Here is a 55,978-nt window from a genome sequence, read left to right on the forward strand (position 1 = left end):
AATTCCACAGGCCAACGGCTCCGTAGTTGGGCAGCATGGGCGGGCGGGCCGGGCTTTCCTGACTCTCCCAAACCATCGATTGTCCACGTTCTTTAGCTGCGGCAATCATACCCGCCGTCAGCGTCTGGTTGTTGGCGGCTCCCATGCCATCGGTGCGGGCGCGGGCCATGACGCGGGCACCCACCTGCGTACCGAGATCGGCACCAGCCGTAATGTCGCTCTGGACGTTCATACCGGCCCACAACCGACTCCACTGATGCTCAGCTAATTTACCGGCCAGATACCCCACTTCGCCGGGGAACATCGCCACCAGAATGGCATACGATGCGTTGGCAACAACAGCATCTTCCGACGGATATGATGGCAGTGCCGACACAGGCAACGAAGGCTTCACCGCAGCATCTATTCTGCTGGGAGCCAATCGATTGAACTGGTATTTATAATTCCACGCAGCAACAAGCGCATCGTACTGGGCCACGCTCAGGTAAGCCAGTGTGCGGGCCGCGTAGGGCGGATTGGCAAACGGAAATGCCGGATCGGCCAGCGGGTTATTCGCATCCGGTACGGGGTACTTACCCTCGGCGTTCGATGCGGGGGGTAGGTTATATTTTGCCGCCAGTTCGCGGGCAATTTCGTTCCATCGATACACAGCTCCTGCGCCCCAGTACTCGACCGCAGCGCGTTGTTTGTCGCTCAGGTTGACCGACGAGTTTTTGAGGTTGGTCAGTTCCGTCTGATAAGCCGTTGAGGTTGTTGCGGCTGGCGATGCAATGGTTACTGCCGTGGGGCTGGTCAGGATGTATGTTTTCCAGGTGCCCGCGCTGGCATCGACATCAGCCGGTGCATAAGCCGGGCGCACCGGTTCGGTAATTGTTTTGTCGCAGGAGGTCAGCACCAGCGATACGCCGAATGCAGTTAAGCCTGCCAGAAGTATAGTACGAAAGTTCGGTTTCATCGGAATGCTTAGTTTACGGCGAATTGATACAACACACCCACCATGAAGCTGGTGCTTTGGCCCACATTACGGCCATCGGTTACGTAGGCTACGCGGGCATTGACGCCTATGTTTTTAGGCTGAAGTTTACCATACCAGCCTACCTGCGTTGCCTGCATGTTGTTGGTTGGATACGGCATATCGTTCCGGCGAATGTCGTCGCCACTTAGCCCGGCCATTCGTTCTACGAACACCTCCGTTTGCCACTTCTTACGCAGAACACCGACCCGTGCAGCCGCATCGTACATGTTCGGAATCTGCATTTCGCTGCTGTTCCAGAGCCGCCCGTTCGTAAAATGCGAATCGCGGTCAACGTTGATATTGCTCCGCCACGTATACGAACCGTGTGTGGTTACGTACAGGCCGGTTGTCGGGTGCGTGTAGTTGAGCAGCAAACGTCCTGTGGCCGTGCGCGACTGTAAACCAATCGACATCGGCAGAAAATCGGGTACATACCGGCTAACGGGCAGCGAACCACCGACCAGCGCGTGAACCGAAAACCCGTTGTATTGATACAGATTCGCTTTGAGCCAGGCCGACAAATCCTGAATACCCCGCTGCCCCATCAGATTACCGGCAGAGGTGCTGGTCCAGACATAAGGCAGGTTGAGAATCAGATTCAGCCGGTTGGTGATCCCGATGGCGGGCATGACAGACAGGCTCTGCGTGGTGTGCGTACCGATGTTGAAGTTTTCGCGTTTACGCGTTCCTTCCCAGTACGACGTCCAGGAACTTTGGCCGTACATACCTGCGATACATACGGTTTTTTTAGGCATGTAAATGGCATCGGTCGGCATTTGCGCCCAGGCCGATGTACTTACACACAGCGTACCAGCCAACGCCAGCACGAGGGTATATGTTGATTTCATGAAAAATGAATGTCTGAATGTGATGGAACCGCATCGGCGGACCGATGGATTAGACAGATGTACGAGACCATACGCCGAGTGTTGAACAGACGCAGTAAATCCTGTTAAATCAGTAAAATCCAATAAATCCTGGTTCAGACTTCGGGAGGGGGCGAAAACACCGGCAGAGCGCGGTGCAGCAGCAGGGCGGGCATGTCGGGAATCCGAACGGTTGCGCGCCAGGAGGGCGATAGGAACTGGAAAATGGCTCGCGGATTGGGCGAGTATTCTTTGAGGAGAAACTTCAGAAATTGATTGGCTTTTTTACCCGTGTCGCTGGCCTGACCAACGTGTTCATTCAGAAATGAGAGCAGATCACCCTGCCAGAACGAGCGTTTGCCACCATCGAGGGCGGTGATATGCAGTTGTTCGCCGTGAATTTCCAGGCTTATTACGTCGTAATAGCGGCCTTTGTAGGCAAATCCTTCGGTGGTTGTGCGGGTGATGGCGTTGGCATCGTGCGGACCGTCGAGCGGAATCTGAAACTCGACCATGCTATCGACCGACCGATACACCGATAACCGCTCCGACAGGTCGTGTTCGGCCTGCCACCACGCTCCTACCACCACCAGCACGTAGGCCAGCGTGTGATACAGCAGTAGTACAAAGAGACCGATGGAGACGACTTTCTTCACAGAGTATCGGGTAAATTTATTCCAAATATAATGCTATGTTTTGAAACAATACCAAACATTGATGAGTTATACGCAATTTTTAGGCCAACCTAAGGCGTGTACAGCCAAACCCCAATCTCCGACAGGTCGAAGTTGGCCGCCCAGGTAGCTTGCAGCAGGTGCAGGTAACGATGGTCCTGTGCCGGGTTTCGAATCAGGTTCTGGTAACAGTAGCCCAGTTCTATTTTGCCAAACTTGCCCGTGTTATAGCCAATGCCCGTGTAGACCCAATCTTCGCCATAAAACGCGTTTTTTGCACTGATCGGGCTATTTTTGGCCCCCGACAGGCATAAAAAAAACTCGTTGGAAGCCGTTGCGTACCACCCTTTCAACGTTTCTTTTGGATTGTATAGCGGATAGGTAAATCCTACCTGATAGCGAAACAACTGTGCATACGACCATTGTCGCGTGCGCGTGTTGAGCGGGTATCGTTCCTCATAACGCATTCTATGTGAGAGTTTTAAACGTCCCAACTGCGGTACGGCGTGGGTCACTACGGCCTGCGCCCACAGCCGGTTTTCGTTGACGCGCAAACCAAACAAATTGTGTTTTACGTAGGCGTACCCCAACCCAATTTGTAAAGCAGGGGTTATCTTATAACTCAAACTGGGTTGCAGGTAATATTGCAGGGCCGTAGCGGGGTATTTGCCCATGTCCATATTCAGCCGGTAGGTATCATAGGTAGCTGAAACAAACAGGTTATATTGCAGCTTCTGACCCAAACTGCCCGACTGTGAAATAGCCGGAAAAAAACCGAAAAATTTCCAGTTCTGCGCCCGGCACAAGGGGCTGATGAACAGATAACAGCAGAGAAAGAGGTAGCGCATAAGGGTGAGACAGGAACAAAAGTCCTTTACCAAAATGTGTGCCAACTCGTTTATGCGTCAACAACTGGCCTTTCCGCTGAGAATGACTATTTTTGTAGGAAGCACAGCCGTATGATTTACGACAACCACAATCGCCCCATTACCTACCTCCGGCTGGCCGTGACCGACCGGTGTAATCTGCGGTGCTTTTACTGTATGCCCGAAGAAGGCATCAAGTACCTGCCGAAGCATCAACTGCTGACTTACGAGGAGATGGAGCGGCTGGTGCAGGTACTGGCCCGGCTGGGTGTATCGAAGGTCAGAATCACGGGTGGAGAACCGTTTGTGCGCACGGGCCTGATGGACTTTATGCACCGGCTGGCCGCTATCGACGGGCTAACCGACCTCTCTATGACTACCAACGGCGTGCTGACCGCTCCGCACGTAGCCGACCTGGCCGCGCTGGGCGTGAAAGCCGTGAACCTCAGCTTAGACACCCTCGACCGGGAACGTTTTCATAAAATTACCCGGCGCGACGAACTGCCCGCCGTACTGAATACGCTCGACGCTCTGCTGAAGGCGGGTATCGAGACAAAGATCAACGCGGTGGTTATGGACGGTCAGAATACGCAGGACATTGTGCCGCTGGCCGAACTTACCCGCAACCTGCCCGTTGATGCGCGGTTTATCGAAGAAATGCCCTTCAACGGCGAAGGAAGCCATTACCCCGTGCTGCACTGGACCCACCGGCGCATCGTCGACGAACTGCGGGCGCACTTCCCCGACCTGCACAAACTGCCTGACCCGCCGTTCTCAACGGCCAACAACTACCAGATTCCGGGCCATCAGGGCACCATCGGCGTAATTGCCGCTTTCAGCCGGACGTTCTGCGGCACCTGCAACCGTATTCGCCTGACCGCTCAGGGAACGCTCAAAACCTGCCTCTACGACAATGGCGTATTAGATGTTCGTGCGCTCATAAGGGCCGGTGCTACCGACGACGACCTGACGGCGGCTTTCCTGCGGGCGTTTGCCCATCGCCCCGCCAACGGTTTCGAGGCCGAACAAAGTCGGGGCGTCGTTACCGAGTCAATGTCAACAATTGGGGGGTAACTTTTAAGAGGAACACGGATTGAACGGATGGTGCGGATGAACACGGATTTATTTGTCTTGTACAAACATCTGTGTTCATCTGCACCATCCGTTCAATCTGTGTTCCCCTTAATCGAAGCTGCCGACCATATTGCGGTGCAGCGTTTTCGCGCTCCACTGTCCGCCAGCAATGATACGCCGTATGGTTTGCAGCGGCATATTTGGGTCTAACTTCTTGTCCGACAGGGCAAATGAAATCAGGTAGCCGCGTTTTTGCAGTTCGGGCAGAGCGGCTTCGTTCCACAGCCCGAACGGATAGGCGAAATAGCGCACCGGCTTGCCCGTAATGCTTTCCAATTTGGCGTTTGGTTCTTCGATTTGCGTTTTCCAGTCGTCGCCCTGGTATTTTTTCACGTTGTGGTGGTCCCACGTATGCGCCCCGATGGTGTGGCCCCGGTCGGCAAGGTCTTTAAGCTGCGTTTTATCCATGTACGGCTGTTTTCCCCGCCGACCAATGGCTACCGTCATGATAAAAAAAGAAGCCTTGAAGCCGTGTTTGTCCATAATCGGTACGGCGGTTTCATACTGATCGAGGTTGCCATCGTCGAAACTAATCATGACCGGCTTTTTGGGCAGAGCCGCGCCCGTGGTCAGGTAGGCATAAAGCTGATCGGGCGAAATGGCCGTATAACCGCTGTCGGCCAGCATCTGCATGTGTTCGTTAAACACCTGCGTTGGAATGATGTAATCGCGGGCCGATTTCGAGTCTTTTGGTCGCCAGTCGCGCACCTGATGGTAGCACAGCACCGGCACCTGCGGGCGGGCAATGATGGTGGCCGCATCGGCAACCGGAACGCCGGACCGTTTGCTGGCCGGAATTTTAGTTGGATCAGCCGGTGCAGACGTGGTTGTGCTGGCGTTGGTTTCGTCTGATTTGCTGGCAGAAACCGAATCGGCGGTGGTTGTGGTGGCTTCCGTGGCCGATGAACCTTTCGACTGGCAACCAGTCAGGCCATTCATGACAAGGGTAGATAAAGCAAGGGCGGTTAGACCGGGTAATAATTGACGAGTAAGCATAGCGGATTAGTATACCCCCAAACATACGGAAAAGGTTGAAACTTTTTTGCCAATCTTTTGTGAGATTATCGACCGTCCCGGCACTATGAGGCAACACTGCTTATATTGGGGTAGGCGGTTCAACGGGTGACCTGTTAACGGGCGGGCACCCGTTGTTTTTTTTACCCGACTATGGTAGCCATGCCTCCTTTAGTTGTTTCGGGGTGTTCAGGACTGGCAGGCCGATTGCCTCGTAAGAACGAAATAGCTGCCGCCAGCAGAACTACGCCCGTCAGGGTCCAGTACACAGATTGCATACCCGTCAGTTGCGCGGTAGGGCTAACGGCATCGCCCCCGTGCGTCAGGGCATACCGGTTGCGAATGCTGTACCAGATAGCAGCCGCCAGCGCAATGCCCACCACAAAACCCATATTTCGCATAAACGCAATCATACTGCTGGCAATACCACGCTCCGACAACGGAGCCGAATTGAGCGCACTGCTGCTGTTGGGCGACTGAAACAAGGCAAACCCGCAGCTAATGAGGGCCGTCCGCCAGACTACATCGTGCCAGTCCCAGTCGGCTTGCAGAAACGAAAAGGCGAAATAGCCCGAGGCTGTCAGTAACAGGCCCGCCGTTGCCAGCCAGCGCGTTGGCAACCGGCTCGACAGGTAGCCGCCGATGGGAGCTACAATGCTGAGTGTCAGCGGCCCTGACAGCAACACCAAACCAGCTTTCTGGGGCGTAAAGCCTAAAAGCTGCTGCAAGAAGAACGGAATTATGAACAGATTGCCGCCCGACGCCACAAACCCCAGCCAGGCCGCCACAATGGCCGACGTGTAAGGGCGGCTCTGAAACAGGCTAAGTTTCAGCATGGGAGCGGGGGTGCGGCTTTCCCACCAGAAAAATCCTGTTAGCAGCACAACCCCGGCACTCAACATCCCCAATACCAGCGGATTATTCCAGCCGTATTCAGGTTCAGGGCCAAAGTCCAGGCCCGTTAGCAGGGTAATTATACCGACCAGAAACAACCCCGCTCCCACCAGATCGAACGATTGTTGCGGCTGTCTTGGACTCGCGGGAAGCACCACCGACGCCCGCCAGATGGCAAGCATACCAATGGGAAGGTTGACGAAAAAAATGCTCTGCCAGCCGAAATTCGCCAGCAGCAAGCCGCCCGCCACCGGCCCCGCACTCGAACCGGCAGCTACGACCGCACCCATCAGCCCCAGTGCCTGACCGCGCTCGGCAGGGGCAAACGTATCGGAAATAATAGCCGGGCCAATGGCAAAAATCATAGCCGCGCCCAGGCCCTGCACAACCCGAAACGTTATCAGAGAGCCAATATTCCACGACAGCCCGCACAGCAGCGACCCCAGCACGAAAATGGCAAAACCCGTGATGTACATCCGTCGCCTACCGAGCCAGTCGGAGAGTTTACCCATAATGAGCAGGGTGCTGGTAGTAGTGAGCAGGTAACTGAGAATTACCCACTCTACACTGTCGCCTGCGTTCAGTTCGCGCCGGATGGTGGGCAGGGCAATGTTGACAATGCTGCTGTCGAGCGTTGCCATAAAGGTTCCGAAGGCCAGCGTAGCCAGCACCAGCCATTTGTTCGGCTTCGTCGGGGCAGAAACGGTTGTGTTGGCAGTCAAAGCAAAGTCAGAAGACAAACGCTATTTTTGTAACTGTATCTTCGGCGGGGTTGTTCAGCGTGGTGAATCGTTCTTTCCTCTTTCTTTCTTCGTATGTTTGATTATGATTTACGTTATAACGCCCCGCTCCATTTATGAAAAATATGTCTGCCTCGCTACTACTATTCATCTGCTTCTATTCATCTGCTTCGGCTATGGACAAGGTCAGTCGGTGCCGTCCCTGTCGAAGCCAGGCGAAGGTGCTTATCTGAAAGGCGAACTGATTTACCCGCTCGATAATCGGCCTACGCCCGAAGTTCACGCATCGACGCTTGTCGAAACGTCTTCGGGCATAGTAAGTGCTTTTTTTGCAGGCACTTACGAACGCCACCGCGACGTGGGCATTCGGGTATCGCGTTTGGCAAACGGGCGGTGGACCAGGCCCGAAGAAGTAGCGAATGGCATAGTGAATGATACGTTACGCTATCCGTGCTGGAACCCGGTGCTGTTTCTGCCCAAAGGTGGCCCCCTGATGCTGTTCTATAAAGTAGGCCCCAGCCCAAGCACCTGGTGGGGTATGCTCATGACCTCGACCGACGATGGCCGAAGCTGGTCGAAACCGCGCAAATTGGGCGAAAACAAAGCCGTTGGGCATTTACTCGGCCCCGTAAAAAACAAACCCGTGCAAGTAGCTGATGGCACCATCATCTGCCCAACGAGCCTCGAACGCGACCTGCCCGATGACAAAGACGACGATTGGCGGGTCTATTTCGAGATCAGCAAAGACCTCGGCCAAACGTGGTCGGTGGTAGGGCCTATCAATGACGGTGTAGAATTCGACGCCATTCAGCCCAGTATTCTGACGTATCCCGACGGAAAACTACAGGCCATTGGGCGCACCCGGCAGGATGTCATTTTCCAGACATGGTCGACAGATCAGGGCAAAAACTGGAGCAGGCTCACCTCGCTGGGTCTGCCCAATCCGAATGCCGGCACCGATGCCGTAACGCTACGCGACGGGCGGCAATTACTCGTTTACAACCACACCACCAAAAAAGGCAGCGAACCCAAAGATCGGAATATGCTGAATGTGGCCCTCTCAGCAGATGGCAAAACCTGGAAGCCGGTGATGACGCTGGAAAACGTACCGAACGAAAACGGCTACTCCTACCCCGCCGTCATCCAGTCGGCAGATGGTAAGGTACACATAACCTATACGTACAACCGCTACTCGGTCAAATACGTCGTACTCGACCCATCGAAACTGACCTTATAAATGATTTATTTGGATAACAACGCCACGACCCGCATCGACCCGCGTGTGCTCGATGCGATGATGCCGTTTCTGACCGACAACTTCGCCAACGCGGCCAGTACGCACCCGTTTGGTGTGGGCGCGAGCGAGGCCGTAAAGCGGGCACGGCAACAACTGGCCGATCTGCTGAACTGCGAGACGCACGAGTTGGTGTTTACGTCGGGCGCGACCGAGGCTATCAATCTCGCGATCAAGGGCGTAGCCGAACGGACCGATACAAATCGCAAACACATCGTGACGGTGCAGACCGAACACAAAGCTGTGCTGGACGTATGCCATTACCTCGAAACGCGCGGCTTTGCCGTAACGTACCTGCCCGTTCGGCCTGCCTGGGACGCCGACGCGGGGTTGATTGACCTGAACGAACTGAAAGCGGCTGTTGGTCCCGATACGCTGCTGGTGTCGGTCATGCTGGTCAACAACGAAACGGGCGTGATTCAGCCAATTAAGCAAATCGCCGACATTGCTCATGCTGCCGGTGCCTTTTTCATGACCGACGCCACACAGGCCGTAGGTAAACTACCCATCGATGTCGATGCCCTCGGAATCGACCTGCTTGCGTTTTCGGCGCACAAGTTTTACGGTCCCAAAGGCATAGGCGGGTTATTCGTGCGGCAACGCAGGCCCAACAAGGTAAAGCTGGAGGCTGTTTTGCACGGGGGCGGTCACGAGCGCGGCCTACGCAGCGGCACCCTAAACGTACCGGGCATTGTAGGCATGGGCGCAGCAGCATCCCACGTAGAGACGCAAAGGGTTGCGTCTCCTGACCGGATGGCTGGGCTGACGCATAAAGAGACGCAACATCTTGCGTCTCTACGCGACCGATTAGAAACCGAACTGCTGACGATTCCCGGCACCCGTATCAACGGCAATCAACAGCACCGGCTGTACAACACCACCAACATTCTGTTTGAAAACTGCGACTCCGACGCGCTCATTATGGGATTGGAAGGCATTGCCGTATCGAATGGTTCGGCCTGCACAGCCGCCAGCATCGACCCGTCGCACGTGTTACTGGCTATGGGCCTGAGCGAACAGGAAGCGTTTTCATGTCTGCGCTTCAGCGTAGGCCGCTTCAACACCGAAGCCGACATCACGGCCACAGTTTCGGCGGTAAAACACGTAGTGGAGGAGTTGCGGGCGTTAGTGTGAAGGAATCTCGCAACTACAAAATTGTAATTTTCAGACGGGTATGGTGTTGAATTATCTGAAAATCTGAGCGGTTGAATGTGATTAGTTCATCGCAAAATTCCTCCGCAATACCTGTATGCAGACAGTCGTTACTGTGGTGGAAACTGACCTGATAAGCGATTTCGGCGGCTCGCTTGAAATGTTTCAGCGAGACGGCTTCCGGGTTGGTCAAGTAAAACTCTGAGAGTTGACCGCTAATTTTTTCCCGGTTAATTTTCAGTTTTGCCAGCACAAACGATAATTCGTTGAGCGACAAGGTAGAAATAAAAAACAGGCCATCGCTAATAGCCTATTCAATCAGTTGAATTGCCTATTTGTGCTTTTCGGTATCCTGTTGAGTGCAATAGTGTACGAGCACATCGGTGTCAAAATAAATCATCAGTGATTGCCCTCCCAATTCATTTCGTCAATCAGCTTATTAATGTCAATATCAGCCGAAATTTCGGCTGGCGGATATTTTTCGCGGAATTCGCGCATACGTCGTAACACCTCTGCGGAATTGTAGCGAGGCTGCGCATCCTGCCTTACCGTTATTGTAATAGGTTGGTTTCTGTCAACAAAAAGGGATTCTATTTTAGCCAGAATTTTCTCCGAAAATTCATCAGGCTTCAAAACAAACGTGGCTTCCATTTCGGTTTGAATTTGCTGTCAGCAAGATAACGAAATTTCTCTCGTTATTACTCGCTATTCTGTAAGTTAGCTGTGCAGAAGTGGTACAGCAGTCACTAAACATGTCAATCCGAAAAGCGCATAACGATGGGATTCATTAAAGAACCGGAAGGCGTCGATTTTGTGATAAAGGGAGAACCTTTAACCGAATCGCAGAAGCAGATTATCAGCGACTTTATCAAAGCAGATAAAGCGCAGAAGGCATCAGCTATAATTCGGCGCGGAACGCAGAACGGATGTAAAAAGCGGGCTGGACATACGGCTTAGTGTATTGAACCAGCAGGCTACGTCGCGGTGCGGTTAGCTGTCAGCAAGATAACGAAATTTTGGGGCGGGTATCTACCAGATTGCCGCGACAAAAGAAGATGCCCGAATATCGGGATCGTTCGTAATAACCGAAATAGTTAACCACCGGGCAGTAGCAGCAATAAGCCGATCATGAAGTTCGGGAATATCGATCATTACTGAACTCGCTTCGATAATGTCGAGCGTGAGTGGCTCAAAACGATACGCAGGGTATTGAGCTAAATGCTGCTTCAAATCCGTCAGCGAAACATCAACACGACCTTTTGCCGATAGATAGCCAACTTCAACAACTACCATTGCTGGCACTACGATTTGGGTAAGTCCAAGGTCTGCTGATTGAAAAAGCTGTTTGATAAATAGGGGCATTTTGCGCTTGCTCAAATACAGCACAATCGCCATTGTATCGGTAACGTACTGACTCATTCTTTCGGGAATCTTTGGTCAAAATCAGCAAATTCTTCTTCGAGATGCTGCATCTCATGGATACTCATCTGGCGAAGCTCCTCCCCGATAGACGCTGTATCGAATGGCTGTTGCTGACGGGCTTTTCGGCGCATAAATAGCACAAAATCAGCTACCTCGCTCAGATACGACTGCGGCAAGTCTTTGATACCTTCTGTAATAAGCTGCTTTAAATCAACTGGTGATTCCATCTTGCTGTGCGCTTAGCTGTCAGCAAGATAACGAAATTTTGGGACGAGTGGTCACGGTACGGCAGGTAGTTCAACTAAGTCAACTCGTTCGTTTCCTCTCATTTTGCTATACTCCGTTAGAACATAATCTACGTCGTGGTCTAATCCGAGCAGATACTTAATGTACTCTCTAAGAAATTTCACCGAACTCTTACTAATCATTGTTTTTTTGGCGGGGTTCCATATGACATCGCTCCAATATTCTCCGTTCAAGCTATCATCTATTTTGGTAAATTGAGTCCAAAACGTTTTTGTTTCATCCTTCTGTTTCTGCCATTGATGATATCCATCCGCTAATATTTCAATTCCAATTGGCCTAAAAAGCATAGACCCTCCTTCTTTACTCCTATAATCTGCAACGGTACTACTTCTATCTAAAAGCACCGCTTTGTAAGCCGAAACGTTGCTTACAGCTTGTTCCCAAAAGCTCAAACTAATTTGATAAAGATTTTCTGTTATCTCCTCAGCAGGTCTGATGTCTCGAAACTTATACACATCGCTGTAAAGCAACTTGTTGACCTCTCGCAGATTGAGTATAGATGTCAATTCTGTAGCCTCAGCACTGATATTTGGCGTGGCATTCAACGCTATAAATTCGTCCTTTGCGAAAGGCACAAACTCAGCATATAGCCTACGTGTGTTAATATCTACTGGATTGTCTTCATTCGTTATCAGGTCATCTAAGCCAGATACTTTTAACGCTTTTGTGTTGATTTCGGAAAATAATCGACGCGTTCTTACTTTTCCCTCCTTTGTATCATTGTGCGCTACAATGACGACTGGTAACTCATCATTACGAAATTTATTCGACTGCTGATCTAAGGCTTGTTTGATACCATCAATCCGGTGTTGACCATCTATGGAAAATAACTTCTCAGAACCAGTCAATTCTAATATGCCGATTGTATCAAGTATGTGTTCATCCAATTCCATCTCAGGAACAGCCGATGGGGCAAAGTCGAATCTATACCAGTTTGGATTTCCTCCATATAGACCAATAATAATAGAGTTGAAGAATCTCGTCTTTTCTCGGATCAAATAATCCTTGATCTTTTTTGAACGTTTAGACAGATCACGTTGAAGAACATCATCTAACGTTTTATACTCCCGTATAGAATGGTCGTTGTCAATTCGTTCAATAATTTCATGAAACGGAATAACCGTCTGGTAAAATATCCAGTCCCCAATAACTCCTTTGATTGCCGGGAGTTGTATTGCTTTGTTAATGCTCATATACTGCTCATATACTGCTCGGACGATGCGTTCTAAACCTTGTGGATACTTTGAGTTAATTGGGGGCATAAATGCAGTTAGAAATAAATCTTCTATTTCTTTTCTACCTTTCTTGTTTAACCCAGGAAACTCAACATAATTGAAGTAGAGGTGATCAGGATAATCATCTATTACTGCATGTACTTTATACTGAGCAGATTTTGGGTTATGAATTTTCTTCAAATAATCCCCATAACGTACTCTTAAGTCTTGTGCCTCTCCAACATAGAACAGATAATTTATGAATTCTGCATTGATCTTCTTCGGCGATGCAGTGAACATGTACAAGCCCTCCACTTCAGGAATCTCATCTTGATTTGCTACCTCAAACTTCATCTGCTTCCATACAAGGCCATTGTACAAAGTTGTCAATGTCTCCCACTTTTCAGGACAAGCAATAAACTGACGCCTATAGAAAATTAACGTTTTCCTCGTTCCTCTATTTGTTACAGGGTCAAAATAGTCAGTCATACGTCAACAATCACTTATTAAACCGTTCCAACTTCACCAACTCACCGCGTTTGAATTCTTTTAGGCTCATCACGGCCTGGCCGTTTTCGATCTTTTCCATGCTGCGGGCTAAAGTCAGGGATTCCTTTTCGCCGAACCCTAAGAAACGGGCCATCTGCCGGATGTTCTTGTCTTTGATGTTCAGCAAAAACACGTTGGCGCAGTTAGCCGAGAAATCCATGTCGGCCTGAATGAATTCCTTGATTTGCTGCGACAACAGCACAACCATCACACCCTTCGACCGTACCTGCCGTAGCATTTCATCGAGCAAGGCCCGCGACTTGCCCTCGCGGAAAATCACGTTCGCTTCGTCAATCAGGAATACGTAGCGGATGGCCTGCAAGGGGTTGCCCATGCTATCGGGTTCAACGGGGGCCTCCTCCATGTTCATGAAGGTGTTATAAACGTAGTTGATGAGCAGGAACGTAGCAGTGTACCGGATCGAGTCGTCTAAGTTGGCTCCTAAGCTGACGTAGTAGTTGCGGTTCAGGAAACTGTCTTTGGCATCGGTGGCCGGGGCGAACAGTTCGAGTTCGCTCAGGCTGTCCATAATCTGCGTCAGTACGCCGGGTTTGCCGCCCGTTACGTCTTTCAAATGCTCGTTTACGTCGGCCAGCGTGGGATATTCGCCCAATTTTTTGGCTTCGAAGGCAGCCCGAGTAGCTTCTTTCAGTTGCTGCTGCTGCACGGGTCCCATACGAGCCGCATAACGCATAATGATATCCACAAACTTGCTGATGCCCTGTATTTTGTTCTTCTCGTTTACATTGTCGATAAACGTGAGCGGGTTGAACGGAAACGGCGTTTGCGGTACGTCGAGATATACGGCGCGGGTGGCGTCGAAGAACGATTGCCGACGCGGGAGGTCAGCGGGTTGCAGCCCCTTGAAATCTAAATAAATGAAGTTTACGGCCCCGTTCGATACGTCGGAAACCTGTTGCAGCAGACTTAGCGCGAACTGCGTTTTGCCGCTACCCGACTCGCCCGCTACGGCAATGTGGGCGTTGCTGTGCAGTTCGACCATGTTCAGGATGGCCGTTAGCTGTTCGCCGGTTTCGATATCGTAGCCAACGTTGACCCGGAGCGGGCCGCTGAAATAATTCTTATGAATGTTCTGGTGGCGGTTCGTTACGGGCGTAACGGGCACGTCGGCGTCTTCGAGGGCTTCGATGCCACGCTCTACCTCATCGAACAGGAAGTCAAGCCCGGTGTAGGTTTTGTTCTGCTCAAACAGCTTCGCCATCAGTTCAAGCCCGTGGTCGAGGTGCATTTTAATGTAACGACCTACGTTACCATCGGTTTTCGGGATACCGTATTGCTGACAAATTAGTTGTTAAGATTTGTAATATTCTGATAAAAATTCGTTATTTTAGAGTCTAAATTCAGGCCATGAATCCACGTTTTTTAACTGCCGTAATTTTATTCGTGAGTGCATACTCACCATTGTTTACTATACTCATTATCAAGGACTTTGATTTTAAATACGATTCATTCAAGCACCCGAATATTGCTTATACATCAATTGGACTTGTAGCCCTATCCATCGCTTTATTATTTTATAGTGTGAATAGTATAAAAGCTGGAAATACTGTCTTCAAGATAAACTCAGTTAAGGCTCGCTCAGGGGAGTTTATAAACTATACCGTACCCTACCTTCTCTCATTTTTTGGCGAGAACCTTGATGATTTGGGAGACGTGCTCTCGCTTGGCATTTTCTTGACAACCATTTTAGTAATAACCATTCGATCAAAGTCAGTATTTATCAATCCAGTATTGGCGTTCGCTGGCTACGGTTTGTACGATGTAGACTATACGTATGACGGAAAAGTATTTTCTACAACTGTTTTGAGCAAATTAGATATAGAGACCGATAAAATTTACTATGTTCGCATGATTTCTAAATTTCTATTCTTTATAGTTAAGCGACATGACGGTCGACCAGCCCAGCAACCTTAAACAGAAACTTAACGGTCTCAAACGCATCAATTTTGATAATCTTTCAACACAACTCGTTGTTGTTAAAGCTGTAAACCGTAATCGCCAATTTAGATATACATTACGGTACGTACCGATAGAAGACAAGTTATCTCAACGTCTTCATAACTTAATGCAACGTAAAGTCGAGTCGGCTAATATATGTACTGAATATACTCTCGACTGTCTCGAACCTGAAGTAGACATGGTACTGGGCATGGAGCGTAGTGAAACAGATTTTTCGATAATTGCAGAGCAGCTTAGTGAATTAGATCCTAACGTAGACATAATCCAGGACGTAAAAGAGCTTGAACAATCAAGTTCATACCTAATTGTGATGCGTGACACAGAAGGTATTCAGCTTATCGGCTTTAAAGTATTGCCCGAAAATTGGAAAGCCAAAGGTCGAAAAAACCTCATCTCCTTACTTTTTAAAGGCAATGAATTTATAGACTTGGATGAATCTCCCGTATTTAGTATATCGAAGACTATTGATGTAGTATCTTTTGAGGACACCCTGTTCATCCTATCGAAGAAGGAGTTCGAGCGTGGGCTGAATTATCGTGAAGGCATGAAAAACAGCGCACAAGAATTCTATAACGACGTTGATGTTCAGAAACTCTTTGTTAATCTTGATTCTCTTACAAATAAGGTAGGAGATAATATACGACTAATGCGTAAAGTCGCTCATGTCAAAAAATTAGGCTACTACAAGGATCCTGCATTTATCCTCAGATTATGTGAAGTGTGTACTAACCGAGATTGGCACGAAATTTCTTTTGTGAATAGCCAAATCGTTCTTTCGGAAGATAATATTGAGGCTGTATTGACTATACTGGCGGATCAGCGATTACTGTCAGAATTAACTTCTAATATTTACGATGTAAATAGTGCCAAAAGATTTAACAATAACAGGTAAGTTAGTATTTGTATATATTCTCCCGATGCCACGCAAACGCTTCTAAATCTGGTAGATAACGCTCGTCCTTGGGTAATTGAATTTGCACATCTGCCAATGCTTTCAAGCTGTATGTGCTACGTTCGTTTTCGACAAATGTGCGCGAAACTACAACGCGATAATTATCATCAATCGAGATCGCGCCTTTGTCAAATGCCCGGTGCAGATTTGGGCAAAGGGCGATGCCGTTGGTTGGGTGGTTGTTGAATTTCTTGTAGAATGGTACGATGTGGCAGGCATCTATCATCGAAAAAGAATACGGAGCTGATACGCGAATACCTGATATACAGCACGTATCGTTGTAGAGCCGGACAATCTCACGCCGGAACAACGTATCGCGGGAGTAGACTTCGATTTGATATGTCTCCGGGTCAAGTCGCGTTTTCAGAGCTTTGAACTTGGCCTCATATTCGGCTGGCGATTCTTCCAGCATCTCCCGCTTCAAATCAGCTAAGTGGTTGTCGGTATCCGCAACTTGATACGCTATCTGGTTAGGGAAATACGTATTTAGCAACACCTTACGCAGCACGTTACGTGTTGGCTCGTTCTTCAGTAGTTCAGATAGGTTCGGGTCGATTTGTGCGTAGGCAACGGCTGCGCTTAAGTTGGCGAACGTGGTGAGTTTGCCGTTTTGCACCCAAATTTCACAACCAGTATTTGCCACCAACTCCCACCAGTTACCTTTTTCATTTTTCAGGTGAAAGAACGGCAAAGCAAAACCAAGCGTGTGCCCGGACGTAACGAGCAAATTCCAGTTCGATTTGAATAGTGACGTTAATTCTGGCGAGATAGGTATTTGATTTGTAGTGAGCAGTTTAGTTTCGTATGCCTGAATAACAGTAAGTAACAGTATCGGTTTGTGCGGGGCTTTCTCTTCAACTTTCCCACCTCCCCGATTGAGGTTTGAAAAAGCATAAACGTAATAGTCGAGTATATTTTCAGACATGAACGGTATTTTCTATACGTCGTGCAATAAAATTCTCAAGCCGCGTTTCCAGGTCCTGTTGCAGGCCGCGTTTGCGGATGAGCAGGGCTTTGTTTTTCTGGAGGGTCAGCATTTCCTGAATCAGTTCTACGTGTTCGGGTTGGTCGGCGCAGGCTTCGCGCAGCAGTTCTTCTTCCCGGCGCAGTTTCTCAACGTGCTTACTCATGTCAATGTCGGTGTTGTAGATACGGTTATAAATGTCGGCTACTTTGGGGTTGAAAATACTGTCGCGAAACCAGGTTAGCTGAATAGCCACCAACTCCTGATGCGTAATGAGTTCGATAACATCGCCCTGGGTTTCCTGAATTTCTTTCTGCGCCTGCAGCAGCATATCCAGAAACTCGGCCCTGATTTTGGGCGTGTACGGCCCCCAGGTGTTTTCGTCCTCTTCTTTAAAGGCACTGTCGGTACGACGGCGTTTCTCGCGGGAATCGCGGTTCGAGCGTTCTGTGAGCAGGCGATTCCGTAATTCCACAAGCGGTTCCATCCAGTCGTCACCATTGCCGATGAGTCCTTCCATACTTTTATCCCGGCTCACTACGGTGCAGACCCAGCACCCGAACCGGCTGTTGCCGCAGGAGGGCGACGACTCATCGATTACAAGCGGGCAGTCGCCAGAGTTGGCGTTGCGGTAGAGCGTCACAAGTTCCTTGTGCGTGCCACCCCACGGGGGCGATACCTGCATTAGATACTGCCACAGTTCGGGCGTTTCGATGTCTTTAATGGGCGCATAGACAAACGCGTTGGGCAATAAATGCTTACGTAGACGCTGCCCTTTTAACTCGTGTCGTTTCATGGAGCGGGCACGGGTTTGGCTTTCATCGGAGCGCGTACCGAGCAAAATAATAGCCTCGCCTGCCTCGCTGATTTTTTCCTGAATAAAACGCGTCGTCGGATTTATTTTCAGCCGTTCGGTACACCACCGGAACGAATTAACCGGCGCGGGGTAGCCTTTGCCAATCAGGTTTACCCAAAACGTATCTTCAAGCCGGGGCGTAGTGCGGTGGACAGTAATTGGCATTCCCTGCTCAGTGGCAGCTTTTTGCAACAGTTCGAGCGTTCGGTTGATGAAGTTGACAATCTTCGGATTTTCAACCAGTGTATCATTGCAGACAACGTAGATTCTACGATTGCGCGACATGGGGTCAATTTTCATCAACGCCCGCCAAACCATCTGCAACAACATAGTAGAATCTTTGCCGCCACTAAAGCCAATAATCCACGGACGTGGGTTCTCGTCGTAGAGATATTGATCGATGATTTCGGATTCGATAAACGGTAGCTTGAGCGACATAACGGTGGAGCAGGTTTGGCGAAAGTAGTACTATAGCCCGAAAAAATAAACTTCTGACAGTAGTTAATTGTACAAAGGTGTCGAAAATTACCGTTCGGCAGCGTTGCGACCAACGCAAAAATTTGTTCCCTCTCCGCAACTCGCTGTGCTGTTGCCTGTTAAACCTTCGCCCCCGTTCGTTTGTCTTTGTTATGTAATCGCGTAATTTGGCGGCTACGAAACAAAACCCCGCTTAAGTCAAAATAGCTATGAAAACGCTTCAATCCAACGGCACTGTTTGGGCACTTGCTTTACTGCTGTCGGGCAGTACGCTGATGGCCTGTGCGCAGGCAACCTCTACCGGCACTACCAGCACCACCCCAAGTGGTGGGCGCGTTGCCAGCACGTCGCAAACGGCGTTGGTGGCTCCGCTCCGGCAGATGGTCACCAAGTTGCAGCGCCTGCAACCTACCGGCGATCCTGATTTCGATTTTGCGATGCAGGCTAAAATCCACGCGCAGGGCGAACAGGATTTGCTGAAACAGGCCGCCCAAACGAACGAAGATTCGGCTCTGAAATCCATGACAACAGCCCTGCTCACTGATGTTCAGTCCGACATTACGCAGGTAGACGGCATTATGCGGCAAATTAAACCGGCACGCCCCAATCAGGCTTATACGCAACAACAGAGCCGAAACGTTGAAGCGATGAACCTGAAAATACAACAGGCGACAACCGGCGACCGGCTCGCGGCCACGGGCGATCAGTACATTATCGGGCTGCTGCTCGACCACCGGCAGGATGCCGTTGACATGGCAAGCACTTATCTGCAATATGGTCGCAACGCCAGCCTGCGTACCTATGCTCAGGAGTTAGTCGATTCTGCTAAAAAAGAAATGGAGCAGTTGAAAGGGCTGAAGAAGTAATGGAACACCCCACCCCAACCCCTCCCCGTTAGGGAGGGGCTAAGCATAGATGCTTCAGCGGAAGTCCCTCCCTAACGGGGAGGGGTTGGGGTGGGGTGTTCCCCTTCCATTTACACGCCCTGCAACGTGCTTAGCTTGCGGTAAAAGCCCTCATCCATCAGCAATAACTCGTCGTGCCGACCACGCTCAACGATACGACCCTGATTCACAACCAAAATTTCGTCGGCATTTTGAATGGTGCTGAGCCGGTGCGCTATCACGAGTGTGGTGCGGTTAGTCATGAGCCGCGTCAGGGCTTCCTGCACTAATTTTTCCGATTCCGTATCGAGCGCGGACGTGGCTTCGTCTAAAATCAGAATTGGCGGGTTTTTCAGGATGGCGCGGGCAATGCTGATGCGCTGCCGCTGTCCGCCGGAGAGCTTGCCGCCCCGGTCGCCAATCACGGTCTGGTAGCCCTGCGGCTGGGCCATGATAAACTCGTGGGCATTGGCAATGCGGGCGGCTTCTTCTACCTGCGCGGGTGTGTTTCCGCTGCCAAATGCGATGTTGTTAAAAATGGTATCGTTGAACAGAATGCTCTCCTGCGTTACGATGCCCATCTGCGCCCGCAACGAAGCCGTTGTGCAATCGCGCAAATCAATCCCATCTAATAGAATCTGGCCCGCCGTAGGGTCGTAGAAACGTGGAATCAGGTCGGCGATGGTCGATTTGCCGCCCCCCGACGAGCCAACGAGCGCAATGGTCTTGCCTTTAGGCAGGTCGAAACTAACGTCGCGCAGCACGGGCGTATCGGCATTATAGGCAAATGATACGTTCTGAACAGAAATCCGGCTCTCGAACCCACTGATTGTTAACGCGTTAGGTTTATCCTGAATGGCCGGAACGGTATCGATCAACTCCAGTACGCGTTCGCCGGAGGCCAGCCCGCGCTGCGAACCGCTGAAGGCGTTGCTAATGTCTTTGGCGGGCCGCGTTACCTGCGAGAAAATGGCAATGTAGGCAATAAACTGCGAGGCTGTCAGGTCTGACTGGCCGCTCAATACCAACGAGCCGCCGTAGAGCAGGATGCCCGCTACAACGGCCACGCCCATTACTTCGGAGAAGGGCGAGGCCAATTCGCGCCGGTTTGCCAGCGACCGCACGGCCTGCCGATAGCCCTCGTTTTCGGCCCGAAACTTTTCTAAGATAAACCCTTCGGCCACGAAGCCTTTTACTACGCGCATCCCGCCGAAGGTTTCGTCGAGCAGACTAACCAGACCGCTAAGCCGCTGTTGCCCCGCCTGGGCGTCGCGCTTCATTCGCCGAACGAGCGCGGCAATAAACACGCCCGAAATTGGAATCACGATGATGGCGAAGAGTGTGAGTTTTACCGAAATGCTCAATAGCGCAATGATGTAGCCTATAAGCAAAAAGACTTCTTTGGAAGCCGCCGAAAGCGTATTGGCAATGGAATTTTCAACTTCCTGCACGTCGGTAGTGATGCGCGAGATGAGGTTCCCCTTACGTTCGTTCGAGAAAAAACCGAGGTGCAAATTAATGGTTCGGGCGAATACGGCTTCGCGCAGCCGCGCCACCATCCGCGCTTTAAACAACTCCAACTGCCTGACCGACAAATACTTGAACAGGTTCGCCAGTAATACCGACACCACTATTACCACACACATAAACCGCAGTGCGCCAATCTTTCCCGACGACTGAAATACCAGCGCAAAATAGTACCGAAAGACGTCCATCGGCGACGTATCGAGCGAAAGCGTCGGCGCGGGCTGACTGAGCAGTTTTTGCATTTCAGCCGGGCTAACCTGATCGAAGAGAATACTAAGCAGCGGAATCAGTAGGGTAAAATTCAGCACGCCAAACACCGACGCCAGCAACGACGTTACGACGAACGGCGTCAGGAACCGGCCCAGTGGTTTAGCAAAAGATAATAAACGAAGGTATGTTTTCATTAACACAAAGGTAATCTGAACTATCAGAACCGGTATAGCTCCCAATATTGCCCCGCTACGGCGTCCCAGCGAAACCCGGCGGCCCGTTTCTGCATTCGCTGCTGCCGGAGCGGGTTCAGCGAAAAGTCCTGTACCCCGTCGTACACGGTCTGGGCCATGTGTTCCGGCTCGAAATTATCAAAGTAATACGCTTCTTTACCACCCACTTCGGGCAGGCTCGTTAGCCGCGACACAAACACGGGCTTGCCAAACGTCATGGCCTCGGCAACGGGCAGACCAAACCCTTCGGACAGCGACGGAAACAAAAAGGCGTCACAGTTCGCGTATAGCCAGCTTTTGGTGGCTTCATTAACCACGCCGGGCATCAGTAGCCGGTCGGCAATGCCGAGATTTTGCGCCTGCTCGCGGATGTGCTGTGCATAAGCGTGACCATCGGGACCAGCCAGCACTAACCGATAATCGGGAAAAGCTTCGAGCAAGGGCAACAGCGTATGCACGTTCTTTTTGGGGTGGATAACGCCAAGAAACAGGAAGAAGGGCGAAAGAGCGAAAGAGTCAAAAAGCGGCAGGGCGGGCGGGCTGACGGGGGTTTGGGTGGGGTCGATGGCGACGCCGTTCGGAATAACGTGCAGCGGCACATTCGGCGGGATGGTCAGGTGCGTTCGCACATCCGAGGCCGTGTAGTCGGAGATAGTCGTTAGTACCGACGCGCGGTCGACTTTACGTTGTAACGCCGTTCGTTTGCGGGCTTTTTTGGCTTCCGGGTAGTCGGTTCGGGCCAGAAAATTCAGGTCGTGAATGGTCAGAATCAGCTTTCCCTGCCCCGGACGCGGCAAATAATCCGAATCCTGATGCAGGCAGTGCCACACGTCAAACTGTCCGGGTATCCAAACCTTCCGCAGCCACGAGGCTTCGAGATACGCCACTTCGTTGCCAAACACGCCTGTCTCACCTTTTGGCACTAAAAACGTGATATGCCACGGTTCGCCGTCGCGACCATTGGGACGTTGGCGAACGAGTTCATGACCGAGGTGCAAACAAACCTGCCCCAGACCACTATTCCGGTCACGCAGACGTTCGGCATCAATAAAAAGCGTTGGCATACCGGCAAAGATACGGTTCTTTGTAGCACAAAGGCAGCGGATAATTAGCCACGCCACCGTGGCCCGCGTATGTATTGACGCTCCTTCCTGTTGACAAATAATTCTGCTAAGTATCCCTTATCAATCAGGATTTTGATATCATTTCGGGCTGTTTGCCCCGACACGGCAAGTCGCATCTGTACTTCTTTTGCAGACAAGGTAGCATGGGAATTTTCCTCTAACCATCGCACAATTTCAGCCTGCCGGGGCGACAAACCTTCATTGACCTGAAGCGTAAGCAGTTGTCGCTTTTCGGCGTTTTTCCGCGCTATGTATTTCTTTAATTCATCGTAAGCTTTACTGAGCGTTTTAACCTGATACAACACAAAATAAGTCAGGTCGTTTTCATCAATTTCTGTGTATTGAAAAGCCCGGTAATACTGGCTTCGCGACTGCATAATGACCCGCGAAATTGACAGATACTCGGTCAACCAATAGCCCTTTCGCAACAGATACCAATAAAACAAAGCACGAGCAGTTCGACCATTGCCGTCTGTGAATGGGTGAAAATAACCAATCAGAAAATGAATAATGCTCGCCCTAACCACCGGATGTACAAAAAAATCGGGCGTTTCATCGTTGAAAAGACGGCACAAATCCGTCACAAAAGTTCCCATCTTGGTATATGAAGGTGGGGTATGGATAACGTCACCCTCGACGGCATCCACTACGTAAATAGTATCGTTTGTTCGCAACTGCCCCGCTTCTTCAGGTTTCTCCATCGTGTCAGCAATCATAAGCCGATGCAATGCCAGCAGCGAGTCGAGCGTTAACGGCTCGTTTTTAGTTTTAACAATGTGCTGAATCGTCAGGTAATTATTGACAATCATCCGCTCAGAAACAGTACGAGGTGGTCGATTCTTTCGTAGCATATCTTTAGCCACTACCCGCGACGTTACCGCGCCTTCTATCTGACTCGATGCGATTGATTCTTCCATGATCGACCCCACCAGATACCGGTGTTTATCCGTTTCGGGAATAGTCTCCTGACCACCCAGCGACCCGCCTAAGTTCAGGTCGAACTCGTGCAGGTATTGCTGAAGTGAATCTGTATTGGTAAAGTAAAAACCTTCTCCTGCCAATTCAAGATACCGTCTATCCCGAAGTCTGTCATGCTTAACAATAGACCATAAAATAGCTGGGTCGATGAGCGTTTTATATTTCTCAGGTACTTTGTATTTTATTTTATCCCAGTATAAATAGTCTTCATTTATTCGCCGGATAACGCCTTCCTGATACAAAGCCATGTAAGCATCCCAACCCTTATTATTTATAATGTTTCGTGTAAATTCCGAGTGCGATTTATAAGATGGTGCTTGTTCTATTTTCTTCATACGATTGTCTAATATTGTCAAAATTTGACAATATTAGACAATATTTACTGGATTCTCCCGAATAAAGCGCACAACCCGTTCGGCCCATTCTTCGCCTTTGTCTTCCTGGACGAAATGACCACCGGGCGAGAGCGTCACGTGCGATTGCCCCTGCGCGCCGGGAATCAATTTTTGTAACACGCGATCTCCTCCGGCAGTGATGGGGTCGCGGTCGCTGAAGCAGGTCAGGAATGGTTTCTGCCACTGCATCAGCACCTGCCACGCAGCCCGGTTGGCGGGGGCAGCGGGGTCGTCGGGCGATGTCGGCACGAGTTTGGGGAAAATGCGCGAGGCCGCTTTGTAGGTTTCGTCGGGGAAAGGCGCATCGTAGGCAGCAATGACGTCGGCGGGGAGTTTCGTGACGCAGCCCATACGAATCAGGCTACCAATAGGCAGCGACGCAATGGTTTGCGAAAAAGCCTGCCATTGCAAAAACGCTTCAGACGGTGGCTGATCGCCCGTAGGCAGGCCGGTGTTCGAGGCTGTGATACGCACAAAACGGTCGGAGTTTTCAGCCGCCAGCCGTAACCCAAGTAACCCGCCCCAGTCCTGACAAACAAGCGTGATATGCTGCAAATCAAGCGTTTTGATGAACATCGTCAGCCAGTCGATGTGACTTTGATAACTGTAGGCATCCTGTTCCAGAAGCTTATCTGATTTTCCAAAACCAATCAGGTCGGGTGCAATGACGCGGTAGCCCGCCCCGGCCACCATTGGAATCATATTGCGGTACAGATACGACCAGGTCGGTTCGCCATGCAGCATCAGCACGGTTTCAGTTGAGTCGCGCGGCCCTTCGTCTACGTAATGCATTCGTAGCTGCCGTGGATACGCGCCATCCCCAACCGATACGTAATTTGGCGCAAACGGATAACCGGGCAAGTTCGCAAAGCGGGTTTCGGGAGTTTGTAGGATGGTCATTGACTGTGATTCGTCGGATTCTGCGGACCGACTTTGATTTTTAGTTTGGCAGCAAAAATTCAGAAGAAATCAAGGCAATCTACTGAATCCGACGAATCACAGTTGATATTTGCACTATGATTTTACAGAACGATTTGTTGCTGCGCACGGCGCGGGGCGAACTGACCGAGCGGGTGCCGGTGTGGATGATGCGGCAGGCCGGGCGCGTACTGAGCGAATACCGGGCCGTTCGGGAGCGGGCGGGCAATTTTATTACGCTCGCAAAAACGCCCGAATTGGCCGCCGAAGTGACCATTCAGCCCGTCGACGCGTTCGGCGTCGATGCCGCTATTATCTTCTCCGATATTCTGGTAGTGCCCGAAGCAATGGGCCTGCCTTACGAAATGGTTGAAGCACGCGGGCCGGTTTTCCCCGATACGGTACGCACCATGACCGACCTCAGCCGCCTGCGCGTAGCCGACGCCGAAAGCGATTTGGGCTACGTACTCGATGCTATTCGGCTGACTAAAAGAGAGTTGACGGTGGGACCGGCCTCCCGGCGGGTGCCGCTCATTGGCTTTGCGGGTGCACCGTTCACCATTTTCTGCTACATGACCGAGGGCAAAGGCTCGAAAACATTTTCGGTAGCTAAAAAACTGCTATATACCGATCCTGCTTTTGCGCACGCGCTCCTGCAACAGATCACCGATAGCACCATTTCGTATCTGAAAGCACAGGTGCGGGCCGGGGTCGATTTAGTGCAATTGTTCGATTCGTGGGCGGGCATTTTGTCGCCGGAGCAGTACCGCACGTTTTCGCTGCCCTACATCAAACAGATTTGCGACGCGCTGGGCAATGAAGCCCAAGACGGCGTAGTCGATCAGGCAACGGTGCCGGTTACGGTATTTGCCAAAGGCGCGTTTTTTGCCCGGCACGACATTGGGCAGCTCAATTGCCAGGTGGTGGGCCTCGACTGGAACATGGACCCGCGCGAATCCCGCGAACTCATTCCCAACAAAGTGCTACAGGGCAACCTCGACCCCTGCGCCCTTTACGGCGATTTCGCGCAGATTCGGGCCGAAGTGAAGCAGATGTTGAGTGCGTTCGGGCATCAACACTACATTGCCAACCTCGGGCACGGCATCTACCCCGACATCGACCGCGACAAAGCCCGGTGTTTTGTGGATGCAGTGAAAGAGTTTGGAAGCTAATCCGTTAACTCGAACTCAACTTTTACGGCAACCGCGTACCGAAATACCTGCGTCACCATTGCCATCTGCCGAAATGCGTCGTTATCGTAATTGACGGGATTTTGCTGGGCATTCAGGCGGTTCTGGTCTCGGTACGCGTAAAAGCCCTCATTCTCGCTTGTATCGCTGATACGCACCACGCGTTTGATGCTACGCTGCGTAGCTTTGGCTAACTGGGTGGCTTTCTCCTGCGCCCGCGCTAACGCCTTGTCTAAAAGCCTGTTTTCAACCTCACGTTGGTTACTGACTGAAAACACTGCCGATAAATCTGTGAAGCCGTTGGCTGTCAGCAATTGCTGAGCCTGATTGAACTGGCTAAGGTCATTAAATTTGAGCAGCACCCGCTGGTATGTGGTGAACCGATCACCCGCCTGTCCACGCAAGTACGTTTGTCCTTTGCGTCCGAGTGGCTCCAGAAACCGGATGTTCTGCGCTGGAATCTTTTGCTGATTCAGCAAACTCGTCAACCGTTGCTGGGCCTGCTGATGTTCCTGAAAAGCCAGTTTCACATCCCGTTCATCGCTGAATGACAAATTGACCGTGAGCGTGACCTGATTGGCGGGTACGTCTTCAAAGGCATCGCCCAGCACCAGAATACGGTTGTCGACTGGCTGAGACATTACCGATGTGAGACTGATCGCAATGAATATAATGCCTAAAAAAAGAGTACGCACAAAGCGCGTTTGAGTACGAATATATAGCATGATTTTACGGTTTGATAGCCGTTTTAGTTACATAACGTTAGGCAGCTTCTGATGATATGCTGCCTGTCAAATAATATCAACTTTTCTTCATATAACTAATCGAAGCAGGCAGAGTAGACACACAGCCCCCTACCCTTCTTCTGTTTAATCCGTTATGATCCGTATGCGTTTTTCTATTCTGGTTCTCGCTTTTTTATCATGGCTTGTCTGCCCCTACACACAGGCCCAAACCCCGAATACGCTTTCGGCTCAGGAAAAGAAAGAGGGCTGGAAACTGCTGTTCAACGGCCAAAACACGGCGGGCTGGCGCAAATACAACGCCGGTCGAACACCCGTTGGGTCGTCGTGGCGCGTCGATCAGGGGGCATTGAACCTCAACGTTCCGACCCGCGCCGGAAACAAAGCACCCGATGGGGGCGACCTCGTGACCGATGCCGTGATTACCGGCGATTTTGAGTTTAAAGCCGACTGGAAAGTGGAGCGGTTTACCAACAGCGGCATTTTTTTCTTCGTGCAGGAAGAGCCGACGTATAAAAACGTGTATGATACCGGTCTGGAGCTTCAAGTACTCGACGATGCCATTTACGAAGGGGCTGCCGAAAACAAACACCGGGCCGGCGATTTCTTCGGCGTTGCCAACGCCCGCGTTCGGGAGTTGCAGCCCGTGGGTAGCTGGAACAAGCTGCACGTTATTTACCGAAAAAACACACTGACGGTTATGCTCAACGGCTTCACAATTCAGGAGCACGACCTGACTGGCTCTGACTGGAAACAGCGTTTATCGGCCAGCAAATTAAAAGATGCCCCCATTAGCAAAGGTAAATTTACGGGCCGCATCGGTTTGCAGGACTGGGGCAGCAGCGTCTGGTTCCGTACTATTAAACTGCGGAAGTTGTGATGCGTTTGCCAAAATCACACCAGCCGAAGCGTCGGCATGATCTGAAGATAGCTTTGTGAGCGCGAGCGTTACCCCCCGCCCTGAAGAAGGCACCGTGTTCACTTCAGCAGTCCCGTCTCCATTGCTTCCTGCCGGAGTAATGCCTTGTTTATCGGCACGACACCAACCGATTCGCAAACTAATCCCCCGCCGAGGTTCGACAGACCGGCTACGACGGCGGGCGGCTGACGCAGAGCCACGCAACAGGCCGCAATACTGATAACCGTATCGCCCGCGCCCGACACGTCGGCAATCTGCCGGAGGTGTGCCGGTAGTTTCAGCGATTCGCCGTTGTAGTCGATGAATACGCCCCGTTCGGAGAGCGTGATGAGTGCGCCGTTCAGAGCTAACTCGCGTTTGAGCGTATCGACAGCCGCCCGAAATTCGGCAGCATTATCGACGTCGAAATCAAGTTTCAGCCCCTCACGCAATTCTTTCAGATTAGGCTTGAACAGCGTTACGTTTTTATATGACAAAAAATTACGCTTCTTCGGGTCAACCACCGTCGGCACGTTTTGTGCATTGGCAAAGGCCGTAATATCGGCGATAGCTTCCTGGCTTAGTACGCCTTTGTCGTAATCTTCGAAAATAACGACGTGGCAGGTTGGAATCAATTCTTTTGCCTTTTCAATAAGCTTCGTCCGCTCATCGGCAGTGATGTATTTGTCGGTTTCGGTATCGACCCGCACCACTTGCTGCGATCCGGCAATGATGCGTTCTTTGATGGTGGTGATGCGGTCGTCGCTGCGAATCAGACCGTCGCAGTTCAGGTTACGGTCGCCGAGTTCCTGCACCAGCAAATCGCCGGGCGCGTCGGTGCCGATAACTGAGCAGATGATGGCTTCGGCCCCCAGTGCCTGTACGTTGAGCAGCACGTTACCAGCTCCACCCAACCGCCGTTCGCGCCTGACTACGTTCACCACCGGCACGGGAGCTTCGGGCGAGATGCGGTCTACCCGCCCCCACACGTAGGAGTCGAGCATAACATCGCCGATGATTAAAACACGTAGCTTATCAAATTCACGAAATAGTTCGTCGATGGACAAGTCAAGAACAGGAGCCATGTTATTGAATGATTGAATGAGTGAATAATTGAATGATGAGACTGACCTAATTCAATCATTCACTCATTCAACCATTCAAAATCTGGTGCAAAGAAACGAAAGACACGTCCGAAATCCGAAGCGATAGGGCAAGTTTGAGGAAACGGAGACACATTCTACCCGTATCGGGTGAATCGCTTCTTTACCAAAGAGATGTTGTTACACAGAGATGCGCTGAGAAAAAGAGATACCCAGAGATTGATGTAAAAGGCACTCTATGAACCTTGCTGATTGCTCTGCGAATCTCTATGTAACAACCTGTTCTCCAAACCATCTATACTCTACCAGCCCGCAATTAAATTCAGGAGCCAGTCGGGTTTAAGAAAGAGCAGAACGATAGAAAACGCCAGCGCAACGGCCAGATACCCCCCCCCTCCGATGGCTCGAACCGGCTCCGGCTGTTCGGGCTGAAGGGGCCGGAAGAATAACAAAAATGGTATTTTCAGGTAATACACGAGCGAAATCAGCGCATTCAGAATACCCAGTGCAAATAAGGCCAGCAGCCACGGATTGCCCTGTTGCTGCCAGGCATCATACAAAGCTGAAAATGAGAGTAGTTTAGCCGTAAAACCCACCGTTGGCGGCAGGCCGGTCAGTCCGAGCATCGTAACGGTCAGCGCAACCGACAGCAGCGGCTGTTTAGGCCCTAATCCGGCAAAGTTGCGAATCAAAATACCGTCGTCGGCTGCGTTGGCCGGGTTTGTCCGCGCTAATAAATCAATCAGAAAAAAGGCCGCCAGCGACAAAAACAGGTAGGTTCCAGCATAGAACAGCACAGCCTCAAAACCTGCTTCGTTCAGAGCCACCACCCCTACCAGCAGAAAACCCGCGTGGGCAATGGTCGAATAAGCCAGCAGCCGTTTGGCATCCGTCTGACGCAGGGCCGACAAATTACCGATGAACATTCCTGCCAGTGCCAGCACGGCCAACGGCGTTTGCAACCCCACCACCGACGCCCCCACCGACTCGACGGGCAGGGATGTAACGACGCGCATCAGCACCAGCACGGCAGCGGCTTTGGGGCCGACCGAAAAAAACGCGGCCACCGGCACGGGCGCGGCTTCGTAAGCATCGGGCGTCCAGACGTGAAACGGTACGCCGGCCAGTTTAAACAACAGCCCCGCACTCGTCAGCAACACGGCCACTACCGCCACCGCCGACTCCTGCCGGGCCAGTTCGATTCCAAACGCGTCGGCAGTAAGGTCGAGCGTACCGGTCATGCCATACAGCAACGACATGCCATAGAGCATAATGGCTGAACTTACCGCCCCAAACAACAGGTATTTAATACCGCCTTCCGATGCTTTCCGACTGGCTGTCAGGGCCGTGAGCAGATACGAACAAATCGACACCAGTTCAACGCTTAAATAGATACTAAGCAGATTGACCGAGATCGTCATCAAAAACAGCCCCAGCGTCATAGCCACCAGCAGGGCGTACCATTCGGAGGGCAGTCTGCCCTCTCCCTCACCCCCGGCCCCTCTCCCAGAGGGAGAGGGGGGAAAGCCATCAGAGCGTTTTGCACCCCTCTCCCAGAGGGAGAGGGGCCGGGGTGAGGGAGGAGCCACTCATATGCCACCACCAGCGTAGCCGCCAGCGCAATCACAACCTGCATGTACAGTGCCTGATTATCGACAAACAGCAGCCGCATAAACAGGTAGCCGCGCCAGGGCAACACCACCGCCCACACCCCGCAACCAGCAGCATCAACAGACACAGCATCGCCAGCGTTCGACGAGCTTGGTTCTGCGAACTACGCAACAACAGCAATTCGGCCACCAGCAGCCCGCAGAAAGCTACCGATAACCAAATTACCGGGCCAAATCCGCCGAGACTGCCGAGAATGTCGCGAAGTTGATCGAGGAGAGACAAATTAGTGATGAGTGATGAGTGATGAGTGATGAGTGATGAGTGATGAGTGATGAGTGATAAGTGATGAGTGGGCTGGCGCAGAAATACTCATCACTTATCGCTCATCACTCATCACTATATTAAACGATACCATCCCGGCCTGGCTGGCCTTCGTAGCTACGGAGTTGTACGGGCGGCTGGGTTTTACGCAGGCGGATGTTGAGGAACTCAACCAGCAGTGAGAAGGCGATGGCGAAGTAAAGATAGCCTTTTGGTACTGAGCCAACTGGCTGGTTAAATACGATCACTTCGGAGAGGTGTGCGCCCTCGGCCACGAGCATGAAACCGATCATAATCAGGAATGCCAGACCGAGCATCTGAATGGTTGGGTGTTCGTTCACGAAACGGCCCACCGGCCCGGCGAAAAACATCATGACTACCACCGACAGAATAACCGCAATCATCATTACCGTCACGTTTTGCGTCAGGCCAATGGCCGTCAGAATCGAGTCGATGGAAAAGACGATGTTGGTGATGGCAATCTGGGTCACTACACTACTGATAGTGGTTTTGCCTTTGACTGGCCCGGCGGCTGGGTCTTCGGGTACGCCTTCGAGTTTGTGGTGAATCTCCGACGTGGCTTTGTAGAGCAGAAACAGCCCCCCGGCAAACAGAATCAGGCTTTGGCCCGTCAGCGCGGCTTTGAACCAGCCTGAGTCGACGTGCGTGAAGGGCTTGCTGAGCGAAATCACGAACGAAATGCCCATCAGCAGCAGCAGGCGGAACGCCATAGCCAGAATCAAACCGATGTTACGGGCCTTCGCCTGGTCTTCGCGGGCCAGTTTGTTGGCCGCAATGGAGATGAAAATAATGTTGTCGATACCCAGAACGATTTCCAGGAACGTCAGGGTCAACAGGCTGATAATGGATTCAGCAGTAAAAAGCTCGCTCATACAATAAACAAAAGGTTGCACAAAACTACCGGCTGCGGACCGGGTGTGCAACCCTTTGTTCAGGAAACAACTGCTAAGCCGTACAAATGGTTGGCCGATGGCCTGAACGGTTATCGAACCGACTCGTCTGGTTTCGCTACTTCATCGGCGGCTTTGCGGAAGGTGCTGCGTTTGCTGGCAAGGCTGTTACCGTCTTTAATCACCCGTGCGGCCCCCACCGGAATCAGTTCATCGTTCGGGTCGGTCTTGCTTTTCATCAGCAGCGTTGTGTAAAAATCCTTGATGCCGTCGGCGGTCACTTCGCCCGAAAAAATACGCACCTGCTTGGCCGTAGCCGACCCCGATTTCAAATCGATTTCGGCGAAGAAGGTAAACTTGTTGCCATTCCCCGAAATAAACCCGCCAATGCCTGACCCGGTTGTGCTGGTTCCGGTTTTCAGATCGACTTTTGCCGACTGGTCGGCGTTGTTCTGTGCCGAAAAGCGTAATACCAGGTCCGTGAACGTGTCGCCCACTTTGTAGCTATCGCCATCATACGGGCTGACCAGCGTGTGTGGTGCCGATATGAAGACGCCTTCGATGTTGGGCGGCTGCGAACCTTCGTTGATGAGCATCCCGCGCGACCGCAGTTTATTGATGTCATCCTCCGAGATAATATTCTGAATGTTGTTCGAGAAGCCCTTCGTGGGGTCAACCTCGTCTCTTTTGCAACCGCTCAGGCTGAGCAGGCATAGGGCCGTAACGGCCAGTAATGAACGCAATGATGTGAACATGATAGGAATCGATTTATAGAGTTCACCAGCTTGGTCGTCTGAGTAGCAGATGAAAGAAACACGCATTGAGCAAACGGTCGACTGCTACGAGCATCATTACTTCGAGTAATAGCATTCGTAGAAAGAAACTGCCAGTTCCTGATTAATTTAGGACCCGCATTAATTCGTGACCGCGTGAACGACCCGAACCTTACCCCCTCTACGCTCAATTCCGACGAGCAGCAAAAACTCCACGACCTAACCACCCAAAGCTGGAATCTCGAATTAGTGATTTCGGGGGCGGCTCTGTTCGCGACGCTCCAGATTCCCGCCCTGCTGAACGAGGGGTTCGATTATTTTCAGTACAACCTCCTGAGCCATACGTCGGGAGCGCGGGGTGTGTTCCCGGTGCTGGTTCTGAGTATGATAAAAGCTACCTGTTATGTACTGTTTCTGGCCTTCCTGGTCAACTTTGTAATGCGGGCGTTTTGGGTGGGGCTGGTAGGTCTGCTGGCCGTGTATCCGGCAGGCGTTCAGTACGACCGGCTTCCGCTCTCAACGCCTTCATCCCGCAAGCGCATGGCCGACGAACTGGGGCCACTCGACCGCTATATTCTCCAGCTCGACCGGCGGTGCAACGTGGTGTTTGCCGTAGCTTTTCTGTTGGTTATTTTCCTTTTTCTGATAGCAACAGCCTATGTGTTTCTTCTGGGAGGCTATTCGGTTCTACAGGCGTTTGTTCCAGTTTCTGTTCTGAATGGAATCAAAATAGCGTCTCAGATAGCGTATGGCGTTTTTATGCTGACGGTGCTGTTGGTAATGATTAAAAAGGTGCGTGAACATCCCATTGGCGAGAAGGTTCATGGTGCAATGATGAGCGGGGGTAAACTGGCCTATCTGGGCATGTACAAACCTTATTTGTTTATTTACAACACGTTCTCCAGCAACATACCCCGAAAACAGCTTACCCAATATGCATCGGGCGTGGTGCTCGTGCTGTTTGCGTTTATTGTCGTGGAGGTATCTTCCGATGTAGGACGCATCAGGCAGGGAGCCAGCCTTATCAACCAGCGTCACCTGTTTTCGACCCGCGTGGATAGCCTTCTGTTCGACCCAAACAGTTATGACAATCAGCGCGACCCCAGCATGTTCGTAAGCGCGGCCTCTGTACAGGCCGACGTTATCCGTGACCCCTACGTGCGGCTGTATGTCGCTTATCCCAAAGCTCTCGATACACTGCTGACTGAAGCAGCGAAAGAACCCATCTGGAACGATAGTCTCTCGCTTGAGGAAGGGCGTCGGCGACGGGCCGAGTGGAGCCACAGCCAGATTGGTCAACTGCTCCAAATCCACGTCAACGACTCGCTTTACAAACAACCCGATTTTCTGTTTACCGAATTAGGCGAACACCAACAGCGCGGCTGGCAAACGGTGCTCATACCGACCAACCTGAAAACAGGCAAAAACCTGATTCGTGTCAGTGTGAAAACCACGGTACCCAACCATCCTGAAGAATTAGCCGCCATTCCGTTCTGGTACGTGCCAGAGAAGTAGGCACCCCACCCCCGTCCCCTCCCCGGAAGGGAGGGGTGAAGCCTGAAAAGCTTCGCGTTACTCACCCCTCCCTTCTGGGGAGGGGTATCACTTATGCCGTATCTCAATCAGCACCGGCACAATACTGGCTGAGATGCCGGATTTCACGGCAAACGCAATCTGCTCATCTTCGTATTTCACCTCGTCGGGCTGTACCAACTGATCGCCCAGTACCTCATTGATGCGTTTGTCTATCGGGCCGCGTTTACGGTCGAGTGCTTTAATCAGGCCGTCGGGATTGAGCGGGCGTTTGGCGAACAGAATCAAGAGGTAATCGCTGGTTTTCGAGCTTTCGATGACTACCGACGTTTTTTCGCCGGGATACACAATCGTGGTGTTTGGCCCCAGCAGTGGGCTGGTGAGGTCGTCGAACGGAAAAAGTTTGTCAAAATCGCCCCGCTTATTCACGGTCAGGGCATAGACGTATGCGTTCTCGGAGTTGGTCAGGTAAAACTTAAAGCGGGTGCCGCTGGGGTAGATAGTAGTTGTTCGATACGCCCGCAGCGTAGTTGGGGCGGCTTCGTCGGCTTCTACTTTTAGTGTCCGCATCGCCTGCCGCGACATGGCCATCGTGGCTCCGTCGTTAAGCCGTAACTCTGCCGAACCCCGGCGCGTATCAGGCCGGACGCCCGTGTTCAGCACCACCGACGTGGGCGTAGTTGCCGACGCCGTAACGGGTTCAGGAGCCGATGCCGTTGCGGTGCTATAGACCTGAAATGCATTCAGCACAAACTTGCCGAAATAGCTGTAGGGTATCCAGCAAAAGCCTTTTTCGCCCCATTTGGTGTTCCAGCTATTCACAATCCGAAATGCCCCGCCGTATTGTTTGTCGCTGTAGCCGATGACACAAATAGCCTGGTTATACAGCGCGTCGCTTATTTTTTCATTTGGCGCGGGTTCCCAAACGGCCCGCACTTCCTCGAACGACAGCGGAGCACCAATGCCCACCACCACGGGGTTGCCTTCTGACAGGGCTTTTTTCACGGCCAGCACTTTCTGATCGGCAGGAGCATTGGCGGCAAACAACTGCTGGTAGTCGCCGATGCGAAATTTGGCGGCTTCCTGCACCGCGTTGGCCGGAATTTTGGGCGCACACTGTGGATACGACAAGGTTCGCAAACGCGGCACACCATCAACTTTCAGCACGTCGAGCGCTTCTTCGATGGTGCCGCCCTCCTGGCAGTTTACGTCTTTGGGGTCGCGGATTTTGTCGTACACAAACGTCGGCGAAAAACGGGCCTGATCGAGTTGGGCCTTCTGGGTCATGTTCTGTTCGCGGCCTTCCATGATGGTTCGCAGGTAGTAGGCCGTAGCGAAGGCCACCGATGTTTCCTGTTTACCCTGATCGCCCACGCTGGGGCAGAAGGCTTCATACGACACCTCGGCGGGCAAATTGGCAAACGAGCGCGTTGCCAGCGGGGCTTTGGTCAACACCGTCAGCGAGCGCGTCCGGTTAATTTTCAGCCCACCGGTGTATTTGCGGGCGGGCGGCTCCTGTGCGTTGGCCGTTAGCCATACCGACAGCGCTATGAGGAAAAGGGTTGGTTTCATGATGTTATTCTTTTTCTAACTTCACACTTACTGGTTTTTTTAGCTGGATACTGAGCGCACTGCCACCCGTTGCGCCCACGTCGAGACCGGGCGTGTTGGCCTGCACCCGGAATGTCATCAGGCCATCGTTCGTATCAATCTGGTCTTCAGCAGTGGTTTTGTCGGTGTAGTTGACGCGCCAGGGCGTTCGTTCGGGCACCGATAAGCCTACGATTTTGTAGCCGGGCGGGGCCGTGTACACCTCCCGACGGTCGGTTACTTTGGCGAGCGTACCGGCGTTGGCTCCGCCCGTCTCGAAATACACGGCCAGCATCACCTGCTTTTCTTTCACAATCATGAACTGTACCGACGCGTTGACTTCGGGGTTATTCCGGCCAAACTCACCACTGCCACTAATCAGCAACGGCTTGAACGGCCCGAACAACCCGGCATTGATGACCGGCCCCACAGGCGCGGCAGGTTTGGCTCCTCCCCCAGCGGCAGCGGGCGGTTTGGGTGGCGCAGGTGCCGACGCCACCCGCTCTATATCATCCCCGGTTCGGGCAAGAGCCGCCAGCAGTTCGGCTTTTTTGGCGTCTAACTGGAGTTTCTGGGCGTTGAGTTGCTTCAGGTCGTCGTTGCCGTTCTTGCGGGCGTTTTCATACTCACCAGCCAGTTGCCGGTAGCTGTTGGTGACAACCACAAACAGCACGTTCGGAAACTGCTGATCGAGGGCCGTAGTGGTCGTGAAAAAGTTGCGTAACCAATTGTCGGTCAGCGGTGCGCCCTGCTCCACGCTCGTCAGCATTTTGTCGGTTCCGGTCAGTTGTCGGCGGTAGGTCACCATCTCCTGCACGGTCTGGTGCTGCTGCACGGTGGTGAGTTGCGGAATCAGCACTACCGACAGCCAGCAACAGGCTGTAATGAGCAGCAAAAGGGCCGCATACAGCCCCAGAAACTGGCTCCATCGGCGGGTTCGTTCGGCGTGGTTAAGTGGTTTCATGTTTGTTAGTGATGAGCGATGAGTGATGAACGATGAGTATTTTTAGTGATGAATGTTTCTCGCGTCAGCTACTCATCACTCATCGTTCATCACTCATCACTATTGTTGCGCTGCTTTGATGGCTCGCATACTTTCGAGGCTCGACTGCTTCAGCATGAGTTGGGTTTCCAAACTTTGTATATCGGTTTTCAGCGTGGCAATCTGGTCGGTGAGTTGTTCTTTGGCGTCGGCCTGGGTTTGGCGGTCGCTGGCTTGCAATGCCACAATGCCGAGCATTTTGTTATAGTTGCGGCCCGTAGTCTGGGTCAGCAGCCGAAACACGCTGTCGGCCTTGTAGCCCTTTTCCATGCGCCCGATAGCCTCTTCCTGTTTGAAACGCAGGGCCGAAAACTCGCTGGGTTTTTCGGCAGGGTCAGTTTTTTTCAACTGCTGGTGCAGACTGTCGGCCTGCGCCACGTCGCCCAGAAACAGGTCTTCCTGCTCTACCGACGTAGCCTTGCCCCTGCCCGACCGACCGCCAAACTGACTGTGCATGAGCGCACCGATGCTGCCCGCCAGCAACAGGGTGATTATCAGAAATTTGAGTAGTGACGTGTTCATATCCTTTGAGTTAAAAGTGAAAAGTGAAGAGTGAAAAGTGCTATTACCACTCTTCATTTTTCACTTTTAACTTTTCATTTCTTATTTCCCCCAGAAACTAATCTTGTTCGCGGGCTTGGGCGCGGGGGTGTCCTGCCGGTCTACGAAGAATTCGTCTTTGTCTTTCTCGACGTAATTCAACTGGCTCAGTTTACCATACAAGGCAATTACGACGTCGCACAGCCGCCCGATAGCCGCCAGCAATGGCTGACAATCGGCATGGTTGTATTCCAGATCGAGTACGTCCTGCATGGCGGTTTCAAACTGCACGGGGCTGATGCCGCACCAGTTCTTGAAGTAGTTGAACATGGCCTCTTTCTCGCGGTCGGGCGTACTCCGAATCATGAGCGTAAGCGACCGGGCAAACCGCATCCCGAACTCGGCCACCAGCACCGGCGATTCCTGACTGCCCCGTAACTGAAAGCTGTCGAGGTTGTCGGCAATGGTGCGGATGGTAGCCTCGGCCAGATAACCGATGGTTGTTGCCAGCAGGTTGGCCTGCCCGGAGCGGGCGTTGGTTCGCACCCGCACCACAATGGCCGTAGCATAACTCACGATCTCGCCCATGCGGCTCCCGATGCTCAGGTACTGCTGCTGCATGGCCGGCAAAACGCCCACCATACGGCAGGGCGGCAGATACTCCGCCGACAAACTGAACACCCCGTTCGCCAATGTCAATCGACCCACCGGCACATGATAAGCCGCTGACAACGCCCCCGCCAGTGCCGATTCTGGCACCGCACTTAGCCGATAGGCAGGCATTACGAACGGGTAACGCAGCGGCACCTCGTCGGGGTCGGGCTGACCGTAGGGTTGCGGTTCAAACGGATTGACGCTGACCACCGCATAGCCCACCGACTGTCCCAGCCGGGTCCACTCGTCGCGGGCATCGCTGAGAGGCAATCGCAACGCAGGCTGGGCCGCGTCGAGTTCGATGCGTGCTCCGCCCGGTGTGATGGCCCGGCACACGCTCAGGGTTAGTTCCTGCCCGTCGCAACTAAGCACGAGAGGGCTGGCATTGCCGGGTGTGGGTGGCAGCAAGCCATAGTTCAGGTTGTTGAGCAGCAGCCCGCCCAGATCGCGGAGGGAATCGTGCAGCGCGTTGTCGTGGCAGACCAGGTGCGTCCGGCCTATTTTCATGCCGTCGGCCCAGTATACCGGCCAGTGGGTTCGTTCGGGGAGCATAGACGTGGGAGTTATTCGGTACTGACGAAACTGCGGGCAATGATGGTGTCGTTGGCGCGGATGCCGTTGCGGGTCAGGGTCAGGGCGGGGTCGAGAAACTGTTTTCGCAACCCGCCCCACTGCGATTTATAAAAGACCCAGCCCAGCAAACTGCCTTCATGATTATGTTCGTGATACAGAATGGGTTGTTCTGGATTTTCTTCGTTGTTGTGCGAATAAATCATGTAATGGAACAGGTCGTGCAGCGTCCGGTCGATGGGGGCTTTCACGGTGTAGCTCGCCATATCGGGCGTGCCAGGCTGTTTTGTTACCCGGAAGTTGAGCCGAACGGTATCGTTCAGTTCAATGAGCGGCACGGCCCGGTCGACCGGATAGAACCATTTGCGGTACACGCGGGGCGGAATCGCGAGCCAGGCGTTGTAGGCATACACGAACAGCACCGGCAGCAGAAACGGCAGCAACCCCCAGGCTAATGCCGGCAGAAAGCGGTCGGCCCGTTGCAGCGTCTGGAACAACCCCGTGAACGCGCCCGCAATCAGCAGCAACATGGCACCGGCCAGCAGCAGTTCGGTCCAGAAACCGCCTTCCATGGCATAGCCAAACACGCGCCGGGATGCCAGCAGATGTGCCACACCCAGCAGCAGGGCCAACACTTCAATCCAGTAAAACACAGTTACAAGCGATTCGGAGCGCGAAAAAGCCGCGCCCAGCCCGGCAGCAATGGCAAGGGCCGCAACCCCGTACATCGCCAGTTTTTTCGTAAAAATTTCCTTCGCCGAGTGGCGCATCGCCAGCCCGATCAGGCACAGCACGGCTATGACGAAGTACAGCGAAACAGTTAAGATGACGTCGGTTTTCATAGAGTTCTCAGCATAAAACTTGCCCCCTTTGTCGCAATCTGGCCTGAATGCACAAACGCTGATTGATGGAACGGTCAACCGGCGAGGGCGGTGGTCAGGCCAAGCCGCCCGGCGGTAGGGTCGTCAGACAGGCAAAAGCCGTTGGATTCGGGTAAAACGTGCAGGTGCCAGTCGGCGTCGGCAGGAAACAGGTAGCCCGCCAGCATCGCTACGTGTTTGCGGGCGATACCACCGGGCAGGTAGGCAGGCAGTTGCCGGGCCGACAGCGGGCCGATACGAATATCGATTTGTCCCCCATCGTCGGGCAGGCTGGGCGGGGGCAGCACCCAATCGAAACCGAGCCGGGTGTTGCCTAACCGGGCTGGTTGCCAGTTCGTGGACGTCGATTCGGCAGGTCGTTGGTTTCGGTGTTGCAGCGTTACGGGTACGCCCAGAAACCGGCTGAAATAAACCGCCGTTCGGGGCCAGTTTCCCACCGTCTGATGGGCATTGGTCCAGATTGCCAGCAGGCAGGCTCGTTGCAGGTCGGGTAGCCCCTCGGCGGCTTCGCCCAGCAGATAATTATAGAGTTCGGTCCAGACGGGGCCGGTAATTTGGGTTAGGCTTTCGTTTTCCTGCGCTTCGATCTGCACCCGCTGCCGCCAGCTTTCCTGCTCGAAGGGTTGCCAGAACAGCCGACTGTCGCGCTCTTCCTGCCGCAGCCGTCGCGACTCATCGACTAATGCCTGCGCTCCGTCGCGCCGTTGGCGGGGTGGGTGCAGAATGCCTTCGGGCAGCATGTCGTACAACCCTTCCCGGCTCACATCGACCTGCAAAACCGGCGCAGTCAATTCATCCGCCCGAGCATCGGTCTCCAAGCCAGGTCCTGGAACCGCTGCGCTGCTATCGAGCACGTCGGGGCTAAACGGGCGACTGAACAGGCTGCGTAACCGCACGAGCCAGATGCGTTTTTGCCGGGCCAGCCACACCTCGGCCCGCACGTCGAACAGCAGGTTTTTTTTCATGGTACGGTGGAGTTTACGTCAGCCGGAAACACGCGCAGCGGCAGCACCCCCGCCCATTGCCCATCGAGCAGCGCGGCCACCTCCCGGCAAAGCTGGGCCTGTTCGTCGGGTAGCAGCCGCGCTCCGGGCCGGAACGACAGCCGCACGTCGAGGGTTCGGGTTAGCCCCTGACGCGGGTCGGTTGGCACCGTTACACCTTTCTGCACCGTCACGTCGGCGATGGCATCGGGATACAGACTCAGCGCAATGGCCCGGATGTCTTCGACCGTAAGCGCGCGGCCCCGCGTCAGCAACGCCCGCCGAAACACCGGCAAACTCCCCGACGGATCGAGCCGGGCCGCACCGCCCACCAACGGACTGAGTAGCTGCATTCCCTCGCGCCGAAACAACACGGCCTGCGTATCGATGCGGGTACCGCCGGGCAATCGGTTAGCCCGCTCCGCCGACGTAGCCCAGTAATTGACAAATAGCGTACCGTTGGCCGGAGCATTGTTGATGACTAAAAATGGCGTTGGATCGGCGGCTGTGTTGGCGTTGGGCAGGTTTTGCCGGATGCGTTGCAGGATGCGCCGAATGTCTTCGACCTGCGTTTGCAGACTATCCTGCCCCAACCCTACAAACGCTACGCTTTCGTCACGCAGTTGATCGGCCATGTGGTTCACGAGTGCGTAAGCATCACGAGCATCGAAGCGACCAACGCCCTGTTGCCGCACGGCGAAGGTTCGGGCCTCGGTAGCGTCGGCACTCGTCTCGGTAAACGGTCGGTAGGTGTTACCGTCGCTGTCGGTCACGTCGGCAATGTCGAGCAAAGGCCGGTCGGTAGTCAGCGGAAACACGTTGAACAAACCTGACAGCCGAAACGTGGCCCGCACAAGCTGGCGATTCAGCACCGGGAAGGCGTTCAGCACGCAGTCGGTACGGGTCAGCGTATCGGTTCCAAACACAGGCGGCAGTTCCACCCGTAGCCAGGTCATGGGCGGCAGACCGGGTAGTACGGTCTCGAAGGCATTGGCGAGGGGGGCAGGGGTAGGCAACCCCGGCTGACCAGCCAATCCTGCGCCCGTCAGCGTGATAAACTGCGACCGATAATAGCGTAAAGCGTGCTGCTCAATCGTGCGGATGAGTTCGGTGGGTGCATCGTCGGGCAGGGGGCCGTAGCCGGTTGTGAACGGCAGCGGGCGGTCGCCCACGAACCAGCGGCTCTGGGCCATTGCCTGCGCGTATTGCTGAGCGTTGGGCAGGTTTTTCCAGTCGAAATAAAACCGGAGCGCATCCACGCCGGGCGAGCCCGCGTCGAGCGTGGACTCGCCGGGTAGTGGTGCGCCTAACATCTCCAGACCAATCCAGAGCGTGTAGTCGGGCAGTCGGCGGTGGGGCGGAGCCTGCCCAATGGGTAGCCGGTTCTGATAGTCGTCGAACCGCCAAAGCTGGGTGCCAGCCGCCAGACACGTCACGCGCCCATTGACCAACGGAAACCGGCCAGCCGCCGACAGCCCTACCTCCTCGCCCGTTTGCGGATGCCGGGCCGTGAGCGCGTCTTCGCGCCGAACCTCGGCGGTAAGGTCGAGCGCCTGCGCCGTCATGATTGCGTGGGCCGGGCGCGGGCCGGTCACTACTTCGGGTAGCAGCAACTGCACGAGCCGCTCAAGAATGCGTCCCCGCGATTCGTGTACGGCCTGATACACCCGCTCCGACTCGGTAGCGAGCGCACCCACAAGCAAATCGACCAGCGGATCGAAAGCCGTGGTGTCCATCTGCGCGTCGGTATAGCCCCACTGACGAGCGGCCTCGCGGAGCATTCGACTTTTGATTTGTTCGCGGGTATCGAGCATTGTCGTGTGAGTTAACCTCACCCCAACCCCTCTCCTGAAACCAGGAGAGGGGCTAATGGACCCGGATGGGCTGGCCCCTCTCCTGGTTTCAGAAGAGGGGTTGGGGTGAGGTGAATTTTAATTATTTCGCCTGAGGTCGGTAGACCCAGATGCGGCCTGTGACGGTAACGCTGCTGTTACCGACGGAACCGGAGCGCAGAAAAAGCCGGTTGCGCTGCACCCGCCGACTGCCGCCCACGTTCGACTCGAAAACCTGGATGGTTCCGTCTGAGTTGATTGTGTCGATAATGGCCGTATGGTGCGGGCGTTCCTGCCACTCGGTACTGGTTTCGCTGCTCAGGTCGTAGCGGTAGTCGCGGAATTGCACGATGTCGCCGGGGCGGGCATCGGCTGCATTGACTTCTTCGCCCCAGACATAATCGGCGTCTTCGGTCACGTTATCGGCACCCATGATGTCGTTCGAGGTGCGGGCACCGGCGTTGCGGAGGGCCGTTTCGACCAGCGTCCAGCATTCGCCGTTGCCAACCTGCTGCCCGCGCCGATTTCGGGCAAATGTTCGGATGTTGTCGCCTATTCCGGGCATGGTTTTTCGGGTTTAGGTAGTTAGTTATTATGGCTGCTGGCTGGCTGGCGCGAGGGAGACGCAAAGGGTTGCGTCTCTACGCCGGATGGTCAATTTGTAGAGACGCAACCCCTTGCGTCTCCACCTGCGCCAGCCAGCAATTTTGCGTCTCCACATGCGCCAACCTTTCGCTACACCTTGTTTGCTCTCGTATTACTGCGTGGCTACCGGGCTGAAATAAATAACAAATTCCTGCTCCGGCAGCGACTCTTCGGTTTCAATCAGGGTGCCGCCTACTCGGATGCTCAGGCGTTTGCGTAGCCGCAGCGTGTTACCGTCGCGGTCCTGCTCCAGAGGCTCATCGACCGTGAGCGAGACGCGGGTATTGCGTAGTCGTTTTTCATACTGCCCGATGAGTTGCGTGAGCCTGATTTCGGTTTCGCTTTTCCAGGCCGTTGGGTTGCTGATGTTGGCAAAATCCTGCTCCCAGACCGTACAGCCCAATTCAGGATCGTAGCGGCACTCGCGCCGTTTGGTCATGAGCAGCAAATTGATGTGCTGCCGAATCGCGTCTATGACCGGCACCTTCGGCAACGGCTGTCGGCGCATCAGGGCCGCAACGGGCGTTTCGAGCGAGTAGAAGTTCATAGTATTAGCCGCCAATCAGTACAGTGATGCAGCCGGGGGGCGCGATGGTGCCGCCATGCGCGGTAGTGTCGCCAACGCGGGCGGCTGGCTTGCCGCCGATAAACACCGTAGCCGACCCTTTCAGGATTGTATCGGGTGGGCCAACGCAGGTACACATGTTCCCCATCGTAGCGGCTGGCAACCCGCCAATCAGTACCGTCGGTACGCCGGGGGGCAGAATTGGCCCGCCTACGTGCGGCACGGGCGGCAGGCCCGGCGTTACCATCGGGCAAATGTGCATATCGCCCATCCGGGCGGCTGGCTGTCCCATTGTCTCGTTAGTTTATTTTGACGGGCATTCCGCTCAGGCTGGCGACGGCAGATGAACTCAAATCGAGCGACGCATCGGCAGAGACCGCCGTAATTTTTCCTTTAACCGTAGCCTTCACATCGGCAGATACCAACACCTCGGCACCAGTCAGAATGGCTTCGCTCGTGCCTGATAATCGTATTTTACTCTGGGCTTCGGCAAACAAACTGCTGTTGGCTTCCAGCTTAATCTGCTCCGATTTAGCGTTCAGTTCGTCCTCAGCTTCTACATTAATTTTCTTGGCCTTCATGTTGATTGTTCCGGCCTGAAGGTTCAGCGTTCCCTGCGTTTTTACGCTGATATGCGTACCGTCGAGCGAAAGCTGGATGTGGTTTTTCTTGTCTTTGTTATACAGGCTGATTTCTTCCTTGCCCGCTTCGTCGTTGATGATGATGTGGTTGCCACCTTTGGTGATAATCGCTTTGTAATTATTCTGGTCTGAATAAAAAGCGTTCATCTTCGTGTCTTTGTGATAGGTCACACCAGCCACGAGCGGGCGGGCGGGGTCGTCGTTCTCGAAGCTGACCATAACCAGCGAATTGCGTTCAGGCACGAAATAATGCCCCTGATCGGCGTGGGCCGTGTAGGATGTCAATACCCGAATCCAAGGCGACGATTCATCGTCCTTTTGCGCCAGTTGCCAGAAAAACAGCACCCGTACCCGGCCCAGGTGTTCGGGGTCGTCGTTGTGCGTTACCTTCGCCAATTGCGTGGTAGCGCGGGGTCTGTAAAAGCCCGGATTGGCCCGAAACTCGACCCCCGCCGGAACAGCCTCGAACCGGTTGCTGTAACCTCCACCCAAATTGGCCTCGTGGCTGATGCTGGTGATGCGATACCGCCCGTAACTCTGCGGCTGCGAACCCGGCTGACTGCTGCGTTCTCTAATATCGATCACCGACCCAACTTTCAGCCCGATAACATTGCACGAGCCGCTGAAAATGACCGCGTTGGCAACAGATGCTTTCTTGGCGTAGCTGACCTGCTGCCGGGCTTCGGCATCGGTCCAGACGGGCAGGGGCGGATGGTCGAACAGCCGTTCGGCGTAGAGTTGCTCGGCTTTGTCGATCAGAAACTGCCCATAATCGCCTAAACCCGTTACCGACACTGCCGCCGAATGACTGCGGGCCTGCTGGTTCTGGATGTAGTTGAAATCATCGAAGTAAAACTCGCCACCGGGCAAATCCATCCGCATGTCGAACGCGCTGATGTCGTCGCCGTAGCGCAGGTCGATGGGTGTCGTGTTGCTTACATCGCCAAAGACTACGCGTTCGCCGTCGTAGAAAAACCAGTTGCCGGTCGCTGCCGCCAGCCGGTGCAGAAAGTTATAGCTGCTTTCATCGAACTTCACCACATATTGCTCCGTCTGATTGTTGCGGGGCGACACGTTCGGGCGCAGCAACGCTGTATCATATTCGTCCAAAACCGTTTTAACAATGTCGCTGTGGTTTTTCTGGTGGAAGGCCGCATAGCGGCTTCCCTGCTCCAGCAGAATCGATGCGCTGAACCCCCGAATTACCACCGCACTGCCACTGACCGACTGTTTGGAGAGATACAGTTGCGTGATAAATCCCTTAAACACAAACGGTTGCCCCGACCCCACCCGATACTGAATGGTAACGCTGATTTCTTTCCCGATAAACTCCCGCGACCGGTCGATACGCATGGCTCCCTCGCCTTCGACCTGCTCGATGGGTACGCTCAGTTCGAAGGTATGGTGCCGGTCGATCCACTGCTGGATGCTGATCCGCTGGAAGATCGTGACGCGGGTGCCACCAATATCGATGCGAACGTCGGAGAGGTTGTTCATGATTTCTCAAAAGAGTCAGAATTCGATGCCATCATAGTCATAACGGCTGGTTCGGGTCGTACCCGTCACGGGCCGATACACACGTGCTACTTCATCAAAAAGCCGCTGTGCATCGCCGGATTCGACGGTTGTGTTTCCAGTACTACTTATAGAACTGGCGATATTCGAGGCCAGGCGATGAATATGCACCGACGGGCGGCTGGCGTCTGTGATGCTAATCAGGTTTACATTAAACTGGTACACGTGTTCGGCTAAGTAGGCAGCCGCTTCGTCCCAGAACGCCAGATGTCGAAGGCGCAGCGCATCACTGGCCGCATGAACGCACTCGTGAATAACCGTATACCGCCCGTCAGTAGTCGTCAGTGCGTTTGCGTTGCGAAATACCAGCGTATTGGTGTGTTGGTTATAAGCACCTAACACCCGCGAATCGAGGTGCGGATTGATACGGATTCGGATGGGGTATCGTCCCGGCCTATCACGTGTTTCGCCCGGTTGTCTGACGTGCTGCCAGAATCGCATCCGCAACGCAACCTGCTGGAATGAATCGCCATCAACAGCAACTCCTCCCATCTGAAAACTAATGGCCTGCACGGCGGGGCTTTCGAGCAGACTGATGATACCCTCGCGGAGTGCAGTAACGGCAGCAGTTTCTCCGTTCATGACAGTAAAGACTTTAGACCTATAAGGTTTCGAAACCTTATAGGTCTAAACTGGTGCGTTGTTTAATAAGCCGCCCACTTGTTTTCGTGGCTGGCTCCGCCAACAGAGAGTTTGCGGGCCGAAATCACGACGCTCGTACTCATGGGCGCATTGCTGCGGGCGTCCATACTTTCCGAATAACCGGTCAGAAAGGCATCCTCAAACTCGAGTTCTTTCATGGGCGAGTCTTCGTCCTGCTTGAAGAACTTGATGGTGCCTTTGAACTTGGCGTTGGGGTTAATCATGAGTTTGAAGGCGTCCGTATCTTTAGTCGATTCAAACTCAGCGTTAATTTGCCCGCCCATCACGTCCGACGTTGGTTTGCCGGTCGTATAGTCGGTGTTTTGCCCCAGTGAAAAACTGCAGTGCAGCAGACGATACTCTGTCTGATCAAGTTTTAGAGTTGCTTTGAAAGCCATTGTTGTAAAGGGTTTTTGTTTGAATTTGAATTGATTACGCTTGTTCCACCCCACCTTTCCAGTCGTTGGCGTCGTCGCCTTTGGTGCCGTCGAGCCGCACTAAGAAGTTTTTGGCCGGGAAGTAGGGTTTGATGTGGATGTCGAGGTGAATGCGGTCTTTCACGTCTTTGTCGCGCTCGAACCGCAGAATCTTGAAGTCTTCGATGATTTTATCGGATCCGGTGATGCTGTTCAGGAATTTCACAATCTGCGCCCGCAGGTCTTTTTCGGCGTCGTAGGTCCAGTTTTCAAAGGCCCGGCGGTTCAGGAAGTCAATGAGTACTTTCATAACCCAATCGAACACGCGCACGACTGAGTAGGTCTGCAAACCCTGGTTGTCGCCGTTGAAGAGCGTTTTGGCCGAATACGCCATCACTTTGTTATACTCGTTCACCATCGGCACCAAACCCAACTTTTCGAGGTTGGCGATTTCGCTCTTTTTCAGCTCGAACCGCACGCCATCGACTTCGTTGAGCGTACCGTGTTTGCTGCCCGCTACCGGCTGTTGCAGCACCGTTTTGTAAATTTTACCGGCCAGCGCGGCAGACGGCGGCACGTAGAGCGGCTCATCTTCGCCGAGGTCGCTGAAGGCTTCGCGGCCCACGAGGTAGTTGCAGGTCATCATCACGTTGGCCTTGTAGGCGTCGGCACTGGGCATGTCTTCGTCCTGCCAGAGTTCCAGTACGTCGTCGGGCGTGTCGAGGTGGCGGTAATCGGTCAGCAGCATTGCCTTGTTTTCGTGGGCCAGCCGCGCCCACTTGTCCACTACTTTTTTGGCCCCGAGGTAGCCGGGCAGCACCAGCAGCGAGTAGTTGTTGCGGAGGTCGAGTTTGTCGTAGTTCTGACGCAGTTCGTCGGCGATACCATCAAAAAACAGCGTGTTGTCGAGGTCCTGAATCTGCTCCGGGTCGGCATTGACGATGCTGATGTTTTTGATTTTCTCGGTATCGGCGTTTTTGTAGAACAGAGCCACCGAGCGGTAAGCCGTTTCGAGGTCTTTGGTTTCGTCAACGGCTTTTTTGAGGTTCCGGCGCAGGGTTTCGCCTGCGGTTTCGGCCTTTTGTTCGGCCTCACCAATCATGTCGGCCACGTTCTCGTGACTGTCGAGCAGGTCGGCGAAGGCGGTCAGGCGTTTTTTGAGTGCCTTTCGTTCTTTTTCGGAGCCTTTCTCGGTCAGGAAAATGTTCTTGCGGGCTTTTTTGGCGGGGTTCAGGTTCTGCGCTCCCTCAACGGTGGTTTCAACGAACTCGAATCCGCCGAATTTGGCTAACTGCTGGCTGCTGTCGGCCAATGCCTGCGCCGGATTAGCGATTTTTGTACGCTCTTTTACGGCCTTGCCGTTTGCGGTTTGTTCAGGTGCTTCCATGTTTTCGGTTGAATGGGTTTCCGGGGTCTTTTACTTCGCTTCTTCCAGTTCCTGTACCATTGCCCGCAGGGCGGTGAGGTAAGTTTCTTTGGCGGCAGGGTCGGCGAGAATTTTTTGCAGCACTTTGTTCGACTTCAGTTGTTTGATAAACTTCTGGTAATCGTCCTGCTGCTCCTGGAGTCCCTGCAAAAACTGGCTCTGAGCGGTGATGCCTTTCTTGCCAAAATCGCCGAGGTTATTGAAGTGGAGGGTTTCTTCCACGTCGGTGCCTTCGGCGTCTTCAAAGGCGATGTCGATTTCGGGTTTGAAACGGGCGAACACGGCATCTACCGTTTCGAGTTTCTCCTCCACCTTCGGTTTGAACGGCGCGTTGGCCGTTAGTTTCTGCACGAGCATCGTGCGGTTTTTCTGGATGTCGGAGATGGCTTCGTTGGCGTCGTTGCCTTTTTTCTCCTGCCCTCCAATGCCGTAGTCCATCATGATTGTTTACGACCGCGTGAGCGGCCAGTTAAGAGCGGTATAACCTGCGATTTTCTGGTTTGTCGAAATGGTGATTTTTGAGGAAACAGGCGTTGAGCGAACGGTTGCACAATGGGTCAAAATTGACCTGTTACTCGCTGGCATAGTATCCCATATTCGGGGGACGGGCGCGGCTCGGTTAATTATCGACCCGCTGCAACAGAGCCGGATAAGGCCGGGCTACGCGGGTGCCGCCCGTGCTCATGTTGGGGCTGAACTTGAATACGTCGCCCTGCCAGTCTAAACCGATGCATTGCACCGTATCGCTGGCGTACACGGTCGCGCCGGTGTAGGTGGCAATGTGCTGGCACAACGTGCGGCCATCGCCCCAGTTGCCCTGCCCGTCGCCATTGACGATGCCGCAACTGAGCATCACAATGCTTTTCAGCCCTTTACGGCCCCAGGCTTTGAACAGGGAATCGTTGTCGACCCCAATGGGCGTGTCGCCAATGGAGATGCCATAGCCGCCAATTTTTTCGGGCAGGCTGTAATTACCCTCCATGCTCATACCCAGCGATGCGCCCTTGTTGCTCACCGAAATGCCGTGCGCAATGAGGTACATCTTCGTAATTTTTTTCAGCGCAATCTGCTTACCGACCCAATCCATTACGGTTTTGGTATCGGAGTTTTTATCGAATGATTGCAGGTCGGCAGGGCCGGGGCTGACATAGGCCGCAAACTCGGCGTCGGTCAGAATCATCCACGATTTATCCATTGATGTAGTTGGTTTAGGAGTATCCGATTTGCTTATACTCGCGGAATGTCGTCGCATTCCAGAATAGCTGGCCCTTTCGGCTCGTTCACATGCAGAATCGTCAGATGTGTAGTCTGAGGAGGAGGTAGAAATACGTTCAGGCGTTCCCGTGGTATAAGAATTACCGTTTTCAGTGTTCGATAAGACTTACTGTCAGGGTCATACAAGGCAGCTATCACATAGAATGTTTCAGTGCCTGTGTTATGCAGATTACGAACCGGCAGATGGGCTTCGGGGCCAATCCGAAACCATATATTGTCCGAATCATTAAGGCGCGTAACGCGTATTCGACCGCCCCTGATTATGTCGTAGCTGGTGTCGGTGGTTAGTTCGGTGGCACTTAATAAATCATCCATTGTCGTTACCGTTTTTTTCAAACACCAACTCGCCCCCCTCGCCCACGCTCAGCGTAAGCGCACTTCCTTTGCCGATTTCGCCCGATACAATCATGCGCGAAAGCGGACGACGCAGCCGGTTGCGGATAACACCCCGCAGCGGTCGTGCTCCGTATTTGGGCGTGTAGCCCTCCAGCGCGAGTTGCCGTCGGGCGTCGTCGGTTATGGTCAGGCTGATGCCCTGTTTATCAAGCAGTTTCAACAGCGCAGCCACCTGAATGGAGAAAATACCCGTGATGGCGTCTTCCGAAATTGGCTGGAAGGGGATGATTTCGGTGAGCCGCCCCAGAAACTCAGGCCGGAAGTAGCGGCCCATAATCTCCAACAATTCGTTCGATGCGGCAATCTCGCCCTTCGCGGCTTTCTCGACCACGTAATCCGAACCGATGTTCGACGTAAACAGGATGATGGCGTTGGAGAAATCACCTTCGCGGCCCAGCCGGTCGTGCAGCATTCCCTCGTCCAGGATTTGTAAAAAAATATCGAAGACCGACGGGTGCGCTTTCTCGATTTCATCGAACAGCACCACCGCAAACGGCTGCTGCCTGATTTTCGTGACTAACAAACCGCCTTCCTCGTAGCCGACGTAGCCGGGCGGTGCGCCGTAGAGCAAAGCCGCCGAGTGTTCTTCCTTGAACTCCGACATGTCGAAGCGGATGAGTGCCCGCTCGTCGTTGAACAGGAAATCGGCCATCGACTTGGCGAGTTCGGTTTTGCCCGTGCCGGTGGGGCCCGAGAAGAAAAACGAACCAATCGGCTGCCCGGCCCGGCTCAGGCCCGAACGGTTTTCGAGAATGGCATCGGCAATGATTTTTACAGCATGATCCTGTCCTACCACGCGCCGTTTCAGATGTTCGTCTAACGTCAGCAGTTTATCGCGCTCTTTCGACTGAATTTTGCCGAGCGGAATGCCCGTCCGGTTTGCCACCACAGCCGCCACTTCGCCCGGCTCTACCGTGTCGCGCACGGCCCGCCCGAGGGTTTCGAGTTTGGTCAGTACAGTGCCAAGATGGTCGGCGAGCGCGTCGGGCAGTTGGTAGTTCTCGGTCTGCAATTCGTCTTCGAGTTGACCGAGCAAGACGGGGCTTAACCGGTTTTTCAACTGCCGCTCAAACCAGCGAACGTTACCCATATACGTTAATAGGTCGTCATCGGTATTTTTCGCCCGCAGGTCGGTCAGTTCGATACGTAGCCGGTCAATTTCGGGTTGGGTGGTTTCGGCGGCTAACTTCATGGCGGCCATCGTTCGGTCGATGAGGTCGATAGCTGCGTCGGGGAGTCGGCGGTCTTTGAGGTAGCGTTTTGCCAGCCTCACCGCTTCAGCGATGGTTTGCCCGGCTACGCCAATCTGGTGGTGATTTTGAAACAGTGGCAGAATGGTTTCGACCATGCGGGTGGCGGTGGCTTCGTCGGGTTCTTCGACGGCCAGCACCTCGAACCGCCGGGCAAAGGCTTCGTCTTTTTCGAGGTATTTGCGGTATTCGTCGTTTGTCGTGGCACCGATAAGCGTCAGTTCGCCCCGCGCCAGTTCGGGTTTCAGCAGGTTCACCGTACCCACCGCCCCACCGTTGGGATCGAGCAGCAGGTGAATTTCGTCGATGAAGAGCACGGCCCGGTCAAAACTTTTCAGGTCGGCCAGAATGCCTTTGAGCCGGTCTTCGATCTCACCCTTGTACGAGGCTCCGGCAATCAGCGAACCCATGTCTAACTGAAACAAATGAGCGTTTTTGAGGTGTGGCGGCACATTTCCGGCCACAATCTGCTGCGCCAGCCCTTCGACCAATGCGGTTTTGCCTACGCCCGGTTCGCCCGTGATAATCACGTTCGGCTTGAGCCGTCTGCCCAGAATTTCGATCATCTGCCGGGTTTCGCGGTCGCGGCCCACAATGGGGTCGAGTTTTCCGTCGCGGGCCGAGGCCGTGCGGTCGGTGCAGTATTTGAACAACGTTTTGCCCGTTGCCGGGGCTGTTCCGGTAGCTTTAGCCTGTCCGTTGGTAGCCGCGCCGTTCGTGGCCGCTCCGATGGCCTGCTGAAAGCCTACGTCGAGAAGGGCGCGTTCGAGCAGTTGATTTTCGGTCAGGGGCAGCGATTTGAGTTGATCGCGACTGAAGGCTACGTCGGGCTTGGTCAGAGCAATCAGCACGGCCAACGGCGTCAGTTCAGGTTCGCCGAGTTTCATCCGCACCACGTCGGCCACTTCCATCAGGGCACGAACGGGCTTGTCGCCAGTGGGTTCGTCGGCAGGCCGCGCTGACTTTGGGTAGCTTTCGATACGTATGTCGGCCCAGTCGCGCAGGTACGGCACGTCGATGTCCCACACGGCAAGCTGCGAAGCTAAGCCCACGTCGTTGTGAAGCAGGCCCATGAGCAGATGGCCGGGCGAAAACTGAGCGTGCTGATTTTCGCGGGCGAGTGCCTGCGCGATGCCAACGGCCCGGCGCAGTTCTTCGGTATAGGCAAGGGTTAGCATAGTTCTGGCAGCGGGCCGCTATTTTTTGATGAAGTAGATGTCTTTCGTGAGCGAGCTCGACTCCCAGGGTTCCTGCTTTTCGTTACTCTGGCGCTTTACTTCGAGCCGCACCCGCTTGAATACCTGTTCGATAGGCAGGTTCGGCACTTTCAGATTATTAAGCAGGGCCGAGGTGTAAAGGCCATTGCGCCCGGTGCCGTCGGCGGCTGTTTTGCCGGGTGCTGTAGCATAGGCAATGTACGACCCGCTGGGGGCATCCATTCCGGCCAGTCCGCCTTCATTACCACCCCGGCGCAGGCTCCGCTCGAAGGGGTTGTTGCGGCAGGCGTCCAGCACGATAATGTTAGCCGTGCGGGCCTGTTCCATCTTACCGACCACCAAATCGGCCTGCAAGCAGTCGTAACGTATATCGCTCTCCGACTGCGGATTGGCATCCACTGGTACGAGGTAGTTTACGTTGTCGCTCTGCACGCCATGCCCGGCGTAATAGAACATGCCTAACTGATAATCACGCAGTTTAAAACCGAAGTCATCGATTGCCTGACGCATTTTTTTCTTATCGAGGTTGGTGTAGAGCATCACCTCAAAGCCGAGGTCGCGCAGCGTCTTCGCCACGTCCTGCGCGTCATTGGCAGGGTTTGCCAACTGGCTCGAACCAGGATAGCTGGAGTTGCCAATCACGAGAGCCAGTCGTTTTTCCTGCAAGAGCGCGGCTGCTTTTTTGTAGATGACGTTCATCGACGCCGTAACCTCTGGCCCGCCCGCCTGATACGCAATCAGCCGGATACGGTTTTCGCCCTCCTGCAACTCCACCGTCTGCTCGAACTTATTCTCGCAAACGTCTTTTTCCACTTTCAGGTCGCGGGGGGCGGGTTGTAGTTTATCGTTCAGATACAATACGTATCGCGCGATGGGTTTAGCGGCTGTTACACAAGCTTTTACCTCAAACGTAGGCAGCACCACCGTGCGGTCGGGGTCGAGCGGGCTGGTCCAGTCGATGCGCGAGGCTACCGGAAACAGCGCGTTGGTGTTGAGCCGGGTCGGTTTGCCTTCGTAGATCGTTACCGTAGTCTGCTGGGCCAGTGCCGCCGTAGCAAGCAACCAGCCGGTCAGAAAAAGAGCGGGCGTTTTCATGGTGGTTCGGCGGTTTAGAAGCGGTGAATGATACCCACAGTAGCCACCTGCCGACCGGGTTGCACAACGAACGAAGTACGGGCGGGCTTCTTCGGTTTATGAAAAACCATGTAAGCGACGGTTGCCACAGCGAACACACCGGCAGCACCGGCGGCAATGGTTGCCATCTGCCGATTCTTATCAATCTGATCGCTCAGGTCTTTGTAATACACCAGCTTATCGCGCGGCACTACCTTCGGAGCCGCGTTGTATTCTTCGGTGTCTCTGTTGGCTTTCATGAACAGAATGGTTGCGTAAGCTGCCGCCCCCGCCGTCAGCGTCCAGCCAACAATCGGTATTACCGGACTCCGACGCGACACTACACCCGGCTCGGCAATGCGGTCGGTGGTGGGTTTGGGCGTCGTTGCGGCTACCGACGTTACCGACACAGGTGCCTGAACAGCGGGCGTTGCTGGCGCAGTGGTTTTTGTAGCGGCTATGGTGGCCGGGCTGGCAACCGTCACGACCCGCGCCACGCGCAGCAGCACTTTCACGTCTTCGTCAACGCGCACATTGTCGCGCACGACGTCCCAGGCAATGAGTTTATTTTTGCCGGGTTTAATGGCCTTGCCCACATCACCATTCACACTGATGGGGCGGATGATGCGCCCCGACGCCGTTTCGAGTTCGAGGTAAATCGAATCGGAAGCCAGCATCTGCGGAAGTTCGTACTCAACGATTACTTTCCGCACGGTTGGTTCGGCCCGAAGCCGAACGTTGGTAGCGGTGGTCTGCGCGAAGGCGAAAGCAGGCAACAGGCAGCTACAGAGGAAGAGCAGGTGTTTCATGGCAATGTGAGCAGGTAAGAGTTAAGGCGCGAAAACGAAGAACCGGGCGTTGGTCGGCATCGTTATTGAGTTATTTTGGTTGTAAATCGACCACGATGAGCTTGGATACCAGACGCCTACTTCCTGCGTGTTGTACACGGCAGTCCAGTACTGCGTCACGAATACCCGTTTGGTATTGCCCGTGATGGCTGGGTCTATCAGGAAATTGTTGCCGGTAATTTTGCCGCTTACAGCCTGCGTAGTCGTGATGTTATCGTTCACCAGCACATTGAATTCTGAACCGGCTTTGATGGGTACGGCGGTTTTCTGGTTGAAAATCGTCCAGCGGCTACCGTTGTACCACACGCCTACGGGGCTGTCGTTGTAGGTGCCGTTCCAGCGTTGCTGCACCAGCAGCCGGGCGTTGGGATTGCCGTTTAGCTTAGGGTGATCGAGGGTAGTGACATGGACCGACGTGTTGCCGGACGAAGCTACGTGCTTAAACACATTGTCGTGCGGTTGCACCACGAGCACGTTATAGCCCATGCCCGACGGAAACGTTTTTAAATCCTGATTGAAAACGCGCCAGGCTCCACTGGTGTAATAAATTCCCGTGGCACTGGTGTTGTAGACCGAACCTAACTGCCAGTTAGGCGTCAGAAACGCGAACGCATCAGCTTTACCGTTCAGGCCCGAATCGTCGATGCGCGACGTATTGCCCGAAATGTTGGCCGCTGCCGTTACGTGCGTTGTAGTCGTAAACGGATTGACGGGTGTTGTCGGCGTTGGTGGCGTCGTCGTTGTTGGTGGTGTCGTTGTTGTTGGCGCAACTGTTTTGTCTTCGAGGTCGCTTTTGCAGTTTAACAACAGAGCTGTCAGCGCAACGATACATAGAGAAGATGGGTACTTCATGGCAACATGTTGGTTTAGTGATTAATTGGTCGTGATACAAAAAGCAGACGGTAACACCAGCAGGCTGCCCAATGAGCGCGGTTGAGCGAACGGTATAACGGCCTTGTTTTGCTGTGTAAAAGACGCAGGATTGGGGGCAGTCGGCAATCCCATAAAAAGGGGAGGGCACCCCACCCCAACCCCTCCCCAGAAGGGAGGGGCTAAAAAAAGCTTACGCGAGTAAGCCCCTCCCTTCTGGGGAGGGGTTGGGGTGGGGTACTTTCAATAGCATATTGGCCCGTCGGTGCTGCCCTACTACGAATGAATTTGGGTTCTGAAGACGACGCTTTCTTACCGGATGGTGCTCCGGTGCTCCGCAAAAAAAATAAATACAAAGCAATCCTAAAGGCGTATTGGTGCGTTTGTTTGCCTCCACTCCAGAACGAGTGTCGTCAAACTAAAAAACAATACGCATAAGGATGAACACTGTGCATAGCTGCGGTCGCTGCGGAAGCCAGCACCTTCGACGCAATGGACGCTCCAATGGCAAACCCCGTTACCACTGTCAAAGCTGTGGGTATTACGGCTATCTGTGGATTGACCCTACGGTAGAAAAAGCTAAGGAATTGCTGGTTTTTAAGCACCACGCCCGAGGGCATTCGCTTCGGCGAATTGCTCAGCTTACTGGTCTAAGCCGCACTAAAGTGACCCGGCTCGTTCGTACAGCTACCGAGCCTGCATTTTTGTCTGCTTCCGCTCATGAGTGACACCCTGCTTAATCAGGTAGTGAGCCTGGTAAATACGCATCAGCCCCTGTTCAACAAAGTTGAAGCACCAGGACTATTCGGAGGTCAGTCGGGCATTGCGCTCTTATACGCTCAATTGTATCAGGTAACGAACGACGAGTTGTATGCCGAACGGCTCACACAAACGCTTCACCGGCTTGCGGCTCAATTACCGCAGGTTGCCGCCCACAGCACGCTTACCTATGGTATGGCGGGCATTGGCTGGCTGCTACAACACCTGGCGAACCGCGACCTGCTCGACGTAGACCTGACCGATGTTGAGCAATGGATAATTGACTCACTGGCAACCGACCGTCATAACCGTAATGCCGAGCTGATGACGGGGCTGGCTGGAAAAGGGGTTTATTTTCTGGAGCGGGGAACCGCTGGTACAGACGGGCTACGGCAGGTGATCGAGGCCATCGCCAGATCGACGGAGACGATACCTGGTGGCATAGCCTGGCACTACGTATCACCCTATACCGACGCACCGACGTATTCGCTGGGTTTGTCGCACGGGGTTCCGGGTGTAATCAGCTT

56 protein-coding genes (2 of these 56 cut by a window edge) are annotated in these 55,978 nt (G+C 53.5%); 12 read left to right on the plus strand and 44 right to left on the minus strand.

The genetic code is table 11. The features are described from left to right. The 4 genes from AWR27_RS15040 to AWR27_RS15055 all read right to left on the minus strand — a co-directional run. Positions 1–955, minus strand: partial view of a phosphatase PAP2 family protein gene (locus AWR27_RS15040; protein ID WP_077131923.1) — the 5' portion only. 596 nt of this gene lie to the left of the window's left edge; 955 of the gene's 1,551 nt are visible here — the first part of the coding sequence; its start codon is at positions 953–955; the stop codon falls past the left edge of the window. Positions 956–963: 8 nt separating this feature from the next. Next, positions 964–1,863, minus strand: a complete 900-nt coding sequence (locus tag AWR27_RS15045) for a hypothetical protein (protein ID WP_077131924.1) — start codon at positions 1,861–1,863, stop codon at positions 964–966. 134 nt (positions 1,864–1,997) lie between these two features. After that, positions 1,998–2,537, minus strand: a complete 540-nt coding sequence (locus tag AWR27_RS15050; RefSeq protein ID WP_077131925.1) for a hypothetical protein — start codon at positions 2,535–2,537, stop codon at positions 1,998–2,000. Between the two features lie 89 nt (positions 2,538–2,626). Next, complete coding sequence (locus AWR27_RS15055; protein ID WP_077131926.1) at positions 2,627–3,403, minus strand: DUF2490 domain-containing protein; 777 nt, start codon at positions 3,401–3,403, stop codon at positions 2,627–2,629. A gap of 111 nt (positions 3,404–3,514) precedes the next feature. Here AWR27_RS15055 and moaA point away from each other — a divergent pair, with 111 nt between their 5' ends. Next, the gene (moaA, locus tag AWR27_RS15060) at positions 3,515–4,495 is read left to right on the plus strand and encodes a GTP 3',8-cyclase MoaA (protein ID WP_077131927.1); all 981 of its coding nucleotides are present in this window, start codon (positions 3,515–3,517) and stop codon (positions 4,493–4,495) included. Between the two features lie 108 nt (positions 4,496–4,603). Here the strand turns inward: moaA and AWR27_RS15065 are convergent, their stop codons facing one another. Then, entirely contained in the window at positions 4,604–5,551 is a 948-nt protein-coding gene (locus AWR27_RS15065; RefSeq protein ID WP_077131928.1) for a polysaccharide deacetylase family protein, read from the minus strand. A 161-nt stretch (positions 5,552–5,712) separates the two neighbouring features. Continuing rightward, a complete protein-coding gene (locus AWR27_RS15070; protein WP_232325844.1) occupies positions 5,713–7,203 on the minus strand; it encodes an MFS transporter in 1,491 nt (496 codons plus the stop codon). 85 nt (positions 7,204–7,288) lie between these two features. On the opposite strand from AWR27_RS15070, the gene AWR27_RS15075 reads away from it, so the two are divergent. Then, positions 7,289–8,440 (plus strand): sialidase family protein, encoded by a 1,152-nt coding sequence (locus tag AWR27_RS15075; protein WP_083732868.1) that lies wholly within the window; start codon positions 7,289–7,291, stop codon positions 8,438–8,440. Further along, positions 8,441–9,631 carry a cysteine desulfurase family protein gene (locus AWR27_RS15080; RefSeq protein WP_077131929.1) on the plus strand — a complete coding sequence of 397 codons (1,191 nt, stop codon included), beginning with the start codon at positions 8,441–8,443 and terminating at the stop codon, positions 9,629–9,631. A 417-nt stretch (positions 9,632–10,048) separates the two neighbouring features. Here AWR27_RS15080 and AWR27_RS15090 read toward each other — a convergent pair whose 3' ends face one another. Continuing rightward, on the minus strand, positions 10,049–10,300 hold the full coding sequence (locus tag AWR27_RS15090) for a hypothetical protein (protein WP_077131931.1): 252 nt from the start codon (positions 10,298–10,300) through the stop codon (positions 10,049–10,051). 126 nt (positions 10,301–10,426) lie between these two features. Here AWR27_RS15090 and AWR27_RS15095 point away from each other — a divergent pair, with 126 nt between their 5' ends. Further along, complete coding sequence (locus AWR27_RS15095; protein ID WP_077131932.1) at positions 10,427–10,606, plus strand: hypothetical protein; 180 nt, start codon at positions 10,427–10,429, stop codon at positions 10,604–10,606. A 72-nt stretch (positions 10,607–10,678) separates the two neighbouring features. Here the strand turns inward: AWR27_RS15095 and AWR27_RS15100 are convergent, their stop codons facing one another. Genes AWR27_RS15100 through AWR27_RS15115 form a run of 4 tightly spaced genes read right to left on the minus strand, consistent with a single transcriptional unit; the run spans position 10,679 to position 14,389 of the window. Next, entirely contained in the window at positions 10,679–11,068 is a 390-nt protein-coding gene (locus AWR27_RS15100; RefSeq protein ID WP_077131933.1) for a PIN domain-containing protein, read from the minus strand. After that, complete coding sequence (locus AWR27_RS15105) at positions 11,065–11,298, minus strand: hypothetical protein (RefSeq protein WP_077131934.1); 234 nt, start codon at positions 11,296–11,298, stop codon at positions 11,065–11,067. Before AWR27_RS15105 ends, AWR27_RS15100 begins: the two co-directional genes overlap by 4 nt. A gap of 51 nt (positions 11,299–11,349) precedes the next feature. Beyond that, positions 11,350–13,080 (minus strand): DGQHR domain-containing protein, encoded by a 1,731-nt coding sequence (locus tag AWR27_RS15110; RefSeq protein WP_077131935.1) that lies wholly within the window; start codon positions 13,078–13,080, stop codon positions 11,350–11,352. 10 nt (positions 13,081–13,090) lie between these two features. Further along, positions 13,091–14,389, minus strand: a complete 1,299-nt coding sequence (locus AWR27_RS15115) for an ATP-binding protein (RefSeq protein WP_077131936.1) — start codon at positions 14,387–14,389, stop codon at positions 13,091–13,093. A gap of 119 nt (positions 14,390–14,508) precedes the next feature. Here AWR27_RS15115 and AWR27_RS15120 point away from each other — a divergent pair, with 119 nt between their 5' ends. After that, positions 14,509–15,075: a hypothetical protein gene (locus tag AWR27_RS15120; protein ID WP_077131937.1), complete on the plus strand. Its 567-nt coding sequence runs from the start codon at positions 14,509–14,511 to the stop codon at positions 15,073–15,075. Further along, positions 15,047–16,012, plus strand: coding sequence for a Kiwa anti-phage protein KwaB-like domain-containing protein (locus AWR27_RS15125; RefSeq protein ID WP_077131938.1), 966 nt, complete (start codon positions 15,047–15,049; stop codon positions 16,010–16,012). The genes AWR27_RS15120 and AWR27_RS15125 overlap by 29 nt, the downstream gene beginning before the upstream one ends. A gap of 1 nt (position 16,013) precedes the next feature. Here AWR27_RS15125 and AWR27_RS15130 read toward each other — a convergent pair whose 3' ends face one another. Together AWR27_RS15130 and dndC are read right to left on the minus strand one after the other, a co-directional pair. Then, positions 16,014–16,997, minus strand: a complete 984-nt coding sequence (locus AWR27_RS15130) for an HNH endonuclease (RefSeq protein WP_077131939.1) — start codon at positions 16,995–16,997, stop codon at positions 16,014–16,016. Further along, entirely contained in the window at positions 16,990–18,330 is a 1,341-nt protein-coding gene (dndC, locus tag AWR27_RS15135; RefSeq protein WP_077131940.1) for a DNA phosphorothioation system sulfurtransferase DndC, read from the minus strand. Before dndC ends, AWR27_RS15130 begins: the two co-directional genes overlap by 8 nt. Positions 18,331–18,578: 248 nt before the next feature. Here dndC and AWR27_RS15140 point away from each other — a divergent pair, with 248 nt between their 5' ends. Then, positions 18,579–19,235: a DUF305 domain-containing protein gene (locus AWR27_RS15140; RefSeq protein ID WP_077131941.1), complete on the plus strand. Its 657-nt coding sequence runs from the start codon at positions 18,579–18,581 to the stop codon at positions 19,233–19,235. 110 nt (positions 19,236–19,345) lie between these two features. On the opposite strand, the gene AWR27_RS15145 is transcribed toward AWR27_RS15140, so the two are convergent. The 4 genes from AWR27_RS15145 to AWR27_RS15160 form a co-directional block, all read right to left on the minus strand. After that, positions 19,346–21,184, minus strand: coding sequence for an ABC transporter ATP-binding protein (locus AWR27_RS15145; protein ID WP_077131942.1), 1,839 nt, complete (start codon positions 21,182–21,184; stop codon positions 19,346–19,348). Between the two features lie 23 nt (positions 21,185–21,207). After that, positions 21,208–22,287 (minus strand): glycosyltransferase family 4 protein, encoded by a 1,080-nt coding sequence (locus AWR27_RS15150; RefSeq protein ID WP_077131943.1) that lies wholly within the window; start codon positions 22,285–22,287, stop codon positions 21,208–21,210. Positions 22,288–22,331: 44 nt separating this feature from the next. Further along, a complete protein-coding gene (locus AWR27_RS15155; RefSeq protein ID WP_232325845.1) occupies positions 22,332–23,573 on the minus strand; it encodes a Fic family protein in 1,242 nt (413 codons plus the stop codon). Positions 23,574–23,693: 120 nt separating this feature from the next. Next, positions 23,694–24,620 (minus strand): haloalkane dehalogenase, encoded by a 927-nt coding sequence (locus AWR27_RS15160; RefSeq protein WP_077131945.1) that lies wholly within the window; start codon positions 24,618–24,620, stop codon positions 23,694–23,696. Positions 24,621–24,736: 116 nt separating this feature from the next. Here AWR27_RS15160 and hemE point away from each other — a divergent pair, with 116 nt between their 5' ends. Further along, positions 24,737–25,810 (plus strand): uroporphyrinogen decarboxylase, encoded by a 1,074-nt coding sequence (gene hemE, locus AWR27_RS15165; RefSeq protein ID WP_077131946.1) that lies wholly within the window; start codon positions 24,737–24,739, stop codon positions 25,808–25,810. On the opposite strand, the gene AWR27_RS15170 is transcribed toward hemE, so the two are convergent. Then, positions 25,807–26,469, minus strand: a complete 663-nt coding sequence (locus tag AWR27_RS15170) for an SIMPL domain-containing protein (RefSeq protein WP_198045009.1) — start codon at positions 26,467–26,469, stop codon at positions 25,807–25,809. The genes hemE and AWR27_RS15170 overlap by 4 nt on opposite strands. A 247-nt stretch (positions 26,470–26,716) precedes the next feature. Between AWR27_RS15170 and AWR27_RS15175 the strand changes: the two genes are divergently transcribed. Next, positions 26,717–27,451 (plus strand): 3-keto-disaccharide hydrolase, encoded by a 735-nt coding sequence (locus AWR27_RS15175; protein WP_077134016.1) that lies wholly within the window; start codon positions 26,717–26,719, stop codon positions 27,449–27,451. Between the two features lie 98 nt (positions 27,452–27,549). On the opposite strand, the gene AWR27_RS15180 is transcribed toward AWR27_RS15175, so the two are convergent. From AWR27_RS15180 to AWR27_RS15195, 5 genes are all read right to left on the minus strand, one after another. Continuing rightward, positions 27,550–28,554, minus strand: a complete 1,005-nt coding sequence (locus tag AWR27_RS15180; protein WP_077131948.1) for a bifunctional heptose 7-phosphate kinase/heptose 1-phosphate adenyltransferase — start codon at positions 28,552–28,554, stop codon at positions 27,550–27,552. A gap of 320 nt (positions 28,555–28,874) precedes the next feature. Continuing rightward, positions 28,875–30,014 (minus strand): NADH-quinone oxidoreductase subunit N, encoded by a 1,140-nt coding sequence (locus tag AWR27_RS15185; protein ID WP_083732869.1) that lies wholly within the window; start codon positions 30,012–30,014, stop codon positions 28,875–28,877. After that, a complete protein-coding gene (locus AWR27_RS25105; protein WP_157579229.1) occupies positions 30,011–30,310 on the minus strand; it encodes a hypothetical protein in 300 nt (99 codons plus the stop codon). Before AWR27_RS25105 ends, AWR27_RS15185 begins: the two co-directional genes overlap by 4 nt. 274 nt (positions 30,311–30,584) lie before the next feature. Next, positions 30,585–31,397 (minus strand): TerC family protein, encoded by an 813-nt coding sequence (locus AWR27_RS15190; RefSeq protein ID WP_077131949.1) that lies wholly within the window; start codon positions 31,395–31,397, stop codon positions 30,585–30,587. Between the two features lie 110 nt (positions 31,398–31,507). Next, positions 31,508–32,170, minus strand: coding sequence for a hypothetical protein (locus AWR27_RS15195; protein WP_157579230.1), 663 nt, complete (start codon positions 32,168–32,170; stop codon positions 31,508–31,510). A 174-nt stretch (positions 32,171–32,344) separates the two neighbouring features. On the opposite strand from AWR27_RS15195, the gene AWR27_RS15200 reads away from it, so the two are divergent. Continuing rightward, positions 32,345–33,703 (plus strand): hypothetical protein, encoded by a 1,359-nt coding sequence (locus tag AWR27_RS15200; protein WP_077131951.1) that lies wholly within the window; start codon positions 32,345–32,347, stop codon positions 33,701–33,703. An 87-nt stretch (positions 33,704–33,790) separates the two neighbouring features. Here the strand turns inward: AWR27_RS15200 and AWR27_RS15205 are convergent, their stop codons facing one another. From AWR27_RS15205 to AWR27_RS15305, 21 genes are all read right to left on the minus strand, one after another. Beyond that, positions 33,791–35,293, minus strand: coding sequence for a C1 family peptidase (locus tag AWR27_RS15205; protein WP_077131952.1), 1,503 nt, complete (start codon positions 35,291–35,293; stop codon positions 33,791–33,793). A 4-nt stretch (positions 35,294–35,297) separates the two neighbouring features. Continuing rightward, positions 35,298–36,275 (minus strand): hypothetical protein, encoded by a 978-nt coding sequence (locus AWR27_RS15210; protein WP_077131953.1) that lies wholly within the window; start codon positions 36,273–36,275, stop codon positions 35,298–35,300. 99 nt (positions 36,276–36,374) lie between these two features. After that, positions 36,375–36,875, minus strand: a complete 501-nt coding sequence (locus AWR27_RS15215) for a hypothetical protein (protein ID WP_077131954.1) — start codon at positions 36,873–36,875, stop codon at positions 36,375–36,377. A gap of 81 nt (positions 36,876–36,956) precedes the next feature. Continuing rightward, entirely contained in the window at positions 36,957–38,099 is a 1,143-nt protein-coding gene (locus AWR27_RS15220; RefSeq protein WP_077131955.1) for a hypothetical protein, read from the minus strand. A gap of 11 nt (positions 38,100–38,110) precedes the next feature. Continuing rightward, positions 38,111–38,959, minus strand: a complete 849-nt coding sequence (locus AWR27_RS15225; protein ID WP_077131956.1) for a TssN family type VI secretion system protein — start codon at positions 38,957–38,959, stop codon at positions 38,111–38,113. Positions 38,960–39,033: 74 nt separating this feature from the next. Next, positions 39,034–39,963 (minus strand): type VI secretion system baseplate subunit TssG, encoded by a 930-nt coding sequence (locus AWR27_RS15230; RefSeq protein WP_077131957.1) that lies wholly within the window; start codon positions 39,961–39,963, stop codon positions 39,034–39,036. Then, entirely contained in the window at positions 39,960–41,795 is a 1,836-nt protein-coding gene (locus tag AWR27_RS15235) for a type VI secretion system baseplate subunit TssF (RefSeq protein ID WP_077131958.1), read from the minus strand. Before AWR27_RS15235 ends, AWR27_RS15230 begins: the two co-directional genes overlap by 4 nt. A gap of 121 nt (positions 41,796–41,916) precedes the next feature. Beyond that, positions 41,917–42,378: a CHAP domain-containing protein gene (locus tag AWR27_RS15240; RefSeq protein WP_077131959.1), complete on the minus strand. Its 462-nt coding sequence runs from the start codon at positions 42,376–42,378 to the stop codon at positions 41,917–41,919. A gap of 192 nt (positions 42,379–42,570) precedes the next feature. Beyond that, the gene (locus AWR27_RS15245) at positions 42,571–43,005 is read right to left on the minus strand and encodes a GPW/gp25 family protein (RefSeq protein ID WP_077131960.1); all 435 of its coding nucleotides are present in this window, start codon (positions 43,003–43,005) and stop codon (positions 42,571–42,573) included. A gap of 4 nt (positions 43,006–43,009) precedes the next feature. Beyond that, positions 43,010–43,315, minus strand: a complete 306-nt coding sequence (locus AWR27_RS15250; protein ID WP_077131961.1) for a PAAR domain-containing protein — start codon at positions 43,313–43,315, stop codon at positions 43,010–43,012. A gap of 7 nt (positions 43,316–43,322) precedes the next feature. Then, positions 43,323–45,161, minus strand: coding sequence for a type VI secretion system Vgr family protein (locus AWR27_RS15255; protein WP_077131962.1), 1,839 nt, complete (start codon positions 45,159–45,161; stop codon positions 43,323–43,325). Positions 45,162–45,176: 15 nt separating this feature from the next. Further along, positions 45,177–45,821, minus strand: coding sequence for a hypothetical protein (locus AWR27_RS15260; protein ID WP_077131963.1), 645 nt, complete (start codon positions 45,819–45,821; stop codon positions 45,177–45,179). A 62-nt stretch (positions 45,822–45,883) separates the two neighbouring features. Then, positions 45,884–46,279 (minus strand): type VI secretion system tube protein TssD, encoded by a 396-nt coding sequence (tssD, locus tag AWR27_RS15265; protein WP_077131964.1) that lies wholly within the window; start codon positions 46,277–46,279, stop codon positions 45,884–45,886. Between the two features lie 34 nt (positions 46,280–46,313). Then, complete coding sequence (locus AWR27_RS15270; protein WP_077131965.1) at positions 46,314–47,684, minus strand: type VI secretion system contractile sheath protein TssC; 1,371 nt, start codon at positions 47,682–47,684, stop codon at positions 46,314–46,316. A 30-nt stretch (positions 47,685–47,714) separates the two neighbouring features. Next, positions 47,715–48,164, minus strand: a complete 450-nt coding sequence (locus tag AWR27_RS15275) for a hypothetical protein (RefSeq protein WP_077131966.1) — start codon at positions 48,162–48,164, stop codon at positions 47,715–47,717. 178 nt (positions 48,165–48,342) lie between these two features. Continuing rightward, entirely contained in the window at positions 48,343–48,918 is a 576-nt protein-coding gene (locus AWR27_RS15280) for a hypothetical protein (protein ID WP_077131967.1), read from the minus strand. 32 nt (positions 48,919–48,950) lie between these two features. Next, on the minus strand, positions 48,951–49,313 hold the full coding sequence (locus AWR27_RS15285) for a hypothetical protein (RefSeq protein WP_077131968.1): 363 nt from the start codon (positions 49,311–49,313) through the stop codon (positions 48,951–48,953). Continuing rightward, on the minus strand, positions 49,306–51,822 hold the full coding sequence (locus AWR27_RS15290) for an ATP-dependent Clp protease ATP-binding subunit (RefSeq protein WP_077131969.1): 2,517 nt from the start codon (positions 51,820–51,822) through the stop codon (positions 49,306–49,308). Before AWR27_RS15290 ends, AWR27_RS15285 begins: the two co-directional genes overlap by 8 nt. A gap of 18 nt (positions 51,823–51,840) precedes the next feature. Next, positions 51,841–52,956, minus strand: a complete 1,116-nt coding sequence (locus AWR27_RS15295) for a caspase family protein (protein ID WP_077131970.1) — start codon at positions 52,954–52,956, stop codon at positions 51,841–51,843. A 14-nt stretch (positions 52,957–52,970) separates the two neighbouring features. Next, positions 52,971–53,783: a hypothetical protein gene (locus AWR27_RS15300; protein ID WP_077131971.1), complete on the minus strand. Its 813-nt coding sequence runs from the start codon at positions 53,781–53,783 to the stop codon at positions 52,971–52,973. Positions 53,784–53,804: 21 nt separating this feature from the next. Next, entirely contained in the window at positions 53,805–54,674 is an 870-nt protein-coding gene (locus tag AWR27_RS15305) for a DUF7452 domain-containing protein (RefSeq protein WP_077131972.1), read from the minus strand. Between the two features lie 458 nt (positions 54,675–55,132). Between AWR27_RS15305 and AWR27_RS26135 the strand changes: the two genes are divergently transcribed. Together AWR27_RS26135 and AWR27_RS15315 are read left to right on the plus strand one after the other, a co-directional pair. Beyond that, the gene (locus tag AWR27_RS26135) at positions 55,133–55,420 is read left to right on the plus strand and encodes a transposase-like zinc-binding domain-containing protein (protein WP_077131973.1); all 288 of its coding nucleotides are present in this window, start codon (positions 55,133–55,135) and stop codon (positions 55,418–55,420) included. Then, positions 55,413–55,978, plus strand: partial view of a lanthionine synthetase C family protein gene (locus AWR27_RS15315; protein ID WP_077131974.1) — the 5' portion only. The gene runs 688 nt beyond the window's last position; the window shows 566 of its 1,254 coding nt (coding positions 1–566); it begins with the start codon at positions 55,413–55,415; its stop codon lies beyond the right edge, outside the window. Before AWR27_RS26135 ends, AWR27_RS15315 begins: the two co-directional genes overlap by 8 nt.

This window comes from Spirosoma montaniterrae (genome assembly GCF_001988955.1).
Taxonomy (GTDB): domain Bacteria; phylum Bacteroidota; class Bacteroidia; order Cytophagales; family Spirosomataceae; genus Spirosoma; species Spirosoma montaniterrae.

What these genes read in the sequence shown, in the direction of transcription:
- AWR27_RS15045 (WP_077131924.1), bottom strand. Translation starts at nt 1,863, where the DNA reads ATGAAATCAACATATACCCTCGTGCTGGCGTTGGCTGGTACGCTGTGT.
- AWR27_RS15055 (WP_077131926.1), bottom strand. Translation starts at nt 3,403, where the DNA reads ATGCGCTACCTCTTTCTCTGCTGTTATCTGTTCATCAGCCCCTTGTGC.
- moaA (WP_077131927.1), top strand. Translation starts at nt 3,515, where the DNA reads ATGATTTACGACAACCACAATCGCCCCATTACCTACCTCCGGCTGGCC.
- AWR27_RS15065 (WP_077131928.1), bottom strand. Translation starts at nt 5,551, where the DNA reads ATGCTTACTCGTCAATTATTACCCGGTCTAACCGCCCTTGCTTTATCT.
- AWR27_RS15075 (WP_083732868.1), top strand. Translation starts at nt 7,289, where the DNA reads ATGATTTACGTTATAACGCCCCGCTCCATTTATGAAAAATATGTCTGC.
- AWR27_RS15080 (WP_077131929.1), top strand. Translation starts at nt 8,441, where the DNA reads ATGATTTATTTGGATAACAACGCCACGACCCGCATCGACCCGCGTGTG.
- AWR27_RS15090 (WP_077131931.1), bottom strand. Translation starts at nt 10,300, where the DNA reads ATGGAAGCCACGTTTGTTTTGAAGCCTGATGAATTTTCGGAGAAAATT.
- AWR27_RS15095 (WP_077131932.1), top strand. Translation starts at nt 10,427, where the DNA reads ATGGGATTCATTAAAGAACCGGAAGGCGTCGATTTTGTGATAAAGGGA.
- AWR27_RS15100 (WP_077131933.1), bottom strand. Translation starts at nt 11,068, where the DNA reads ATGAGTCAGTACGTTACCGATACAATGGCGATTGTGCTGTATTTGAGC.
- AWR27_RS15105 (WP_077131934.1), bottom strand. Translation starts at nt 11,298, where the DNA reads ATGGAATCACCAGTTGATTTAAAGCAGCTTATTACAGAAGGTATCAAA.
- AWR27_RS15110 (WP_077131935.1), bottom strand. Translation starts at nt 13,080, where the DNA reads ATGACTGACTATTTTGACCCTGTAACAAATAGAGGAACGAGGAAAACG.
- AWR27_RS15115 (WP_077131936.1), bottom strand. Translation starts at nt 14,389, where the DNA reads ATGCACCTCGACCACGGGCTTGAACTGATGGCGAAGCTGTTTGAGCAG.
- AWR27_RS15120 (WP_077131937.1), top strand. Translation starts at nt 14,509, where the DNA reads ATGAATCCACGTTTTTTAACTGCCGTAATTTTATTCGTGAGTGCATAC.
- AWR27_RS15125 (WP_077131938.1), top strand. Translation starts at nt 15,047, where the DNA reads ATGACGGTCGACCAGCCCAGCAACCTTAAACAGAAACTTAACGGTCTC.
- AWR27_RS15130 (WP_077131939.1), bottom strand. Translation starts at nt 16,997, where the DNA reads ATGTCTGAAAATATACTCGACTATTACGTTTATGCTTTTTCAAACCTC.
- dndC (WP_077131940.1), bottom strand. Translation starts at nt 18,330, where the DNA reads ATGTCGCTCAAGCTACCGTTTATCGAATCCGAAATCATCGATCAATAT.
- AWR27_RS15140 (WP_077131941.1), top strand. Translation starts at nt 18,579, where the DNA reads ATGAAAACGCTTCAATCCAACGGCACTGTTTGGGCACTTGCTTTACTG.
- AWR27_RS15145 (WP_077131942.1), bottom strand. Translation starts at nt 21,184, where the DNA reads ATGAAAACATACCTTCGTTTATTATCTTTTGCTAAACCACTGGGCCGG.
- AWR27_RS15150 (WP_077131943.1), bottom strand. Translation starts at nt 22,287, where the DNA reads ATGCCAACGCTTTTTATTGATGCCGAACGTCTGCGTGACCGGAATAGT.
- AWR27_RS15155 (WP_232325845.1), bottom strand. Translation starts at nt 23,573, where the DNA reads ATGGCTTTGTATCAGGAAGGCGTTATCCGGCGAATAAATGAAGACTAT.
- AWR27_RS15160 (WP_077131945.1), bottom strand. Translation starts at nt 24,620, where the DNA reads ATGACCATCCTACAAACTCCCGAAACCCGCTTTGCGAACTTGCCCGGT.
- hemE (WP_077131946.1), top strand. Translation starts at nt 24,737, where the DNA reads ATGATTTTACAGAACGATTTGTTGCTGCGCACGGCGCGGGGCGAACTG.
- AWR27_RS15170 (WP_198045009.1), bottom strand. Translation starts at nt 26,469, where the DNA reads ATGTCTCAGCCAGTCGACAACCGTATTCTGGTGCTGGGCGATGCCTTT.
- AWR27_RS15175 (WP_077134016.1), top strand. Translation starts at nt 26,717, where the DNA reads ATGCGTTTTTCTATTCTGGTTCTCGCTTTTTTATCATGGCTTGTCTGC.
- AWR27_RS15180 (WP_077131948.1), bottom strand. Translation starts at nt 28,554, where the DNA reads ATGGCTCCTGTTCTTGACTTGTCCATCGACGAACTATTTCGTGAATTT.
- AWR27_RS15185 (WP_083732869.1), bottom strand. Translation starts at nt 30,014, where the DNA reads ATGACGCTGGGGCTGTTTTTGATGACGATCTCGGTCAATCTGCTTAGT.
- AWR27_RS15190 (WP_077131949.1), bottom strand. Translation starts at nt 31,397, where the DNA reads ATGAGCGAGCTTTTTACTGCTGAATCCATTATCAGCCTGTTGACCCTG.
- AWR27_RS15195 (WP_157579230.1), bottom strand. Translation starts at nt 32,170, where the DNA reads ATGTTCACATCATTGCGTTCATTACTGGCCGTTACGGCCCTATGCCTG.
- AWR27_RS15205 (WP_077131952.1), bottom strand. Translation starts at nt 35,293, where the DNA reads ATGAAACCAACCCTTTTCCTCATAGCGCTGTCGGTATGGCTAACGGCC.
- AWR27_RS15210 (WP_077131953.1), bottom strand. Translation starts at nt 36,275, where the DNA reads ATGAAACCACTTAACCACGCCGAACGAACCCGCCGATGGAGCCAGTTT.
- AWR27_RS15215 (WP_077131954.1), bottom strand. Translation starts at nt 36,875, where the DNA reads ATGAACACGTCACTACTCAAATTTCTGATAATCACCCTGTTGCTGGCG.
- AWR27_RS15220 (WP_077131955.1), bottom strand. Translation starts at nt 38,099, where the DNA reads ATGCTCCCCGAACGAACCCACTGGCCGGTATACTGGGCCGACGGCATG.
- AWR27_RS15225 (WP_077131956.1), bottom strand. Translation starts at nt 38,959, where the DNA reads ATGAAAACCGACGTCATCTTAACTGTTTCGCTGTACTTCGTCATAGCC.
- AWR27_RS15230 (WP_077131957.1), bottom strand. Translation starts at nt 39,963, where the DNA reads ATGAAAAAAAACCTGCTGTTCGACGTGCGGGCCGAGGTGTGGCTGGCC.
- AWR27_RS15235 (WP_077131958.1), bottom strand. Translation starts at nt 41,795, where the DNA reads ATGCTCGATACCCGCGAACAAATCAAAAGTCGAATGCTCCGCGAGGCC.
- AWR27_RS15240 (WP_077131959.1), bottom strand. Translation starts at nt 42,378, where the DNA reads ATGCCCGGAATAGGCGACAACATCCGAACATTTGCCCGAAATCGGCGC.
- AWR27_RS15245 (WP_077131960.1), bottom strand. Translation starts at nt 43,005, where the DNA reads ATGAACTTCTACTCGCTCGAAACGCCCGTTGCGGCCCTGATGCGCCGA.
- AWR27_RS15250 (WP_077131961.1), bottom strand. Translation starts at nt 43,315, where the DNA reads ATGGGACAGCCAGCCGCCCGGATGGGCGATATGCACATTTGCCCGATG.
- AWR27_RS15255 (WP_077131962.1), bottom strand. Translation starts at nt 45,161, where the DNA reads ATGAACAACCTCTCCGACGTTCGCATCGATATTGGTGGCACCCGCGTC.
- AWR27_RS15260 (WP_077131963.1), bottom strand. Translation starts at nt 45,821, where the DNA reads ATGAACGGAGAAACTGCTGCCGTTACTGCACTCCGCGAGGGTATCATC.
- tssD (WP_077131964.1), bottom strand. Translation starts at nt 46,279, where the DNA reads ATGGCTTTCAAAGCAACTCTAAAACTTGATCAGACAGAGTATCGTCTG.
- AWR27_RS15270 (WP_077131965.1), bottom strand. Translation starts at nt 47,684, where the DNA reads ATGGAAGCACCTGAACAAACCGCAAACGGCAAGGCCGTAAAAGAGCGT.
- AWR27_RS15275 (WP_077131966.1), bottom strand. Translation starts at nt 48,164, where the DNA reads ATGATGGACTACGGCATTGGAGGGCAGGAGAAAAAAGGCAACGACGCC.
- AWR27_RS15280 (WP_077131967.1), bottom strand. Translation starts at nt 48,918, where the DNA reads ATGGATAAATCGTGGATGATTCTGACCGACGCCGAGTTTGCGGCCTAT.
- AWR27_RS15285 (WP_077131968.1), bottom strand. Translation starts at nt 49,313, where the DNA reads ATGGATGATTTATTAAGTGCCACCGAACTAACCACCGACACCAGCTAC.
- AWR27_RS15290 (WP_077131969.1), bottom strand. Translation starts at nt 51,822, where the DNA reads ATGCTAACCCTTGCCTATACCGAAGAACTGCGCCGGGCCGTTGGCATC.
- AWR27_RS15295 (WP_077131970.1), bottom strand. Translation starts at nt 52,956, where the DNA reads ATGAAAACGCCCGCTCTTTTTCTGACCGGCTGGTTGCTTGCTACGGCG.
- AWR27_RS15300 (WP_077131971.1), bottom strand. Translation starts at nt 53,783, where the DNA reads ATGAAACACCTGCTCTTCCTCTGTAGCTGCCTGTTGCCTGCTTTCGCC.
- AWR27_RS15305 (WP_077131972.1), bottom strand. Translation starts at nt 54,674, where the DNA reads ATGAAGTACCCATCTTCTCTATGTATCGTTGCGCTGACAGCTCTGTTG.
- AWR27_RS26135 (WP_077131973.1), top strand. Translation starts at nt 55,133, where the DNA reads ATGAACACTGTGCATAGCTGCGGTCGCTGCGGAAGCCAGCACCTTCGA.